The sequence below is a fragment of the Arthrobacter sp. 10N44_2 genome (assembly GCF_056394385.1).
In genome coordinates, this window is sequence record NZ_JBFTHT010000015.1 from 56,291 (window position 1) to 97,603 (window position 41,313).

At 67.8% G+C, this 41,313-nt stretch carries 42 protein-coding genes (1 of these 42 running past the window's edge); 8 read left to right on the plus strand and 34 right to left on the minus strand.

The genetic code is table 11. The features are described from left to right. Together AC1DBX_RS15575 and hflX are read right to left on the minus strand one after the other, a co-directional pair. Positions 1–1,391, minus strand: partial view of an ATP-dependent DNA helicase gene (locus tag AC1DBX_RS15575; protein ID WP_476932174.1) — the 5' portion only. The gene continues 775 nt to the left of window position 1, outside the view; only the first 1,391 of its 2,166 coding nucleotides appear in the window; the start codon lies at positions 1,389–1,391; its stop codon lies off the left edge, out of view. After that, a complete protein-coding gene (gene hflX / locus AC1DBX_RS15580) occupies positions 1,384–2,982 on the minus strand; it encodes a GTPase HflX (RefSeq protein WP_223913986.1) in 1,599 nt (532 codons plus the stop codon). The genes AC1DBX_RS15575 and hflX overlap by 8 nt, the downstream gene beginning before the upstream one ends. Before the next feature lie 567 nt (positions 2,983–3,549). Here hflX and AC1DBX_RS15585 point away from each other — a divergent pair. Continuing rightward, complete coding sequence (locus AC1DBX_RS15585; protein ID WP_476932175.1) at positions 3,550–4,164, plus strand: class I SAM-dependent methyltransferase; 615 nt, start codon at positions 3,550–3,552, stop codon at positions 4,162–4,164. On the opposite strand, the gene dapF is transcribed toward AC1DBX_RS15585, so the two are convergent. From dapF to AC1DBX_RS15615, 6 genes are all read right to left on the minus strand, one after another. Beyond that, complete coding sequence (gene dapF, locus AC1DBX_RS15590) at positions 4,145–5,098, minus strand: diaminopimelate epimerase (protein ID WP_028277231.1); 954 nt, start codon at positions 5,096–5,098, stop codon at positions 4,145–4,147. The two genes, AC1DBX_RS15585 and dapF, sit on opposite strands and share 20 nt — an antisense overlap. Before the next feature lie 51 nt (positions 5,099–5,149). Beyond that, a complete protein-coding gene (gene miaA / locus AC1DBX_RS15595) occupies positions 5,150–6,055 on the minus strand; it encodes a tRNA (adenosine(37)-N6)-dimethylallyltransferase MiaA (RefSeq protein ID WP_476932190.1) in 906 nt (301 codons plus the stop codon). 169 nt (positions 6,056–6,224) lie between these two features. After that, a complete protein-coding gene (miaB, locus tag AC1DBX_RS15600; protein WP_476932191.1) occupies positions 6,225–7,712 on the minus strand; it encodes a tRNA (N6-isopentenyl adenosine(37)-C2)-methylthiotransferase MiaB in 1,488 nt (495 codons plus the stop codon). A gap of 214 nt (positions 7,713–7,926) precedes the next feature. Then, positions 7,927–8,412, minus strand: a complete 486-nt coding sequence (locus tag AC1DBX_RS15605) for a regulatory protein RecX (protein WP_476932176.1) — start codon at positions 8,410–8,412, stop codon at positions 7,927–7,929. A 136-nt stretch (positions 8,413–8,548) separates the two neighbouring features. Next, complete coding sequence (recA, locus tag AC1DBX_RS15610; RefSeq protein ID WP_018774457.1) at positions 8,549–9,601, minus strand: recombinase RecA; 1,053 nt, start codon at positions 9,599–9,601, stop codon at positions 8,549–8,551. 222 nt (positions 9,602–9,823) lie between these two features. Then, positions 9,824–10,060 carry a DUF3046 domain-containing protein gene (locus AC1DBX_RS15615; RefSeq protein ID WP_223913990.1) on the minus strand — a complete coding sequence of 79 codons (237 nt, stop codon included), beginning with the start codon at positions 10,058–10,060 and terminating at the stop codon, positions 9,824–9,826. A 41-nt stretch (positions 10,061–10,101) separates the two neighbouring features. Between AC1DBX_RS15615 and AC1DBX_RS15620 the strand changes: the two genes are divergently transcribed. After that, on the plus strand, positions 10,102–10,611 hold the full coding sequence (locus tag AC1DBX_RS15620) for a MarR family winged helix-turn-helix transcriptional regulator (protein WP_223913991.1): 510 nt from the start codon (positions 10,102–10,104) through the stop codon (positions 10,609–10,611). Positions 10,612–10,710: 99 nt separating this feature from the next. Here AC1DBX_RS15620 and AC1DBX_RS15625 read toward each other — a convergent pair whose 3' ends face one another. The 8 genes from AC1DBX_RS15625 to AC1DBX_RS15660 all read right to left on the minus strand — a co-directional run bounded on the left by AC1DBX_RS15625 (position 10,711) and on the right by AC1DBX_RS15660 (position 19,729). After that, complete coding sequence (locus AC1DBX_RS15625; protein WP_018774460.1) at positions 10,711–11,163, minus strand: helix-turn-helix domain-containing protein; 453 nt, start codon at positions 11,161–11,163, stop codon at positions 10,711–10,713. 139 nt (positions 11,164–11,302) lie between these two features. Beyond that, the gene (locus tag AC1DBX_RS15630) at positions 11,303–11,845 is read right to left on the minus strand and encodes a CinA family protein (protein ID WP_476932177.1); all 543 of its coding nucleotides are present in this window, start codon (positions 11,843–11,845) and stop codon (positions 11,303–11,305) included. Beyond that, positions 11,842–12,480, minus strand: coding sequence for a CDP-diacylglycerol--glycerol-3-phosphate 3-phosphatidyltransferase (gene pgsA / locus AC1DBX_RS15635; protein WP_079551323.1), 639 nt, complete (start codon positions 12,478–12,480; stop codon positions 11,842–11,844). The genes AC1DBX_RS15630 and pgsA overlap by 4 nt, the downstream gene beginning before the upstream one ends. Positions 12,481–12,501: 21 nt before the next feature. Continuing rightward, positions 12,502–15,465 (minus strand): FtsK/SpoIIIE family DNA translocase, encoded by a 2,964-nt coding sequence (locus AC1DBX_RS15640; RefSeq protein ID WP_476932178.1) that lies wholly within the window; start codon positions 15,463–15,465, stop codon positions 12,502–12,504. A 270-nt stretch (positions 15,466–15,735) separates the two neighbouring features. After that, positions 15,736–17,427, minus strand: a complete 1,692-nt coding sequence (locus tag AC1DBX_RS15645) for a ribonuclease J (protein ID WP_476849451.1) — start codon at positions 17,425–17,427, stop codon at positions 15,736–15,738. Positions 17,428–17,487: 60 nt separating this feature from the next. Then, positions 17,488–18,396, minus strand: a complete 909-nt coding sequence (dapA, locus tag AC1DBX_RS15650) for a 4-hydroxy-tetrahydrodipicolinate synthase (RefSeq protein ID WP_223913994.1) — start codon at positions 18,394–18,396, stop codon at positions 17,488–17,490. Between the two features lie 103 nt (positions 18,397–18,499). Then, complete coding sequence (locus AC1DBX_RS15655) at positions 18,500–19,264, minus strand: carbon-nitrogen hydrolase family protein (protein ID WP_476932179.1); 765 nt, start codon at positions 19,262–19,264, stop codon at positions 18,500–18,502. 9 nt (positions 19,265–19,273) lie between these two features. Next, complete coding sequence (locus AC1DBX_RS15660) at positions 19,274–19,729, minus strand: hypothetical protein (protein ID WP_230010794.1); 456 nt, start codon at positions 19,727–19,729, stop codon at positions 19,274–19,276. A gap of 115 nt (positions 19,730–19,844) precedes the next feature. Between AC1DBX_RS15660 and AC1DBX_RS15665 the strand changes: the two genes are divergently transcribed. Continuing rightward, a complete protein-coding gene (locus AC1DBX_RS15665) occupies positions 19,845–21,098 on the plus strand; it encodes a heparan-alpha-glucosaminide N-acetyltransferase domain-containing protein (protein ID WP_476932180.1) in 1,254 nt (417 codons plus the stop codon). A 68-nt stretch (positions 21,099–21,166) separates the two neighbouring features. Here the strand turns inward: AC1DBX_RS15665 and AC1DBX_RS15670 are convergent, their stop codons facing one another. After that, complete coding sequence (locus AC1DBX_RS15670) at positions 21,167–21,649, minus strand: hypothetical protein (RefSeq protein ID WP_223913998.1); 483 nt, start codon at positions 21,647–21,649, stop codon at positions 21,167–21,169. Between the two features lie 5 nt (positions 21,650–21,654). Further along, positions 21,655–22,413 carry a 4-hydroxy-tetrahydrodipicolinate reductase gene (gene dapB / locus AC1DBX_RS15675; protein ID WP_476932181.1) on the minus strand — a complete coding sequence of 253 codons (759 nt, stop codon included), beginning with the start codon at positions 22,411–22,413 and terminating at the stop codon, positions 21,655–21,657. A 206-nt stretch (positions 22,414–22,619) separates the two neighbouring features. Between dapB and AC1DBX_RS15680 the strand changes: the two genes are divergently transcribed. Together AC1DBX_RS15680 and AC1DBX_RS15685 are read left to right on the plus strand one after the other, a co-directional pair. Continuing rightward, the gene (locus AC1DBX_RS15680; RefSeq protein WP_223914000.1) at positions 22,620–22,823 is read left to right on the plus strand and encodes a helix-turn-helix domain-containing protein; all 204 of its coding nucleotides are present in this window, start codon (positions 22,620–22,622) and stop codon (positions 22,821–22,823) included. 9 nt (positions 22,824–22,832) lie between these two features. Then, positions 22,833–23,291, plus strand: a complete 459-nt coding sequence (locus tag AC1DBX_RS15685) for a Clp protease N-terminal domain-containing protein (RefSeq protein WP_476856433.1) — start codon at positions 22,833–22,835, stop codon at positions 23,289–23,291. A 34-nt stretch (positions 23,292–23,325) separates the two neighbouring features. On the opposite strand, the gene AC1DBX_RS15690 is transcribed toward AC1DBX_RS15685, so the two are convergent. From AC1DBX_RS15690 to AC1DBX_RS15720, 7 genes are read right to left on the minus strand one after another with little or no spacing between them, the layout of a single operon-like run. Beyond that, positions 23,326–23,847, minus strand: a complete 522-nt coding sequence (locus AC1DBX_RS15690; RefSeq protein WP_476932182.1) for a molybdenum cofactor biosynthesis protein MoaE — start codon at positions 23,845–23,847, stop codon at positions 23,326–23,328. Then, positions 23,837–24,349 (minus strand): MogA/MoaB family molybdenum cofactor biosynthesis protein, encoded by a 513-nt coding sequence (locus tag AC1DBX_RS15695; protein WP_476849444.1) that lies wholly within the window; start codon positions 24,347–24,349, stop codon positions 23,837–23,839. Before AC1DBX_RS15695 ends, AC1DBX_RS15690 begins: the two co-directional genes overlap by 11 nt. After that, the gene (moaC, locus tag AC1DBX_RS15700; protein ID WP_476849443.1) at positions 24,346–24,903 is read right to left on the minus strand and encodes a cyclic pyranopterin monophosphate synthase MoaC; all 558 of its coding nucleotides are present in this window, start codon (positions 24,901–24,903) and stop codon (positions 24,346–24,348) included. Before moaC ends, AC1DBX_RS15695 begins: the two co-directional genes overlap by 4 nt. Beyond that, positions 24,900–26,123 (minus strand): molybdopterin molybdotransferase MoeA, encoded by a 1,224-nt coding sequence (locus AC1DBX_RS15705; protein ID WP_476872793.1) that lies wholly within the window; start codon positions 26,121–26,123, stop codon positions 24,900–24,902. Before AC1DBX_RS15705 ends, moaC begins: the two co-directional genes overlap by 4 nt. A 26-nt stretch (positions 26,124–26,149) precedes the next feature. After that, positions 26,150–27,880, minus strand: coding sequence for a molybdopterin-dependent oxidoreductase (locus AC1DBX_RS15710; RefSeq protein WP_476932183.1), 1,731 nt, complete (start codon positions 27,878–27,880; stop codon positions 26,150–26,152). Then, a complete protein-coding gene (locus tag AC1DBX_RS15715) occupies positions 27,868–29,250 on the minus strand; it encodes a sensor histidine kinase (RefSeq protein WP_476932184.1) in 1,383 nt (460 codons plus the stop codon). The genes AC1DBX_RS15710 and AC1DBX_RS15715 overlap by 13 nt, the downstream gene beginning before the upstream one ends. Continuing rightward, a complete protein-coding gene (locus tag AC1DBX_RS15720) occupies positions 29,237–29,980 on the minus strand; it encodes a response regulator transcription factor (RefSeq protein WP_079551342.1) in 744 nt (247 codons plus the stop codon). The genes AC1DBX_RS15715 and AC1DBX_RS15720 overlap by 14 nt, the downstream gene beginning before the upstream one ends. A gap of 132 nt (positions 29,981–30,112) precedes the next feature. Here AC1DBX_RS15720 and moaA point away from each other — a divergent pair, with 132 nt between their 5' ends. From moaA to AC1DBX_RS15735, 3 genes are all read left to right on the plus strand, one after another. Then, a complete protein-coding gene (moaA, locus tag AC1DBX_RS15725; RefSeq protein WP_223914007.1) occupies positions 30,113–31,252 on the plus strand; it encodes a GTP 3',8-cyclase MoaA in 1,140 nt (379 codons plus the stop codon). A 7-nt stretch (positions 31,253–31,259) separates the two neighbouring features. Beyond that, positions 31,260–31,526, plus strand: a complete 267-nt coding sequence (locus AC1DBX_RS15730; RefSeq protein WP_229992995.1) for a MoaD/ThiS family protein — start codon at positions 31,260–31,262, stop codon at positions 31,524–31,526. Positions 31,527–31,657: 131 nt separating this feature from the next. Beyond that, positions 31,658–31,939 (plus strand): hypothetical protein, encoded by a 282-nt coding sequence (locus AC1DBX_RS15735; RefSeq protein WP_476932185.1) that lies wholly within the window; start codon positions 31,658–31,660, stop codon positions 31,937–31,939. Positions 31,940–31,943: 4 nt separating this feature from the next. On the opposite strand, the gene AC1DBX_RS15740 is transcribed toward AC1DBX_RS15735, so the two are convergent. The 9 genes from AC1DBX_RS15740 to AC1DBX_RS15780 all read right to left on the minus strand — a co-directional run. Then, positions 31,944–32,441: a DUF1579 domain-containing protein gene (locus AC1DBX_RS15740; protein ID WP_476888296.1), complete on the minus strand. Its 498-nt coding sequence runs from the start codon at positions 32,439–32,441 to the stop codon at positions 31,944–31,946. Between the two features lie 57 nt (positions 32,442–32,498). Then, complete coding sequence (locus AC1DBX_RS15745) at positions 32,499–33,848, minus strand: M16 family metallopeptidase (protein WP_079551351.1); 1,350 nt, start codon at positions 33,846–33,848, stop codon at positions 32,499–32,501. Positions 33,849–33,953: 105 nt separating this feature from the next. Beyond that, complete coding sequence (locus tag AC1DBX_RS15750) at positions 33,954–36,221, minus strand: polyribonucleotide nucleotidyltransferase (protein ID WP_223914011.1); 2,268 nt, start codon at positions 36,219–36,221, stop codon at positions 33,954–33,956. A 247-nt stretch (positions 36,222–36,468) separates the two neighbouring features. Beyond that, positions 36,469–36,738 carry a 30S ribosomal protein S15 gene (rpsO, locus tag AC1DBX_RS15755; RefSeq protein ID WP_018774485.1) on the minus strand — a complete coding sequence of 90 codons (270 nt, stop codon included), beginning with the start codon at positions 36,736–36,738 and terminating at the stop codon, positions 36,469–36,471. A gap of 138 nt (positions 36,739–36,876) precedes the next feature. Further along, positions 36,877–38,226, minus strand: a complete 1,350-nt coding sequence (gene kynU / locus AC1DBX_RS15760) for a kynureninase (RefSeq protein ID WP_476932186.1) — start codon at positions 38,224–38,226, stop codon at positions 36,877–36,879. Continuing rightward, complete coding sequence (gene kynA / locus AC1DBX_RS15765) at positions 38,223–39,077, minus strand: tryptophan 2,3-dioxygenase (protein ID WP_223914012.1); 855 nt, start codon at positions 39,075–39,077, stop codon at positions 38,223–38,225. The genes kynU and kynA overlap by 4 nt, the downstream gene beginning before the upstream one ends. A 96-nt stretch (positions 39,078–39,173) precedes the next feature. Continuing rightward, positions 39,174–40,157 (minus strand): bifunctional riboflavin kinase/FAD synthetase, encoded by a 984-nt coding sequence (locus AC1DBX_RS15770; protein ID WP_476849436.1) that lies wholly within the window; start codon positions 40,155–40,157, stop codon positions 39,174–39,176. Positions 40,158–40,347: 190 nt separating this feature from the next. Beyond that, positions 40,348–40,731 (minus strand): hypothetical protein, encoded by a 384-nt coding sequence (locus AC1DBX_RS15775; RefSeq protein ID WP_476849435.1) that lies wholly within the window; start codon positions 40,729–40,731, stop codon positions 40,348–40,350. 132 nt (positions 40,732–40,863) lie between these two features. Then, on the minus strand, positions 40,864–41,313 hold a 450-nt coding region (locus AC1DBX_RS15780; protein ID WP_476932187.1), incomplete at its 5' end, for an HNH endonuclease.

The window sequence follows — 41,313 nt, forward strand, 5'->3', positions numbered from 1 at the left end:
AACAGGCCCTCGCGCAACCGCCCCGCGACGCTCAGCGGGGCAACGTTGATCAACGCCGGCGCGCTCTCGTCCGGCTGGGAGTAGCCCTGCGCCGGGTCGAAGCTGCTGTTGCGGGAGAACCACACGACTTCGCGGTTTTCGCGCGCGGCCAGGAGGCGTTCACAGAGTTCCAGGATGACCATGAGGCGCGAGCGGGCCAGCTGCCGTCCGCCGTCCGCCGACACGGAGCTGTCCCCCTTGGAATCGGACAGGGCGGCGCGGCACGCGTCGCGCAGCTGGTCGATGCAGTCCAGCTGCTCGCTGTTCAGGCCATTGGGCATCAGCCCGCTGGGGACGCCGTCGATGGCGAGCTCCAGGTGGGCGGCGGCATTGTTCAGCGCATCCACGGTGATGCCCGTGTGCTTCCGGGCCCCGGACGCGGCGGCGTGCACCATCGCCACGGAGAGCTGGCCCGAGACCGCGCCCGTGACGCGGTCCTGAAGTTCGTGTGCTTCATCCACCACGACGACGTCGTACTCGGGCAGCACCGCCAGGCCTTCGAAGGCACTGACGGCGAGCATGGCGTGGTTGGTGACCACGACGTCGGCATCGGCGGCGTTCTGCCTTGCCAGTTCGCTGAAGCATTCGGCCGCTAGCGGGCATTTCTGCGCACCGAGGCACTCCATGGAGGTGACCGAGACCTGGCGCCAGGCCCGGTCCGTGACGCCCGGCATGAGCTCGTCGCGATCCCCCGTCGCGGTCTCCTCGGCCCATTCGCGCAGCCGGACAACTTCCTTGCCCAGCTGGGAGGACGGCCCGCCAAGTGCGGCGGCAAAGTGCGGCACGGACGTGTCCTCGCCCAGGGAAAACAGCTGTCCCTCGGAAGGTTCTTCGGACGGGAAGCCGCCCTCGAGTTTGTGCCGGCAGACGTAGTTGGACCGGCCCTTGACCAGGGCGACCTTGACGGGCCGCTCCAGGGCAGGGGTGATGGTCTTAAGCAGCCTGGGCAGGTCCCGGCCCACAATCTGCGTCTGCAGCGCCAGGGTGGCGGTGGAGACCAGGGTGGGTTTGTTGCTGGTCAGCGAATGCGCGATCAGCGGAATCAGGTAGGCCAGCGACTTGCCGGTGCCGGTGCCGGCCTGGACCAGCAGGTGGTCGCCGCTGTCTATCGCGCGCGCCACCTGCCGGGCCATTTCGTGCTGGCCATCGCGGCTCTGCCCGCCCATGCCGGACACGGCACGGTCGAGCAGCCTAACAACAAACTCCTCGCCGGCCGCGCCGGCAACCGAACCGGCGCCTGTGTCACTTTCGGCTGGCCCGGCGTCAGCTGGTTCGGCGTCAGCTGGTTCGGCGTCAGTTGGTTCGGCGTCAGCTGGTTCGGCGTCGGTCCTGGTCACCGCAGCCTCAGTCATTGCTGATGAAGGGATCCAGTTCGGCGGCGAGTCCTTCACGCACCATCACCACGGCACGGGTCCCGGTTTCCTCGTGGTCAAGGCTGAGGATCTCGGCGTCGCTCTCGTGGAGCTTGCTGATCAGATCCCCGCGGTTGTACGGGATGAGCAGTTCAAGCTTCACGCTGGGCCGCGGAATGCCGTCACTGATGGCCTTGAGCAGTTCCGGAATGCCTTCGCCGGTGCGGGCCGAGACCACCACGTGGCGCGGCTCGCGCTGCTTGAGCCGTTCGACCACGAACGGGTCAGCGGCGTCGGCCTTGTTCAGGACAATGATTTCCGGAACCTTGCGCGCGTCGACTTCGCTGAAGACCGTCCGGACAGCCGCGATCTGGCCTTCCGGATCCGGGTGCGAGACGTCCACGACATGCAGGATCAGGTCAGAGTCGGCGACCTCTTCCAGCGTGGAGCGGAATGCCTCCACGAGCTGGGTGGGCAGGGAACGGACAAAGCCCACGGTGTCGGCCAGGGTGTATCCCAGCCCGTCAGCGGTTTCGGCCTTGCGGACGGTGGGGTCCAGGGTGGCGAACAGGGCGTTTTCCACCAGCACCCCCGCGTCGGTCAGCCGGTTCAGCAGCGAGGACTTCCCGGCGTTGGTGTACCCGGCGATGGCGACAGAGGGCACGGCATTACGACGGCGGTTGGCGCGCTTCGTTTCCCGGGCAGGCTTCATGGCGGCGATTTCGCGCCGCAGCTTGGCCATCCGGGTGCGGATCCGGCGGCGGTCCAGTTCGATCTTGGTCTCACCGGGACCACGCGAGCCCATGCCGGCACCGGCGCCGCCCACCTGGCCACCGGCCTGGCGGGACATCGATTCACCCCAGCCGCGCAGGCGCGGGAGCAGGTATTCGAGCTGGGCGAGCTCCACCTGCGCCTTGCCTTCACGGCTCTTGGCGTGCTGGGCGAAGATGTCCAGGATCAGCGCTGTACGGTCAATGACCTTGACCTTGACGATGTCCTCCAGCCCGCGCCGCTGGGACGGGGCCAATTCGGCGTCGACGACGACGGTGTCGGCGCCGGTGGACATCACGATGGCTTTCAGCTCCTGTGCCTTGCCGGAGCCGAGGAAAGTCCCGGGATCGGGCTTGGCACGCCGCTGGACGAGCCCGTCGAGGACCTCGGAGCCGGCCGTCTCAGCGAGGGCGGCAAGTTCACGCAGGGAGTTCTCCGCGTCCGCGAGGGTGCCCTCGGTCCAGAGCCCGGCCAGGACGACGCGCTCAAGGCGCAACTGCCGGTATTCGACCTCGGTGACGTCTTCGAGCTCGGTGGACAGGCCGGCCTTGCGGCGCAGTGCGTGCCGTTCCTCAAGGTCCTGCTGGTCGCCGTCGAAGTTGGTGTACACCTCGTCCAGGCGGGAGATGGCCTGCGCCTTGCCGAGCACCGACGTCGGGCTGCTGGTGCCAGCACCGGCGGCGGTGCCATGGCCGGTGCCGCCGCCGCGGCCTGGGGCGGGGGTGTCCTTGGAAAGGATCCGGTCGATTACAGCTTGAATCTCTTCAGGGCTCATGTCCTGGGCTGCTGAATCGGGTCCGGTGTTGGGGTGGCTGGTCATGGTCTCCTTTAAAGGTTCGGCACTTTCAGAATAGTGCCGATTGTTGCTCTGTGGGGCGGTATTCGCGCTGGGCTGACGGCGGGGGGTCATGCGGGCCTCCTGGAATGCCTGCGGCAACGGCGCCGGGGCGGGGCTGGCTCTGTGCGGAGCGGTGGCTGGGGACGGTAGAGGCGGCTACGGCGCCTGGCTGCGGGGACACTGGCTGTGTGGGCGGTGCCGGTGCCGGTGCAAACACGTTGAGGTAGGTGCCTCCGCCACGCCGGGCCCGGGAGCGGGCCAGGGAGCACGGTGCTCGAAAAACTGTGCCAGCAAAACACGGTGCCTGGGAAATGGCTGGATTCCAAGTGGTGCGGGCGCCCGCGGGTGAGAAAACTCACCCCTGCAATGGCGCACTCAGCGGAAGGCGTTTACCTGCATCGCTACGGAGTCCCTCGGCGTCCCTGACAAGGACGGGACGGGACCCGTGCCGGCTACTTGGAGATCAAGATCATGTTTTGTAGCGTAGCAGACGCTGGCGCTCCCACCCGGTTTCCCATACGGGCTGGCCGCGAACTAATCTGGCCCATTATGGAGTCTGCACACTATTTCAGCGCCCAGCCGGCCGGGCCCTTTACCCGTAAGCCGCTCACTGTGGATCTTGTCGGTGAGACGCGCCGGCTGCAGACGTCCTCGGGGATCTTCAGCCCGGACGGGATCGACAAGGGAACGGCCGTGCTGCTGGCCGACGTCCCGGCGCCGTCGCCGCAGGGCAACCTGCTGGATATCGGCTGCGGCTGGGGACCGATCGCCCTGACCATGGCCCTGCGGGCACCGCACGCCCAGGTCTACGCGGTGGACGTGAACGAACGCTGCGTGACCCTGACCAATGAAAACGCCGGGCTGTTGGGGCTGCCCAACGTATCCGCCAGCACGCCGGACGCCGTGGACCCCGACCTGCGCTTTGACACCATCTGGTCCAACCCGCCGATCAGGATCGGCAAGGATGAGCTTCATGCCCTCCTGCGCCTGTGGATTCCCAGGCTGGCGCCGGGCGGATCGGCCTGGCTCGTGGTCCAGAAGAACCTCGGCTCGGACTCGCTGCAGCGCTGGCTCTCGGCGGAGCTCGACGCCAGCTTCAGCGTGACCCGGGAGAGCACGTCGAAGTCGTTCCGGATCCTTCGAATCAGGAAAGCGTCCCGCTAGCGACGATCACGGCCGGGCCGCTGAGTTCGACGTGTTCGTGCCCCTCCGGGCCCAGGAAGAATTTCACGCCGACGACGCCGCCGGGGACGTGGACGTTCCACGCGTCCGGTGCGCCCTGGCCGGCCCAGTGGCGAATCGCGACGGCGGCGGCGCAGGCGCCCGTGCCGCATGACTGGGTCTCCCCCACTCCGCGCTCGTGGACCCGCATGGTGATGGTGCCGGTGCCGTCGTGGACCAGTGGTTCGGAGGGCACAACGAATTCGACGTTGGTGCCGTGCGGCGGCGTCGGGTCCACCCGGGGGGCCGTGAACAGCTGCGTGGCCTCCAGTTCGGCTGTTTCGGCCAGGGCCACGACAGTGTGCGGGTTGCCCATGCTGACGGAGAGGGCGGGCCGTGCGACTTCGAGCCCGTCGGCGCTGACCAGCGAGTCCATGGCCCGCGCGGTCGCCTCGCCCGGGAAAATGAATTCCCAGGGGCCCATGTCCACGGCGTAGCCCGCAGCCGTCCGGACGATCGTCTTGGCACCGCCCCGGGTTCCAATGACGAGCGATTCGCCGGCCGGCAGGTCCACGAGGCCTTCGGCGATGAGGAAGTGCACAAAGACGCGGACTCCGTTTCCGCACATCTCAGAGAGCGAGCCGTCGCCGTTGCGGTAGTCCATGAACCACTCGGCATCGGGGTGCGCGGTCAGCAATTGCTGCCCCTCGGGCAGGAGCCGGGAAGGCACGGCCCGGATCAGGCCGTCGCCGCCGATGCCACGGTGCCGGTCACAGAGCGCCGCGACGTGCTCCGGGCTCAACTCGAGCGCGCCGTTGGGGTCTGCGATCAGGACAAAGTCGTTGCCCGTTCCGTGGCCTTTGGAAAACTTCAGGCCGCTCAGCGGGGCGGTATCGCCGGCAGTACGGTCAGCGGCTACGGCTTGGGATTCGTCCATGCTCCAAGGTTACCGTTCCGCCCCGACCGCTCCGCCACCGTGACCCAAGCGCTACGCCGGAGGCAGAACCGGCGTCGCCCGGCAGAGGCCGGCGGCCTCGGCCACGAGGTCAGGATCGTGCCAGCCCAGCCAGGTGACCCGGGGATCCGCACGGAACCAGGTCAGCTGGCGGCGCGCGAACTGCCGGGTGGCGATGATGGTTTCGTCCGCGGCCTGCTCCACGCTGGCGGCACCGTCGAGCACCCGGAGGAACTGGGCGTAGCCGAGGGCCCGCGGCGCGGTCCGGCCGCTGCGGAGCCCTGCTGCGTCCAGCCGGCGGACTTCGTCCAGGAGCCCGCGGTCCACCATCGCGTGGACCCGGTCGGCCAGGCGCTGCCGGAGCAGTTCCCGGTCCACCTCGAGCCCGATCTGGACGGCAGGCTGGAAGTATTGGCGGGCCGGCATGAAGGAGCTGAATGGCCGCCCGGTGAGCTCAAAGACTTCCAGGGCGCGGATGATCCTGCGCTCATCGCCGAGCCTGCCCGCGGAGACGGGGTCCACTGCCTCGAGCCGTTGCCGCAGGGGCGCGGGGCCCGCGGTAGCCAGTTCCGCCTCGAGCCGGCCGCGGATCTCCGGATCCGTGCCGGGGAATTCCAGGACGTCGAGGGCGGCGCGGACGTAGAGTCCGGAGCCGCCGGCCAGGATGGCGCGCTTACCCCGGCCGTGGATGTCGGCGATCAACGCCCGGGCCTGCTGCTGGAAGTCCGAGACGCTCGCTTCCTCGGTCACGTCCAGAATGTCCAGCAGGTGATGCGGCACACCTCGGCGCTCCGCCTCGGTGATCTTGGCGGTGCCGATATCCATGCCGCGGTAGAACTGCATCGAGTCGGCGTTGATGACTTCACCGTCGAGCTCAAGGGCGACGGAGACTGCCAGGTCTGATTTGCCGGATCCGGTCGGCCCGACGACGGCGATCACCGGCGGCGCGGCCGGCCGTGCCCCCTGCGCCGCCGCATTTTGGGCAGCGTCCTGCTGGGTTGTGTCCTCGACCGCCAAGGCCTGGGCTGTGTCCTCGACCGCCGTGGCGCGGGCTGCTGGGTTCTGGACTGCTTCGTTCCGGGGAGCGCCCCGCGGGCCGGGCACGGCGCTAACGGCCGCGGACCGGGAGGCTGGGCATGCCCAGCGACACGCCGGAGGTGCCCGACGCGCTGGTCTTGCCCGCCGGGCTGGTTTTGCCTGCTGGGCCTGCGCCGCAGGAATCTGCCTGCGACCGGTCCCAGGCATCGCCGGCACGGGACCGGCGCAGGCTGTAGTCCTCGGCCGAGGCGGGGTCGGAGACGAGGTGGAACGCCGCCGCCTCTGTGATGGTGACAGTCACCAGATCGCCGGGCCGGGGCACTTCGGCTCCGGCGGGCACGGAGAAGTGCACCAGCCGCTGGTCCTGGGACCGGCCGGAGAGGCGGTGGGTTTCCCCAGCCTTACGGCCCGACTGGGCCGTCACCATGACCTCGACGCGGCGGCCAAGCTGCCGGGCGTTTTCCTCGGCGGCAATCCGGTCCTGCAGGGCCGTGAGGCGTTCGAAGCGTTCCTGGACCACGGCCTTGGGCAGCTGGTCCGGCAGGTCCGCGGCGGGCGTGCCCGGCCGCTTGGAGTACTGGAAGGTGAAGGCGGTGGCGAACCGGGACTTCGCCACGACGTCGAGCGTGGCCTGGAAGTCCTCCTCGGTCTCGCCGGGGAACCCGACGATGATGTCGGTGGAGATGGCGGCGTGCGGGATCTTCTCGCGGACCTTGTCCAGGATGCCGAGGAACTTGGTCGAGCGGTAGGACCGCTTCATGTCCTTGAGGACCTTGTCCGAGCCGGACTGCAGGGGCATGTGCAGCTGCGGCATGACGTTGGGCGTCTCGGCCATGGCGTCGATGACGTCGTCGGTAAAGGCGGCCGGGTGCGGGCTGGTGAACCGGACCCGCTCCAGGCCCGGGATGTCGCCGCACGCGCGCAGGAGCTTGGAGAAGGCCTGCCGGTCGCCGAATTCGACGCCGTAGGAGTTCACGTTCTGGCCCAGCAGGGTTACCTCGATGGCACCGTCGTCCACGAGCGCCTGGATTTCGGCCAGGATCTCGCCGGGGCGGCGGTCCTTTTCCTTGCCCCGCAGGGCCGGGACGATGCAGAAGGTGCAGGTGTTGTTGCAGCCCACCGAGATCGATACCCAGCCCGAGTAGACGGAGTCCCGCTTGGTGGGGAGGGTGGACGGAAAGACGTCCAGCGATTCGAGGATCTCCAGCTGGGCCTCATTGTTGTGGCGGGCCCGGTCCAGCAGCGCCGGCAGGGCACCGACATTGTGGGTGCCGAACACGGCATCCACCCACGGGGCCTTCTTGAGGATGGTCTCGCGGTCTTTTTGCGCGAGACAGCCGCCGACGGCGATCTGCATGCCCGGGTTGGCTGCCTTGACCGGGGCGAGGATGCCGAGGTTGCCGTACAGCTTGTTGTCGGCGTTTTCCCGGACCGCGCAGGTGTTGAAGACCACGACGTCGGCCAGCTCGCCGGAGGAGGGGACGTAGCCTGCGGCTTCCAGCATGCCGGCCATCCGCTCGGAATCGTGCACGTTCATCTGGCAGCCGAAAGTGCGCACCTGGTAGGTGCGGGGCTGGGCCGGGGCGGGACTTTCCGGTGCGGAAACGGGGTCCGCACCGAATGTCTGGGGCCCTGCCGGCTGCACCGCCGGTGGCGCTGTCGGAGAAGTCGTGCCGGCCGTTGGGGAGGGAATGGTAAAACTCACCTGTTAAGGGTAACGGGTAAGGGTAGTGGGCAGCGGCTGGGCCAGCGCAGACCCCGGCCCGGCGGTCCTAATCCCCGTCCCCCGCTTGGCCGGCGGCGGCATCGAGCACCTCACCCACCACCCGGAAGGCGAGCGACGGCTGGTATCCCTTGCGGGCCAGCATTGACGCGAGGCGGCGCGTAACTTTGTCGCGTTCGGCCCGGTCTTCGCCGCCGGTGAATCCCCGCAGCTTGCGCTCCACGAGCTCCCGGGCGGCCGTTTCCTCGTCGGCGTCGCTGAGCTGGTCCAGTGCACCGGCAGCGATCTCCGGGTCGATGCCCTTGTCCGCAAGTTCGCGCCGCAAGGCCCCTTTGGCGAGCTTGCGCGTCTGGGACCTGCTGCGGACCCACATGTCGGCGAACTCGGCGTCGTCAACCAGCCGCACTTCCTCGAAGCGGTCCAGCACGGCCTCCGCGACGTCCTCAGGGACGTTGCGCTCGGCCAGCTTGCGCGAGAGCTGCAGCCGGCTCTTGGGCGAATTCGTCAGCTGCCGCAGCACGATGGCACGCGCCACCGCCGCGGGGTCCGCGTCCCGGTCCTGCCCGGCCGGCGAATCCGCGCCATCGGTGCGGTCCGCCGGCTGATCCGGGCCGGCAAAGCCGGGGGCAGGATTCCGTGATGGAAATCCTGCCCCTTTGCGCCGCCGGCTGTTAGAAGCCGTCAACGGCCTTCAGCTTCGGAGATTCTTCGGTCTCAGCCGGGGCCTTGACGCCAACGCCGAGCTTTTCCTTGATCAGGCGCTCGAGTTCGGCCGCCAGCTCCGGGTTGTCGCGCAGGAAGCGGCGGGAGTTCTCCATGCCCTGGCCCAGCTGGTCGCCATCGTAGGTGAACCAGGAGCCCGACTTCTTGATCAGGCCGTGCTCGACACCCATGTCGATGATGCCGCCCTCACGGGAAATGCCCTGGCCGTAGATGATGTCGAACTCGGCGATCTTGAAGGGCGGGGCCATCTTGTTCTTGACGATTTTGGCCTTGGTGCGGTTGCCGACGGAATCGGCGCCCTCTTTCAGGGTCTGGATGCGGCGGACGTCGATGCGGATGGAGGCATAGAACTTCAGCGCCTTACCACCGGTGGTGGTTTCCGGGGAGCCGAAGAAGACACCGATCTTTTCACGCAGCTGGTTGATGAAGATGGCCGTGGTCTTCGTCTGGCTCAGGCGGCCGGTGATCTTGCGCAGGGCCTGGCTCATCAGGCGGGCCTGCAGGCCCACGTGGCTGTCGCCCATGTCGCCTTCGATTTCCGCGCGGGGAACGAGGGCGGCCACGGAGTCGATGACTATGACGTCAAGGGAGCCGGATCCGATAAGCATGTCCATGATTTCCAGCGCCTGCTCGCCGGTGTCCGGCTGGGAGACCAGGAGCGCGTCGGTGTCGACGCCCAGCTTGGCGGCGTATTCCGGATCGAGTGCGTGCTCGGCGTCGATGAAGGCGGCAATGCCGCCCTGGCGCTGGGCATTGGCAACCGCGTGCAGCGCGACCGTGGTCTTACCTGATGATTCCGGACCGTAGATTTCCACGACGCGGCCGCGGGGCAGGCCGCCAATTCCCAGGGCGACGTCCAGTGCGATGGACCCGGTCGGGATGACTTCGATGGGCGCACGGACTTCATCGCCGAGGCGCATGACCGAGCCTTTGCCGAACTGCTTGTCAATCTGGGCAAGCGCTGCGTCGAGCGCCTTCTGGCGATCCGGGGCTGCGGCCATGATTCACACCTCTAATACTTTCTCGCTGTGGAGTGGCCGTGGAGGCCTTTGTCTGTCATCACTGACGCTACTGGCACCCTCCGACAAAGTTGTCGGGAGAACCACGTATGTGGAAAACGGTCTGAAAAAAAGCATATCGCTATCCGAACAGATATTCGAACAAGCGGACGGCGTGTCAGGCGTCAGCGGAGCTCAGCTGGCGTCAGCGCGACGACGCAGGCGTCAGCGGGGCCCGGTGGTGTCACGGGGTTTGACGTCGCGGCCCAGGCGGCGTTCCGGCGGAACGTCCTGGACGTCGCACATGGCAAGCCACACCTGGCGCGGCGGAACCCCGGCGCTGAGCGCCTGGTCCGCGGTGCGGCCCCCGACCCCGGCCAGGACCAGCGAACTGCTCAGGACGCGGGAGTATCCCGCGCCGAACTCGTCGTCCATAAGCCGCCAAAAGTCACTGATTCGCACGAGTAAAGTCTCTCACGGCCGGGGACTCTAGAATGGTTGCCATGAGCAACCCAACTGAGTCCGCGGGCGATCCCGCTCCCGATACCGCCGGCGCGGACGCCGCCCTGGACGCCGTCGAGAACCAGCTGAGTCTGCTCTGGCGCCGGGGCCGGTCGATTTCCCACCAGCTCTCGCGCCAGGTCCACCCGGACATGGAACCCGCCGCCTACGGCCTGCTCAGCGTGATCCGCCAGCAGGGCCCCATCCGGCTGACCGACCTCGCCTCCTGCATCGGCGTCGGCAAGCCATCGGTGAGCCGGCAGATCGCCTTCCTCGAGGGCCTCGGGCTGGTGTCGAAGGAGGCTGACCCGCTGGACGGCCGGGCGCAGGCCATCCGGCTGACGTCCGAAGGCGAGGAAAGGATGCACCAGGTCCAGGACGCACGGCGTGAGGTGTTCCGGGAACGCCTGGCGGAATGGCCGGCCGAGGATCTGCAGGCTTTGGCCATGTACATGGCCAAGCTCAATGCCACCTACGAGCGCGACGGTTTCCCCCGGGACGAGCCCGCCTGACTCCCCCACCGGGAACCCTGGTCACCGAAACACGACAAAGGACCTCCGGCCTGGGCCGGAGGTCCTCTTTTGTGTCTTAGGTCTTAGGTGAGCTGGCTGCTAGCGCGCCCCGGAAAGGAGGCCCTTGGCCAGCTCGTCGGAGAGATCGGAGTTCAGTTCCCGGTCGAGGTCGCGGCCATAGCGCTGCGCGAACTCCTGGGGAACGGTGTCCGGAACCGCGACGCCCTCGGCGACCGCGACGCGGTCGCTGACTTCGCGGAGCATGCTCGAAAGCGGAACATCGAGGGCCGAGCAGATCGAGGAGAGCAACTCCGAGGAGGCTTCCTTCTGGCCGCGTTCCACTTCGCTCAGGTAGCCCAGGGAAACGCGGGCACTGTGCGAGACTTCGCGGAGCGTACGGCCCTGGCGCTGGCGGACATCGCGCAGGACATCACCGATTTCGTGACGTAGTACAACCATCTTGCGCTCCTTCTGTTCGCTCTTGGCCTGATCGGCGAGGCCCACATCCTTCCAGCGGACAACGCCGTTTACGGATACGGGCTGCTTTACCATCTGTATCGCCTTGCTCCTCGTACTGTCGAGTCCGCCGGTGGGGGCGGACTCTGCTGATGTTTTCATCCTAGGCGCCTCCCTCATTTGGAAGCGACACAATGTAACAACTATTCGGAATCAACTTTTGTTCCCGGCAACTTTACGCCCGGTAGCCTTCGGAAGATAGGGCCTCCAGCAGACGTTCCAGCGCGGCGCCGCACGCAAGTGCGCGGATCTCGGCGCGGCTGCCGTCAAAGGAATAGGGGTACGACGTCGATCCTTCCGCCGTGGCGATGCCGACAAAGACCGTGCCCACCGCTTTGCCGTCGTGCGGTTCGGGACCGGCCACGCCGGTAGTGGACACGCCGATATCGGCGCCGCAGATGCGGCGCGCCCCGTCGGCCATGGCTGCGGCTACCTGGCCGTCCACGGAGCCGACGGCGTCGAGCAGCTCAGCGGGGACGCCGAGGACGTCGGACTTGACCCTGTTGGCATAGGACACCACGCCGCCCTGCAGCATCCCGGAGGCGCCGGGCGTGTCGGCCAGCACGGCGGTGACCATCCCGGCGGTGAGGGATTCGGCGGTGGCGGCGGTCATGCCGCGGCCGAGGGCGCCGGTGACGGCCTGCTCCGCCAGGAGGTGCAGATTGGGATGCAGATTGGGGTGCAGGTTGGGGTGAGGAACGGGGTCCGGCTGGTTCATGGCTTGTTCTCCCTTGAACGTTGTTTCTCTGCCTTGATGCCGGCGGCCCGCAGTTTGAGCGCCTCAATGACGTATTCGCCGCCGGTCCACAGGGTGATGGCCAGGGCGGCCATCATCACGATGAACGCCACAACGCCCAGCCACGGGGCGAGGGATGCCAACGGAAGGACGTAGAGGAAGATGGCCGCCGTCTGCACCACCGTCTTGAGCTTGCCGCCGCGCGAGGCCGGGATAACGCCGTAGCGGATGACGAAGAAGCGCAGGGCGGTGATGCCCCACTCCCGGACCAGGATCAGGATGGTGACCCACCAGGGCAGTTCCTGGAGCAAGGAGAGCATGACCAGCGCGGAACCGATCAGGAGCTTGTCGGCGATCGGGTCGGCAATCTTGCCAAAGTCGGTGACGAGGCCGCGGGACCGGGCGATGTCGCCGTCGAGCTTGTCCGTGTAGATGGCCACCGCGAAAACGAAGGCGGCCGCCCAGCGCCAGACGCCGTTCTGGGCCTGCAGCCCCGGCGCGTCGAGGAGAAGGAACCAGACGAAGAACGGCACCAGCACTATCCGCAGCATCGTGAGGACATTCGGCAGGTTCCAGATCCGCGAGGCGGATCCGGCGTTGGCTTCGGCGCTATTCACCTTCCTAGGCTACCGTCTGCGCTACCGGCCGGTGAGCGACCAGGCGTCCTCTGAGCCGTCCTCGTCGCCGGAACCGCCGTCGGCGCCGTCGTGGTAGTCGATCGCCTGGGTGCGGTTCTCCAGGTCCGCGGCCACGAGGTCCTCGGCGTAACCGCCCTGGGCGATGTTCGCGTTGGCGTTATCGCTCAGCGCCGCGGTCTGCGAGTCGGCGGACACCGGACCGTCCTGTCCCTTCATCGCGGCCAGCACTGCGGCGAGGTCATCGGGCTTGACCAGCACGTCGCGCGCCTTGGAACCTTCGGAGGGCCCCACCACTCCCCTGGACTCCAGCAGGTCCATGAGACGGCCGGCCTTCGCGAAGCCGACGCGGAGCTTGCGCTGGAGCATCGAGGTGGAGCCGAACTGGGTGGTGACCACGAGCTCGGTTGCCTGGAGCAGGACCTCGAGATCGTCCCCGATGTCGTCATCGATCTGCTTCTTCTGCGCCTCGGGCGCGACGTCGTCGCGGTAGACGGCCTTGAGCTGGCCCTTGACGTGCTCGACGACCTTGTGGATCTCGGACTCGGTGACCCAGGCACCCTGGACACGCATGGCCTTGGAGGCCCCCATCGGCAGGAACAAAGCATCGCCCTGGCCGATGAGTTTCTCGGCGCCCGGCTGGTCCAGGACCACCCGGGAGTCGGTGACAGAGGAGGTGGCGAAGGCCATGCGGGAGGGCACGTTCGCCTTGATCAGGCCGGTCACGACGTCGACCGACGGGCGCTGGGTGGCCAGGACCAGGTGGATGCCGGCCGCACGGGCCAGCTGCGTGATGCGGACAATCGAGTCTTCGACGTCGCGCGGGGCCACCATCATGAGGTCGGCGAGTTCGTCCACGATGACCAGCAGGTATGGGTACGGCTTGATGACGCGCTTGGAATCCACCGGCGGGTGGACCTTGCCGGCCCGGACAGCCTTGTTGAAGTCATCGATGTGCTTGAAGCCGTAATTCGCGAGGTCGTCATATCGGGCATCCATTTCCCGGACCACCCACTGCAGGGCCTCGGCCGCCTTCTTCGGGTTGGTGATGATCGGGGTGATGAGGTGCGGGACCCCTTCGTAGGCGGTGAGTTCCACGCGCTTGGGGTCCACCATGACCATCCGGACCTCGTCCGGGGTGGCCCGCATCAGGATGGAGGTGATCATCGAGTTCACGAACGAGGACTTACCGGCACCGGTGGCGCCGGCCACGAGCAGGTGCGGCATCTTGGCCAGGTTGGCCACGACGTACCCGCCCTCGACGTCCTTGCCGACCCCCATGACCATGGGGTGGTCGGTGCGGCGGGCGTTCTGGCTGCGGAGCACGTCGCCCAGGGACACGGTTTCGCGGTCCGTGTTGGGGATTTCGATGCCGATGGCCGACTTGCCCGGGATGGGGCTCAGGATGCGGACATCCGAGCTGGCCACGGCATAGGAGATGTTCTTGGACAGGGCGGTGACCCGTTCCACCTTGGTGCCCGGGGACAGTTCGATTTCGTAGCGGGTCACGGTGGGGCCGCGGCTGAAGCCGGTGACCTGCGCCTCCACGTTGAACTGGTTGAGGGTCTCGGTGAGCGAGGCGACAATCGCGTCGTTGGCCTCGGTGCGTTCCTTGGGGATGGAACCGGGTGTCAGCACGTCCGACGCCGGCAGGGTGTAAGTGACGTCGCCGGCCAGGGAAAGCTGCTCGGTGCGCTGCGGAATGGGGGTGGGCAGCGGTGCGGGCGCGACCGGGTTGGAGGGGACCTTGGCGGCCGCAGCGGCGGCATTGAGCGATCCCGCGGCCACCATCCCCGGAGTGACCAGCGGGATGGCCTCGGTGGCGTCGCCGCTGGACTCCGCCGAAGCGCCGGCTGATCCTGCCGTGCCGAGGCCCTGGGCGGCTTTGATCTTTTCGACGGCGATCTCGGCCTGGGTGGGACGGCGGACGCCGGGCGCGACATCGGGCGCGGCGTCGGCTGCGACGCCAGAGCGCGCCTTGCCCCTCGTGCCCTTGACCGGAGGTGCGTCCGCTGCTTCGTCATCTGCGATGAGGGCGCGTTCGAAGGCTTCGTCGCCGACGTAGCCTTCCAGGCCGGACTCGTCGTCGTGGTCCTTGCCGAAGAGGCGCTTGCGCTTCTTCCTGGGCGGGGCCGGCGCGTCGTTCTCGTAAAGGTAGCTGCGGTCGTGGCGGTCGCCGCCGTCGTCGTCCTGCAGGTCGATGCCCATCAGGTGCTCGTAGGCGTCGCGCAGGCGGCCAGGGATCGCGCCGAAGGGCGTGGCGGTGACGATCAGCAGCGAGGTGAAGGCCAGCAGGCCGTAGACCGCGACGGGGACGGCGGTGTGCACGGCGGCGAGCGGGGCGGCGGCGAGGTAGCCGAGCATGCCGCCGGCCCGGCGCAGGCCGTCGAAGCCGTCGGCGACGGTCGGCTGGCCGCCAATGATGTGGGCCAGCCCGGAACCGGCGAACGTCATGATGAGGAAACCGATGCCGACCCGGTTGTTGCCGCGGCCGTCGTCGGGCTGGCGGAACAGGCGGAAGGCGCACACGAACAGCATGAGCGGCAGCAGCAGGGCCATCCAGCCGAACGTGCCGTTGACGATCGCAAACACGAGGTCAGGGAGCCAGCCCTGGAACCCCCACCACGCGAAGGTGGCAACGAAGACTCCCAGGGCCAGGTTGAACAGGGCGGCGCCGTCGCGGCGCTCCTCGGGGGCGAGGTCGCTGACGTCGTGGCCGACCCGCCGGATGCCGGCGCCGATCACGTGGGCGATGCCCAGCCAGGCACCGGCCAGCACCCTCACCACCCAGGGCTGGTGCGGCTCAACAACGGCCGACTGCCGGGTCCGCGCGGTGGCTGCGGTGCCACCTGCGGCTCCCCGCGGCCGGGCGGATTTGGATGCAGCGGGACGGGACCCCCGGCCGGGAGAACTGCCTGATTTGCCGCTTGAGTTTCCTCTAGGCGCGGAAGAAGTACGAGTCGCCATACCCGCCACGGTACCGGATGCCGGGCCGAAAACCCCGAATTTCCGGGCGTCCGGGATCATGTTGCCGCCACCACCAACGGGAACGGCCTCCCCCGCCTCCCGCGGCGCTCAGGCTGCGGGATGGCGGGGAAGGCCGTTGACCAGGCATGCGCCAGGTGCGAGTGAAGGACTTACGCCCGGTGAACCACCTGAGGCTTACGCCCGGCGAACCAACTGAGGCTTACGCCCGGTGAACCACCTGAGGCTTACGCCCAGTGAACCACCTGAGGCTTACGCCTCAAGGACCACCGGGATGATCATGGGCTTGCGGCGGAGCTTGCGGTTGACCCACGTGCCGACGACCCGGCGGACGACCTGCTGCAGCTGGTGCGTCGTGTGGTCCGTGCGGTTCAGCACGGCTTCTTCGAGGGCCTCATTGATCTTGGGGATGATCTCGTCGAAGACGGAATCGTCCTCCGCCACGCCGCGGGCGTGGATTTCCGGCCCGGACACCACCTTGCCGGTGGCACGGTGGATGACCGTGATGATGGAGATGAAGCCCTCATCGCCGAGGGTCTGGCGGTCCTTGAGGTCTGCTTCGGTGACCTCGCCGACGCTGGAGCCGTCGACGTAGACGAAGCCAACCTCGACCTGGCCCACGATGTCGGCCTGGTGGTCGCGAAGATCGATCACTGTGCCGTTGTCCGCGAGCAGGATGCTTTCCTCGGGCACTCCGGATTCGAGGGCGATCTTGCCGTTGGCGATGAGGTGGCGGGTTTCGCCGTGCACCGGCATGGCGTTGAGCGGCTCAAGGATGTTGTAGCAGTACAGCAGTTCGCCGGCGGCAGCGTGGCCGGAGACGTGCACCTTGGCGTTGCCCTTGTGGATGACGTCGGCGCCGAGCTTCAGCAGGCCGTTGATGATGCGGAAGACGGCGTTTTCGTTGCCCGGGATCAGGCTGGACGCGAGGATGACGGTGTCCCCCTCGCCGACGACGACGCGGTGGTCGCCGTTGGCCATGCGGGACAGGGCGGCCATGGGCTCACCCTGGGAGCCGGTGGACATCAGCACAACCCGGTTGTCCGGCAGGTTGTCGATGTTCTTGATGTCGACCAGGATCCCGGCAGGGACCTCCAGGTAGCCCAGTTTCGCGGCGATGGCCATGTTCCGGACCATGGAGCGGCCCACGAAGGCAACCTTGCGGTTGTGGTTGGCGGCGGCGTCGAGAACCTGCTGGACGCGGTGCACGTGCGAGGAGAAGGACGCGACGATGATGCGCTTGGAGGCCTGCCCGAACAGCCGGTCCAGGGTGGGCCCGATTTCCTTCTCGGCGGTGGTGAACCCCGGGACGTCGGCATTGGTCGAATCCGACATGAACAGGTCCACGCCTTCTTCGCCCAGCTTGGCGAAGTGCCGGAGGTCGGTGATGCGGCCATCCAGCGGCAGCTGGTCCATCTTGAAGTCACCGGTGTGCAGGACGGTGCCGCCAGAGGTGCGGAGGAACACGGCCAGGGCGTCCGGGATGGAGTGGTTGACGGCGATGAACTCGCATTCGAAGGGCCCGTACTTCTCGACCTGGCCCTCGACGACGATCTTCGTGTTCGGCTTGATCCGGTGTTCCTGCAGCTTGGCCTCGATGAGGGCCAGTGTCAGCTGTGAACCGACGATGGGGATGTCGGCGCGCAGGCGCAGGAGGTAGGGGACGGCGCCGATGTGGTCTTCGTGACCGTGGGTCAGGACTACCGCGACGATGTCCTGGAGACGGTTCTCGATGTAGGAGAAGTCCGGCAGGATGAGGTCGACGCCGGGCTGGGTCTCCTCGGGGAAGAGGACGCCGCAGTCAACGATGAGGAGCTTGCCATCGATCTCGAAAACGGTCATGTTTCGACCGATTTCCCCGATTCCGCCGAGCGGTACGATCCGCAGGGTGTTCTTCGGGAGGCGGGGCGGCGTGACAAGGCCGGGAAGGGCGGTTTGGGTCATAGTGCACTACTTTCCAGGCTGAAGCCGGGCTGGTTCTTAACCATCAGGATTGGCTCCCGATCAGGAAAAGACCATCCCCGCTTCCGCCAAATCCTCGCGGATGGTTGCGATCTCGGCCTCGCCCGGCTCCACGAGGGGCAAACGGACAACCGAGTTGGGCAGGACTCCCTGCCACTTAAGAACCTGCTTGGCAGCGACAGCACCCTGAATGTGGGTCATCACTGCGCGGACCACGGGGTCCAGTTCGAAATGTAGGGTGCGGGCGGTAGCAAAATCGCCTGCAAGTGCGGCATCGATCAGCGCACGGAATTGCCGCGTCGCGACGTGCGCGGAGACGCTGACCAGCCCGACGGCACCGGCGGCCATCCACGGCAGCGTGAGGCCGTCGTCGCCGGAGTAGACATCAAGATCGGTGTTCGCCAGGACGCGCGTGAGGGCGTTAAAGTCGGCCTTGGCATCCTTGAGGGCGACGATCCTGGGGTGGTCGGCGAGCCGGATCATGGTCTCGGGCAGGATGGGCACGCCGGCGCGGCCGGGGATGTCGTAGACCATGACGGGGAGGTCGGCGGCGTCGGCCACGGCCTCGACGTGCGCCTGGATACCGGCCTGGCTGGGCTTGTTGTAATACGGCGTGACGATCAGCTGGCCGTGGGCTCCGGCCTTGGCGGCGCGCTTGGCCATCTCGATCGAGTGCGAGGTGTGGTTGGTCCCGGTTCCGGCGATGACCTTGGCGCGGTCGCCCACGGCCTCGACGATGACGCGGAAGAGCTTCTCTTTTTCGTCGTCCTCGAGCGTGGAGGTCTCCCCCGTGGTGCCGGAGATCACGAGGGCGTCATTGCCGTCGTCTACGAGCTTGCTCGCCAGTTCCGCCGACTGCCGGTAGTCGACCTCACCGTCCGATGTGAAAGGCGTGACCATGGCAGTCACGAGGGTCCCGAACGTGTAAGAGCGAATATCAGAGTCAGCCATATGAAAAACGTTACCTTGTCTGCGGCATGTTAGGACAATGGCGGCGGTGTGACGAACGTCAAACTCGGCGGCCGTGCGTCACGTTTCGGCGGCCCGGCCGGACTCAGGGCCGCCGAAACCGCGCCAGCACACTGTATTGGAGACTCGCGGTCAGCACCTCGGTGCCGGAGCCGGCCGCCTGCCGGAGCGGGAGCCCGTCAGGACCCCAGAACCCGCTCAGGCCACACGAAGGGCCGAGCGGCGTGGCGCCCGCCAGGTTCGCCAGGACGGAGAACATCCGGTTGTCCATGGCCCGGGCGCCGAGATGCAGTGCCAGCCGGTGGTCTTCGCCGGCCGTGTAGAGGGCCGAGACGGCATAGATGTCCGCCCCGGTGTCCGCGGCCCATTCCGCATGGCCCGGGCGGGCTGCGTCGAAGCAGATCGCCAGAGCGACCTTCCAGCCGTCGATCTCCAGGACCGCGGGATTGCTGCCGGCCACGAACAGATCCTGCTCCGGTCCGTGCAGGTGCGTTTTGAAGCTGGTCTCGATGGAGCCTGTCGGATGGACCGCGAGGGCGGCCAGCCGCGGCATACCGTCCGCGTCTTTGAACGCGGCACCGACGACGGCGGTTATTCCGGTGCGCCGGCAGATTTCCCGGATGCCGTCCAGCCGCCGGTCAGCCGCGCTCAGCCACTCCCCGGGTCCGTCCAGCAGGTCCAGCCGGTATCCCGTCAGCGAGAGTTCGGGAAAGATGACAAGCCGGGCTCCATGCGACTCGGCGTCTTCGATCAGCCGGATGTGCTCGGGCACGTTGGCGGCAACGCCACCATCCAGGGCCTGGTATTGGACGGCGGACAGCGTCAACGCGGTGATTGAGCCAGTGGTCACCCTCCCATCCTATGCACCCCGTCTTTCGCCGGAGGGAGCCGAAGGTGCCGAGCAGTAACGCCCGACGGCGGTTTCGCGAAGGGCCTCTGCCCAGGCGGCTAGACGCTGGGCCGCCCGCACGTAGTCGAACAATTCGGTTGGAGTGAGGGCGTCGAGGTCCGTCTCGGCCAGCCGCCGGGCCAGCTCAGCTCCCGGCGGCACCGCGGCCAGCGCCGCACCTTCCTTCCCCCACTGAACGTCCTCGGCCGGCTCCCCGGCGACCAAGCGCCGGAAGAGGAAGTCCACGACGCCCGGGCTCATGGCTTTGAGGACGCCGGCCGCCGGCTCGCCACCGTTCGTCCGTCCGCCAGGCGTCGCGCTGGTCCATTGCGGGCCCGACGGATCCGGGCCCGGAAATTGTCGGCTTGTGGATTCCCGGCCGGTGAATTCGGGCTTCAGGAAGGCTGGCTCTGGGGCGTCGTTCATGCGCCCATCGTATTCGAACATATATTCGCATACAAGGGATGCCCGGAGAAGGATCGGGGCTGCGGGCAGGCCGAAGATGAGACGGTCACCGGGCCGATCGTGAGACGATCAGATGATGACGGCGCGCGGAATGACTACGGCTTCCCGGACCGTCCGGGGCACTCCCCCCGGCGTCCGGCTGGCCGGTATCGACGCCGCGCGCGGCCTGGCCCTGCTGGCCATGATGGCCACCCACGTGCTGGCAACCTTTGAGCCGGACCCGCAGCTCACGCCCACCTGGATCGGCCTGGCGTTTTCCGGACGGGCAGCCGCGCTGTTCGCCGTGCTGGCCGGAGTCGGGCTCGCCTTGTCCACGGGGAAACAGCAGCCGCTTGAGGGCGCCGAACTGCGGGGTGCCCGCAGAGGCATCGCCTTGCGGGCGCTCGTGATCGGTGCCCTCGGGCTCTCCCTGGGCGGGCTGGAAGTCAACATCGCGATAATTCTGGTCCACTACGCCCTGCTGTTCCTGTGCGTGCTGCCCTTTGTCGGGCTTGGGCTGAAACGCCTGGCCGCACTCGCGGTCCTCTGGATACTGGCTGCCCCCGCCCTGGCCTACCTCCTGCGGCCGTGGCTGCTGTCCGCCGATCCGCCCCTGCGGCTGGGGCACAACCCAAGCTGGGAGGATCTGGCCACCCCGGCCAGGCTGCTGGGCGACCTCTTTCTCACGGGCTACTACCCTGTCCTGCAGTGGATCGCTTATCTCCTGATAGGGCTGGTGATCGGTCGGATGGCGCTGTGGAAAGCGGCCGTGCCGTTCCTGCTCGTTGCTGCCGGCACGGTGGTGGCCGTCATGTCCAAGTGGCTGGGGACGCTCATGCTGGAGGACTGGGGCGGCAGGCAGGCCCTTCAGGCGCACATCGGCGATCCCGCCTACCCGCTGGAGAGCCTGCTGCAGGTCAACCTGGCCGGCATCGACCAGTCAGGCTCAGTGTGGTGGCTGGCCACGAGTGCACCGCACTCCGGCACCACGCTGGATCTGTTGCACACCTCGGGGGCCGCTGCCGCCGTGATCGGCCTGTGCCTGCTGCTGGGCCGGCTGGGCGACTGGCTGGAACTGGATCTGCTGCTGCCGCTGCGCGGAGCCGGGGCCATGACGTTGAGCCTCTACACGGCTCACCTGTGCATCATGGCCGCCCTGCACGACCAGCCCTTGATGCCGGGCTGGACCGTGGAGGGTGTGTATTTCGCGCAGGCTGTCGGGATGCTGGTGGCCGGCGGAGTCTTCGCGGCCATGGCGCGGCGCGGGCCGCTGGAGTGGGCGACCCATGCGGCCAGCCAGGCGGGCCGGCACCAGCCGGCCCAAGTCCGCCGGCCTCGACGCGTACGCTAAGTTCCGCCGCCGGGTCGTGCGCTAAGTTCCGCCGCCGGGCCCGGCGCGGCCCGGCAAACGGTGTTCGGCTAGTTCTTCTGCTCCCCGGCGCGGAACATCCGCACGGCGTCGCGCATTGAGGCGCGGGCGCGCTTGCGGTCTCCGGCAGCATCGTACGCACAGCTGAGCCGGAACCAGGAACGCCAGTCCTCGGGGGCAGCTTCGGCCTCGGCGCGGTACTTCTCAAATTCGGCGTCGGCGGCTTCGCGGATGATCCGGCCGGCGGGTGTGCGCGGCAGAGTGTCCTCCGGCAGGCCCCCCTCGGCTTCGAGGATCTTTGCCAACCGCTCAGTGCGGGCACCAAACAGCAGTTCCCGGATCAGGGCCCAGGCCCCGATGACCGGCAGCACCAGGTAGGCGACGCCGATCGCCTTCGCCACGAGGCTGGGGTCGGACATCAGGAGCACGGAACGCTGAAGGGACACCACCAGGTAAAACACGAGCAGCAGGGTGACGGCCCCCACCCAGATCTTGGTGCGGTTCGCTTTCAGGGCTGTCAAGGCAGCGGACATCTGACTCAGAGTCCCAGGTCCAGGTAACCGTCGAGTCCCACGGTGAGACCGGGGTGAGCGGCGACGCTGCGGATCCCCAGCAGCACCCCGGGCATGAAGGACGCACGGTCAAAGGAGTCGTGGCGGATGGTCAACTGCTCCCCCGGCCCGCCCAGCAGGACCTCCTGGTGCGCGACAAGACCGGCCAGCCGGACACTGTGGACCCGGATGCCGTCGACGTCGGTGCCGCGGGCACCGGCGAGTTCCGAGGTGGTGGCGTCCGGGCTGGACGGCAGGCCAGCCTCGGAGCGCTCGGCCGAGATCAGCTGTGCCGTGCGCACGGCCGTGCCGGAGGGCGCGTCGACCTTGTCCGGGTGGTGCAGCTCAATAATTTCAACGGATTCGAAGTACTTGGACGCCTTGGCGGCGAAGGCGGAGGCCAGGACGGAGCCGAGGGCGAAGTTCGGGGCGATCAGGACGCCGACGCCAGGCCGGTTGGCGAGGAGTTCTTCCAGCCCCGCGAGCCGGCCGGCATCCCAGCCGGTGGTGCCGACCACGGCGTGCATGCCGTGCTCGACGGCGAAGCGAACGTTCGCCTCGGTGCTTTCGGGGACGGTCAGGTCCACCACGACCTGCGCGCCGGAGCTGACAAGGGAGTCGAGGGGGTCGTTGCGGCCAAGGGCCGCGACGAGCGTCAGGTCCGCGGCGGCGTCGATGGCCTTCACGGCCTCTGCGCCCATGCGCCCGCTGGCGCCCAGCACGGCGACGGAGAGTTGTTCGGTCATGCCATCAACCCTACCGCCGGGGCCGCTGCGTTCCGGAACCGGCGGCGCTTGGTTACAGGGCCGCCGCCGGGGGCGACAGCCTGACCGCCACGCGGCGTGAGCAACGTTCCGCAAGGCCCGGCCCGCCGGCTCGATGGGTCACACGCCGACCCAGGCCTGTCAGGCTGGATTGACGCCCTTATGCCTGTCAATCTAAACTGACAGGCATGGAGACTGATGACCTGTCCGCGCATATTCATTCACTCGACCCCGCCGTCGGTCTGCGGGCGGTCGGAGCCCTCCATCGCCTGGCAGAACAGGTCGAGGCAGCGCAGGTCAGAGCTGCCCGACAGCGGGGATGGACCTGGGAGCAGATCGGCGACGCCCTGGGCGTCTCGCGGCAGTCCGTCCACGCAAAATACCGAGAGTGAGATCAAGCCATGTTTGAACGATTTGCCGACGACACCCGAAAGATCGTTGGCTTCGCCATGGACGAGGCCCGCTGCAGCGGCGACAAGCGGCTGGGCACGGATCATCTGCTGTTGGGGGCGCTCCACGATCCTGCTCCCGCCGCCCTTCTGGGTGTCACGCTCGATCAGGCACGGGCCGCGGCGGCGAGGCTTGACCGCACGGCACTCGCATCAATCGGTATAGATGCCCACGGCTTTGAGCGCGTCCCCATGCCCAGCCGGGGGAAGAAGCCGCCCTTCAGCTCGGGCGCCCGGTCGGTAATGGAAGGCATGCTTCGGTATGCCATGGACCAGAAGTCACGACAGATCACCACCGCGAATCTGCTGCTGTCGCTGCTGGACTGCCAGGAACACGATCCGGCAGCCGTGCTGCTCAAGGAACTGGGGGTCGACCGGGCGGGGGTCCGGCGCAGGGTTATTTCCTCCTGATCCGGAGCCGGCTTCCTGCCGGTCACCACGGCGTCTACTCGCCGGCGCCGACCCACTCCACGGTGCCGTCGGCGAAAAACTGTTCCTTCCAGATCGGCACTTGGGCCTTGATCCGGTCGACGAGTTCTGCACATACGGCGAAGGCCTGGCCGCGGTGGGCCGCCGAGACGGCGCACACCAGGGCCGGATCGCCGATCTCCAGCATGCCGATCCTGTGGGCCGCCCAGATCCGCACCGGCTGCCGCCCGTCCCGGGTGGCGCCGGCGCCGCCGGCGGCTTCCTCCGGAGATCCGCCGGGCGCGGCACTCCCGGCCGGGACCGAGTGCTCCGCCACAAGCCCGGCGACGACGTCGGCCATCACTTGGTGCGCCGTCGGGTGGGCGCTGTAGCTGAGCCGGGAGACCTGCTTGCCGCCGTCGTGGTTGCGGACGACGCCGCTGAAGCTGACCACCGCTCCTGCCGTGTCCGACTCCACCGCCGCGATGGCCTGCTCCACCGAGATGGGTTCGGCGCTCAGCACGGCGTGCACGATTTCAAATCCGGTATTAGTGCCCATGGCTGCCTTCCAGTTGGTCGCAAAGGTGTCCAACGATGGGATCCAGCACGGCCAGACCGTCCATCACGCCTTTCGGGGATCCGGGCAGGTTCACGATGAACGTCTGTCCGGCTGCGCCCGCGTGGCCCCGGCTGAGCATGGCCATCGGAGTCTTGGCCGTTCCGGCGTTCCGGATGCCCTCCATGATGCCGGGGATTTCCCGGTCCAGCAGGGGCAGCGTCTGCTCCGGAGTTGCGTCGGTGGGGCTCAGCCCGGTGCCGCCGCTGGTGATGATGACGGCCGGCTGCTGGCTCAGCAGGGCCCTCAGCGCGGCCCCGACCGGCGCCCCGTCCGGCACCACCATGGCGGGGAACGGCTCGAAGCCGTGTTCGGTGAGCCAATCGATGATCACAGGGCCCGTGAGGTCCTCATAGACACCGGAGGCCGCCCGGGTGGAGGCGATCACGACACCGGCCTTGCGGCCCGTGGCCTCGCCGTGGCGGTGGGGTTCAGGCATGTTCATAGGGTCCAGTCCCCGCTCTTGCCGCCGCTTTTGGCGAGCACCTTGATATCGGTCAGGACCGCGTGCTTGTCCACGGCCTTGATCATGTCGTACACGCTCAGTGCCGCGACCGTCGCCGCAGTCAGGGCTTCCATCTCGACCCCGGTGACGCCGCGTGTCTTGACCGTGGCGAAAATTGTCACGGCGTCGGTGTCGAGCTCAAAGTCGATGGTGACCTTGGCGATCGGCAGCGGGTGGCAGAGCGGGATCAGGTCCGGCGTCTTCTTGGCCGCCATGATCCCGGCGATGCGGGCCACGGCCAGGGCGTCGCCCTTCGGGAGCTCACCGCCGCCGAGGAGGGACAGGACCTCGGCCGTGCTGCGGACGGTCGCGGTGGCCGTGGCTTCCCGGGTGGACTGCGCCTTGTTGGACACATCCACCATCTGGGCCGTGCCGTCGTGGCGGAGGTGGGTCAGGCGGGTGTTGCCCACGGCTCTTTTGTCCGCTTCGCCGTTGCCCGCTTCGCCGTTGTCCGCCGGTGCGGCATCCGCTTCAGGGTTTTCTACATCATTCACAGGATCCATACTTCCACTTCGTCGCCCGCTGCGAGCGCCGCTGTTCCCTCTGGCACGTGGACGAGGGCGTTGGAACGGGCCAAGGCATGGACCAAGTGGGAGCCCGCGCCGCCCTCCAGCCTGACCGTGCCGTCCGGAGCCAGCGTGCCGCGCCGCACCTGGTGCTTGCCCGCCGGGGAGGTCAGCGGTTCGGCGAGGCGCGCGCGGACGGCGGGCCGGGGCGCCGGGGCGCCGAACAGTTCCGTGAGGACCGGGCGCAGGAACATTTCAAAGGACACCAGGCAGCTCACCGGATTGCCCGGGAACCCCAGCACAGGGACGCCATCGAAGCTGCCGATCCCCTGCGGGCCGCCCGGCTGCATCGCCACGGCGCCGAATTCGACGTCGTGTCCGGCCATTGCCTGCCGGACCACCTCGTAGGCACCTTTGCTGACGCCGCCGGTGGTGACGATCAGGTCCGCGGCGGGGGCGTGCCGGCGCAGCAACGCGGCGAGCTCATCCGGCTGGTCCGTGGAGACGCCGGTCCGTGTGACCTGGAGCCCGGCCTGGCGCATGGAGGACTCGAGCAGCGTGCCGTTGGAGTCGAAGATCTTGCCCGGTCCGAGCGGGCTGCCCGGTTCCACCACCTCGTCGCCGGTGGTGACCAGGAGGACCCGGAGGGAGGGACGGACGGGCACCTCCGTGTAGCCCATCGCCGCCAGCAGTCCCAGCTGGCCGGGGCCGAGGAAGGTCCCCGCGCTGAGGGCGAGCTCGCCGGAGCGGATGTCGCTGCCGGCGTCGCGCACGAACGTTCCGGCGGCGGCGGCCGGCAAGTGGACCGTGGCGGGCTCCCCCGGCACCGGGAAGGAATCGGGCACGGCCTGCTCGATGGGAACGACGGCGTCGGCCCCGGCCGGCATCATCGCGCCGGTCATGATCGGGGCGGCCGTGCCGGCGGCCAGTTCCGCCGGTGTGGCTCCGGCCGGGACGGGCGCGACGACACGCAGTTCCCTGCCGCCGTCGGGCACGTCGGCGCTGCGGATCGCGAAGCCGTCCATCTGCGAGTTGGCGAAGGGGGGAAGGTCCAGCGGCGCCAGGATGTCGGCGGCGAGCCCCCGGCCCAGGGCTTCGAGCAGCGGGAGCCGTTCCACCCGCCCCTCGGTGCGCAGGGGGGCCAGCAGGGCCCGCACCTTGTCCCGGTGTGCTTGAACGCTGACATGCCTTGTCTCGGTGCGGTGCATGCGTTTCCTGACCTCTGCTCGGCTCGCTAGGACTTCACGTCAACTCTAACCGTGTGATAACCCGTGGCTCCGTTCGGCGCGACCGGTGCGGATTCCTCGGCCTGCGGCACGCCGTCGAGGGCTGTGGCCCGGACCTGGACCTCATATTGTCCCGGCTCCAGCGGCAAGGCCAGCTTCCACTGGTACCAGGTGTCCTTGGAGATGCCGGGGGCCAGCTCGGCCTGATGCCAGTCGCCGCGGTTGACCCGCAGCTCCACCTTGCCGATGCCCGTGTGCTGGGCCCACGCGACGCCGCCGAAGACAACCGTCCCGCCCTTCACGTTGGCCCCGTCGCGCGGCACGTCAATGCGGGACGATGTCTTGATGGGCCCGCGCTCGCTCCAGCCGCGGGGCGTCCAGTAGGCGACGTCGTCCGCGTACCGGGTCACTTTCAGTTCGGTGACCCACTTCGTGGCGGAGACGTAGCCGTACAGCCCGGGCACGATCATCCGGACGGGGAATCCATGTTCGAGCGGAAGCGGTTCCCCGTTCATGGCGACGGCCAGCAGCGCGTCGCGGTTGTCCGTGAGGGCCTCCAGCGGGGTCCCTGCCGTCCAGCCGTCCGTGCTCCGGGAGAGCACCATGTCCGCCCCGGGCTTGGGGCCGGCCATGGCGAGCAGTTCGCGCACCGGCCAGCCGAGCCAGCGGGCATTGCCGATCAGGTCCCCGCCGACCTCGTTGGAGACGCAGGCGATGGTCACGTGCCGTTCCGTCAGGGGTTTGGCCAGGAGAGTGGCGAAGTCGAGCTCGATCTCCCGTTCCACCAGGCCCGTGACTTTCAGCGTCCATTCCGCAGGATCCACCAGCGGGACGCGCAGGGCGGTGTCGATCCGGTAGAAATCCCTGTTCGGCGTCACGAGCGGGCCCAGTCCGTCCAGCCGGATCTCGGCGCCGGCCGGGATGGGCGGCGCGGGAGCGGCGGGCACCGGGAGGACCAGCTTGCTGCGCACGTCGCTGACGACGGCGGCCGCTCCCCTGAGGGTGGAGGCGAGCACACCGGCGACGGCGGCAACCGCGGCTGTCCCGCCCAGCGCCAGCAGGAACCTGCGCCGGGCGGGCCCGGCTTCGTTGGCTGTGGCATCTGCAGGCGCCACGGCAGGGGCGTCCTGCGGAGCCGGCTCAACCGGTGGTGTTTCCGGCGGGCCGGACGCCACCGCCGGTCGCCGGCCGGCATCGGGTTGCCACTCCAACAGTTTCCGGATGAGCCACCGCAACAGCGCGATCCCCACCAGTGCCACCAGCACCGGGACGGGGATGGCGTTGGCGGTCAGGTCGGCCCGGCTCAGCACGGCCACGAGCCCTACCGCGCCGAACACCGCGATGAGAATCACCCCGGCGAAACGGCGCCGCACTTCGAGGACTCCGGAGAGCGCCGCGAGCGCGGCGATGACCAGTGCCATGCCGCCCAGGAGTGCCACCTTGTCCGCCGTGCCGAACAAGGAAATGGCCCACTCCTTGACGCCGGGCGGGACGGTGTCGATCACGGCCCCGCCGACGGCCGTCACCGGAGACACCGTGGGGCTCACCAGGCTGGCCGTGAGTTCACCGAGGACCACCGCCGTCCCCACGGCCACCAGTCCGGCCCCGGCGGCCCACAGGTCCCGGGACTGCCGCTGCCGGACTCCCGGTTCCGTATGCTGCTGTTCCCTGCCGGCGAGTGTGCCGCCGGTTTCCTTCCCCTGCCCGTCAAAGCTGACGCCGCTGCTCACTGTGCCCATCCCGTCCGGAGTTTTTCCTCTACCGCGTCGCGCGGAATCCTGTTGTGTGCTCCCTCGGCTGTTGCTGCCGGGGCTGCTGCTCCCCCGGCAGCAGGCTCCCCGGCAGAAGTGCCGTGGCTGCCACCCGGCTTCTGGCCGGCGGCTCCCTGGCCGGGGAGCAGCAGCGAGAACCGGCATCCGCCGTCGACGTTCTCCACGGTGACGGTGCCTTGATGGGCGCTGACGATTCCGGCGACAATGCTCAGGCCAAGGCCGGCGCCGCTGTAGCGCATGACGCCTGCCGGCTCATCCGGCCCGGGCGCCCGGAAGCCGTCGCCCGGGGTCGCGCCATCAGGGGCCATTCCGTCCAGTCCGTCGTCCGGGGCGGCCCAACGGCCGGTCTGCCGCCGCGCCGGGTCCTTCTGCCAGCCGGTTTCGAACACATGCGGGAGGTCCGCTTCGGGGATCCCGCCGCAGCCGTCGGTGACCGCGACGACGGCCCGGTCACCGTCCCGGCCGACTTCCACGGTGACCCGCGAGCCGGGTCTGCTGTGGACGATCGCGTTGAGCACGACGTTCCGGATGGCACGCCCCATCGAGGGGCCGTCGGCGAGGGCCAGGCTTTCCCGTTGGCCGCCGCCGTCGAGCGTAATGCCGTGCTGCTCCGCCAGCGCGGCGAGGTCGGCAATGGCGTCGCTGGCGAGGTCGTACAGGTCCAACGGCTCGGCCTTGAGCCGCATAGTTCCGGCATGGATCTTCGACAGTTCCAGGAGGTCGTTGACCATGCCGGCCATGAGGTCGGTCTGCGCGATGAGCTTGCGGTAGTAGGCGGGGACGTCCGCGGCCATCCCGTCTTCCAGGGCCTCGGTCATGGCGCGCATGCTCGCCAGCGGCGTCCGCAGGTCGTGGGAGATCCAGCTGACCAGTTCGCGGCGGGCGTTTTCGACGGCGGCCTCCCGCTGCCGGGAGGCCTCCAGCATCCGGCTGCTGGATTCGAGCTCGGCGGCGAGGGCGGCAAGTTCGTGGCTCATCACCGGGGACTGGATCCCGGGGCTCTCGCCGCGGCCGATGCTCCGGGCAGCCTCGACCAGCGCCTTGGCGTTCCGCGAGACCCTCGCTCCGAGCACGAGCGCGATCGAAACAGCCACGGCCGAAGCCACGGCCAGGACGTACCACATCACTTCGAGGTCCCGGGCCGAGATGAACATCGCGTTGAAGGCGCTGACCATTCCGGCCGTCAGGACCGCCACGGCGGCGAGCACCACCACACAGATCTGGACCGCGAACGAGGCCCGGCGCAGGGATTTCAGGATGAGCAGCGACGCGGCCCCGATCACGGCTCCCCAGGCCAGGGCCCAGCCGATGATGGTCAGGAGTTCAGAGGTCTGCATCGGCGGACTCCTCCTCATCGCTGGGGTCCAGCCGGTAACCCACGCCCCAGACCGTTTTCAGGACGGAGGGGCGGGTGGGGTCGTCCTCGATCTTCTCCCGCAGCCTCCGCACGTGCACCGTGACAGTGGACAGGTCCCCGTAGTCCCAGCCCCAGACGGCTTTCATGAGTTCCTCGCGGCTGAAGACCTGCCGGGGACGGCGGAGCATGAAGGCCAGAAGGTCGAACTCCCTGGCCGTCAGCGCCAGGGGCCTGCCATGGCGGGAGACGGTGCGTGCGGCCGGGTTGAGGTCGAAACCGCCCACTTCGACGGAGGGCTCCGGGCTGAATTCGGGAATGCTCCTGCGCAGGACCGAACGGACCCGCAGTACCAGCTCACGGGGCGAGAAGGGCTTGGTGACGTAGTCGTCAGCGCCGGCTTCCAGGCCGAGGATCCGGTCGTCTTCCGTTCCAAGGGCAGTGAGCATGATGACCGGGACACTGTGTGCGGCACGGAGCCGGCGGCAGACTTCCACACCATCCAGGCCCGGCAGCATCCGGTCCAGCAGGACGAGGTCCGGGCGGCGTTCGGCCGCAAGGCGCAGGGCCGTGAACCCGTCGGCGGCGAGGACCACCTGGTATCCAGCCTGGACGAGGTAGTCCCGGACCACTCCCGCGATGGTCGGTTCGTCCTCGACGAGGAGGATGCGCCGGTACTCCGTTGCGTCCGGGGCCGGCTGGGTCTTGTTCACGCTTCCAGCATAGGTTCGCGGCCACGGTCCGGGCAGGGCTCCGGACCCCCGCCGGACATCGTTCCCGAATCCGTAATATCCGTGCCGGCATGCGGCTGTGACGTGGGCAGCGAGGTGGCGTAGCCTGACTCTATGACAGTTCAACTGGGTATGCCCCAGCCCCGCGCGGCAGGCAGTCCCGGAGCGGGAGTGCCTGCTGCAGCCGCACTGTCCGGGCGTCCGGAGGGCCTGGTTGCAGGGCTCGTGGATCGCTACGGCCGCCGTGCCACGGACATGCGCCTCTCACTGACGGACAAGTGCAATCTGCGTTGCACCTATTGCATGCCGGCCGAGGGCCTGGAATGGCTGTCCAAGCAGGCGGTGATGTCCGCGGAGGAAATAGTCCGGATCGTGCGGATCGGCGTCGACATGCTCGGCGTGCGTGAACTGCGGCTGACCGGAGGCGAGCCCCTGGTGAGGGCGGACCTGCTGCAGATCATCGCCGCGCTCCGCCAGGCCCACCCCGGCCTGCCAATCTCGATGACCACCAACGCCGTCGGCCTGGACAAGAAGGCCGCCGGACTCAAAGCCGCGGGACTGACCAGAATCAACGTCTCGCTGGACTCCCTGCATGAAGAAACCTTTACCAAGCTGACCCGCCGGCCCTTCCTGGACAGGGTCCTCGCCGGCGTCGACGCCGCCTGGGCCGCAGGCCTGGGCCCGGTCAAGCTCAACGCTGTACTCATGCGCGGCATCAACGACGCCGAGTCCCCGGCCCTCCTGGCCTGGGCACTGGACCGCGGCTATGAACTGCGCTTCATCGAACAGATGCCGCTCGACGCGGACCACGGCTGGACCCGGCGGAACATGATCACCGCCGCGGAGATCCGGGAACTGCTCTCGGTCGATTACGTGCTCAGTTCCGACCCGCGGGACCGCGACGGCGCCCCGGCCGAACGGTTCGAAGTCCGGGCCCGGGTTCCCGGCACCGACCGCGCCGCCGGCCCTCTGCTCGGCACTGTGGGCATCATCGCCTCCGTCACGGAGCCGTTCTGCTCGGACTGCCGCCGGACGCGCATCACCGCCGAGGGCAAGATCATGAGCTGCCTGTTCTCGCGCGAGGAAGTGGATCTGCTGGGGCTGCTGCGCGAGGGCGCCAGCGACGAACAGCTCGCCGAACGCTGGCAGGATGCCATGTGGATCAAGCCCAAGGCCCACGGCATGGACCATGTGGGCCTCGACGCGCCCGACTTCGTCCAGCCGGACCGCAGCATGAGCGCCATCGGAGGCTGACTTTTTCGTGAATGTACGCTACTTCGCTGCCGCACGCGCTGCCGCCGGCGTGGATGAAGAACGCTACGACCTCGCCGACGGCGACACCCTCGCCTCGCTGCTCGAGGCGATCCTCGCCGTCGAGCGCCCCGAACCGCCGGCCGGTACGCCGCCGCTGGCCCGCATCCTGTCCCGCTCCAGCTTCCTGCTCAACGAAGTTGCCGTGCGGGACCATGCCGCGGCGCTCAAGCCGGCCGACGTCGTCGACGTGCTGCCGCCGTTCGCCGGCGGGTAACCCGGGCACGCCCGGCTCCATAAAGCCGGTATGTCGGGTTCACAAAGTCCGGGGTATCGCGTTCAGCTGGCCGGTTCTAGAGTGTGGAATATCCGCCGCGGCGGGCAACAAACACCAACGAGGAGGGCAGCATGTTCACCTTGCAGATCGAGCATAGGATCAAGGATTTCTCCATGTGGAAAGCGGCGTTCGACCGTGATCCGGTGAACCGCGCGGCGTCGGGCGTCACCGCGTACCGCATCAACCAACCCGTGGACGACCCGCACTCTGTGGTCGTTGAGCTGGACTTCGAGCAGCGCGAGCAGGCAGAGGCCTTGTTGGCCAATCTTCAGGCGAAGGTCTGGAACTCCGCCGAGGCGGCGCCCGGCCTAGAGGGAACTCCGAAGACCCGGATCCTGCAGGCCGCCTCCTAAGTCCTCACGCCGGTACGGCAGCGCCCTCAGCGACGCGGCGGCACACGGTGGTCATGAAGGGCGTGAAATCGCTCGCCCTGCCCAGGCGGAGTCCGGCGGCATGAGTGAGTTCGCCGTCGTCCACCCGGAAGGTGTGCCGTGCGGTCCCGCGGTCACTTCGCCGTTCCACGGTCAAGGTGCCGCCTTCCATGCTGGCGCGCGCGGGTCCCTCGGGCGGCAACCCCAAGCTGTTGACGTGGTACCAGAAGGTCTCCGGATGGTCCGGGTCCGTCGTGAAGACACCGTGGCCTTCGGACCGGGTCCCGTCCGCATCCGTGTGCCGGTAGCTCTGGGTGACGGCAAGCCCGGCTGCTGCCCGGGAAAAGATAATCTCGGTGTCCGCGGTGCGCGCCGGACCCCACGCGGTTGCCTCCCAGTGCGTGGTCCCCGTCCAATGGCCCAGGAAAGCCTCAAGCGCCTCGCATGCACTGCCTGGCAGCGGCCGGTCCACAGTTTCTCCCATATGGAGTTCCTCCCGAGTGACCCCGCCACCATCATGGCGCCGCGCCAGTTGGAATGTCTAGGCCAGGAGTCCGAACGTCTCGGTTTCCTCGAACGGCCCGACCACCGTGACGGTCCGCGGGGCTGCCGCGAGCTCACGGGCGAGCTCCTGGACCTCCGCGGCTGTGACGGCCTTGATCTGGCGGAGGGTCTCATCGATGTCCTGGTACTCGCCGGACACCAGTTCCGCGCGGCCCAGCCGGGACATCCGGGAACCGGTGTCCTCCAGCGCCAGCACGATTCCGCCGCACAGCTGCCCCTCCGCCTTGCGCAGCTCCTCGTCTGAGATGCCGTCGGCAGCCAGCTTGTCCAGTTCGGCGCCCAGCAGATCAATGACCTGGCGGACCTTCGACGGGGTGCATCCGGCGTACATGCCGAAATAGCCGGCATCGGCGTAGGAGGAGGCGAAAGAGTAGGTCGAGTAGACGAGTCCGCGCTTTTCCCGGACCTCCTGGAAGAGGCGGGAGGACATCCCGCCGCCGAGGACGGCGTTGAGCACACTCATCACAAAGCGGCGGCCGTCGGTGGCGACCAGCGACGGGCAACCCATAATGATGTTGGCCTGCTCCACCTGCCTCTTGACCACATGCAGGCCGGCCGTGCCGGTGATCGATGCACGTTCGGTGGAGCGGCGCTGCACGGGGGCGGCCGCGGCCTCAAGGTTCCAGCCGGCGGAGTGCAGGGCATCCACCACGAGCCCGCAGACGACGTCGTGGTCCAGGCCGCCGGCCGCGGTGACCACGAGCTCGTCGGGACGGTAGTAGCGGCGGTAGTGGTCCCACACCGAGTCGCGTGCCACGGCCCGGATGGCTGCCGGCGTGCCGCCGATGGGGCGGCCCAGCGGGTGCGTTCCCAGCACGGCGGCCACGAAGTTCTCGTGCGCGACGTCGGTGGGATCGTCGCTGTCCATGGCGATTTCCTCGAGGATGACGTCCCGCTCCTGCTCCATCTCCTGCGGGTCCAGGACCGCGCCGGTGATCATGTCCGCGATGACGTCGATCGCCATGGGAAGGTCCGTGTCCAGCACGCGGGCGAAGTAGCAGGTGCTTTCCTTCGCGGTGGCCGCATTGGATTCCCCGCCGACCTCGTCGAAGGCCGAGGCGATCTCCAGCGCGGTGCGGCGCTTGGTGCCCTTGAAGAGCAGGTGCTCCAGGAAGTGCGTGGAACCGTGCTGGCCGGGAGCCTCGTCGCGGGAGCCGACGCCGACCCAGAAACCGATCGTGGCAGAGCGTTGGCCGGGCATCGCTTCGGTGAGGACGCGGACGCCGCCGGGCAGGACCGAGCGTCGCACCTCGGAGCCGCCGTCGGCGCCGTGGATCAGGGTGTCAGCGTGCTGGTTCTGCTCTAGCGGCAGGGGGACGACAGTCATCAAGGCCTTTCATTGAACACATGCCAAATCTGCCTGCCATCCTACCTTTAACAGCAGCGGGGCCGGTGGTTGATCCACCGGCCCCGCTTTTTGACTCAGGAGAGACTACTCTGCGGCGTCCGCGGAGACCTCGGCGTTGTCAGCGTTTTCCGTGTTTCCTGCATTTTCCGCGCCAGCCTCCTCAGCCACTACGGGCGAGAGGGACAGCTTTCCGCGGTCGTCGATCTTGGTGATTTCCACCTGGATCTTCTGGCCCACGGAGACGACGTCGTCGACGTTGTCCACGCGCTTGCCGCCGGCGATCTTGCGCAGCTCGGAGATGTGCAGGAGGCCGTCCTTGCCCGGGGTCAGGGAAACGAAGGCGCCGAAGGTGGTGGTCTTGACGACCGTGCCCAGGTAGCGCTCACCGATTTCCGGAATCTGCGGGTTGGCGATGGCGTTGATCGCGGACCGTGCTGCGTCGGCAGACGGGCCGTTGGTGGCGCCAATGTAGACAGTTCCGTCGTCCTCGATCGAGATGTCGGCTCCGGTGTCTTCCTGGATCTGGTTGATCATCTTGCCCTTCGGGCCGATGACCTCGCCGATCTTGTCAACCGGGATCTTGACCGCGATGACGCGCGGCGCGAACTCGGAGAGCTCGTCCGGGGTGTCGATCGCGGAGTTCAGGACGTCCAGGATGTGCAGGCGGGCTTCGCGGGCCTGCTTCAGGGCGGCGGCCAGGACCGAGGCCGGGATGCCGTCGAGCTTCGTGTCCAGCTGGATGGCCGTGACGAACTCGGAAGTACCGGCAACCTTGAAGTCCATGTCACCGAAGGCATCTTCGGCGCCGAGGATATCGGTCAGGGCGGCGTAACGGGTCTGGCCGTCGACCTGGTCGGAGACCAAGCCCATGGCGATACCCGCAACAGCAGCCTTCAGCGGCACGCCTGCGTTCAGCAGGGACAGCGTGGAGGCGCAGACGGAACCCATCGACGTCGAACCGTTGGAGCTGAGAGCCTCAGACACCTGGCGGATGGCGTAGGGGAATTCCTCGCGGGACGGCAGCACCGGCATGATGGCGCGCTCTGCGAGGGCACCGTGGCCGATTTCGCGGCGCTTCGGGGAACCGACGCGGCCGGTCTCGCCGGTGGAGTACGGCGGGAAGTTGTAGTTGTGCATGTAGCGCTTGCGCGTCACGGGAGACAGCGAGTCGATCTGCTGTTCCATCTTGAGCATGTTCAGCGTGGTGACACCCATGATCTGGGTCTCGCCGCGTTCGAAGATGGCCGAGCCGTGGACGCGGGGCAGAACCTCAACCTCGGCGGTGAGCTGGCGGATGTCCGTCAGGCCGCGGCCGTCGATGCGGATCTGGTCCTTGAGGATGCGCTGGCGCACAACCTGCTTGGTGACGGAGCGGAAGGCTGCGGACAGTTCCTTCTCGCGGCCTTCGAACTGGCCGGCCAGGGAAGAGGTGACCTCGTCCTTGAGCTCGTCGGACGCGGTGTCGCGTTCCTGCTTGTCGGCGATCTGGAAGACAGCGGCCAGCTTCTCGGCGGCAGCGGACTCCACAGCGGCGTAGACGTCGTCCTGGTAGTCCAGGAAGACCGGGAACTCGACGGTCGGCTTGGCGGCGCGGGCTGCCAGGTCGGACTGTGCTTCACAAAGGGCCTTGATGAACGGCTTGGCAGCCTCGAGGCCTTCGGAGACAACCTCTTCGGTCGGGGCGGTGGCGCCCTGTTCCTTGATGAGGTTCCAGGAGTTGTCGGTGGCTTCGGCTTCAACCATCATGATGGCGACGTCGTCACCGGCGATGCGGCCGGCGACGACCATGTTGAAGACGGCGTTCTCGAGCTGGGAGTGCTTCGGGAACGCAACCCACTGCGAGCCGTTCTCGTCGGCAACGAGGGCAACGCGGACGCCGCCGATCGGGCCGGAGAAGGGCAGGCCGGAAAGCTGGGTGGACATCGAGGACGCGTTGATCGCGACGACGTCGTAGAGCTCGTCCGGGTTGATGGACAGCACGGTGACGACGATCTGGACCTCGTTGCGCAGGCCCTTGACGAACGCGGGGCGCAGCGGGCGGTCCATGAGGCGGCAGGCCAGGATGGCTTCCGTGGAGGGACGGCCTTCGCGGCGGAAGAACGAGCCCGGGATGCGGCCGGCGGCGTACATACGCTCTTCGACGTCGACGGTCAGCGGGAAGAAGTCGAAACCTTCACGCGGGTGCTTGCCGGCGGTGGTTGCGGACAGCAGCGCGGTCTCTTCATCGATGTAGACCATCGCTGCGCCGGCTGCCTGCTTGGCAAGGCGGCCGGTTTCAAAGCGGATTACACGCTTGCCGAAGCGGCCATTGTCAATGATTGCTTCTGAGAACTGGATTTCGGGACCCTCCATAGAGAGTCACCTCCGTTTCTTGGTTCACGGAGCCCAGCCGCATCAACCCAGCCCAGCATCTGTCTACTGGCCTGCACTGCACCCGGTCATCGATCGAGACCCACGGGCCGGGCCTCATTCCTTGAGGCCGTTCCCGGGGATCACTACCGAGGACCGCGAATGCGTGATGCGGTTGATCCTCCTGTTTAGTTTTTTCCTGAAGAAGGCGGCCCTTTCCGGTCCGGAAGGGGCCGCCCCTTAAAACTGACTAGCGACGCAGGCCGAGGCGCTCGATGAGCTTACGGTAGCGGGTGATGTCAGTGTTCTTGAGGTAGGTGAGCATGCGCTTGCGACGACCAACCATGGCCAGCAGACCGCGCTGGGTGTGGTAATCGTGCTTGTGCTCCTTCATGTGCTCAGTGAGATCCTTGATCCGCTGAGTCAGGACTGCAACCTGGACCTCCGGCGAACCGGTGTCGCCCTCGGACGTTGCGAAATCCTTGATGATGGACTGCTTTACAGCGGCTTCAAGTGCCACAATAACTCCTAGAGATGTGCCGTGAGGCCCGAATCAGTAATTCACTGCCGGGGGTGCCGTCCCGGAATCCCCCGCCGAAGCCGGGCATTCCGTACACAACAGGAGCCAGCCGCCACGGACTGCAGCCGGATCCAACGTTCAGTTTAGTGGCACGTCCGCGGTCTTGTCGAAACCGCCGGGCGCGGCCGCCGACTCTGCCGGCGCGCCAGCTGCCTGCGGCGGTTGCGGTTTTCCACTTTCCTGGGCTGCGAGCAGTTCGCGAATAGCGGCGACGCCCCGGTAAAGCTCCGCGAAGGATGTGCTGAGCGGCGACAGCCCGATCCTGATGCCCTGCGGGGCGCGGAAATCGGGAATCACGTCCTGGTCCCACAATGTGGCCGTCATTTCCCGGAAGGCCGGGTGGTCGATCGTCACGTGGCTGCCGCGCAGTTCCGCCGCCCGCGGGGTGGACAGCTGCACGCCGGCCGGCGCCAGCCAGGCGTCGTAAAGTTCGAGGGCATAAGCGGTCAGCACCCGTGACTTCTCCCGCAGTGACGCCATCCCCGCTTCCTCGATCAGGTCCAGGGTGCCGCGCATGGCGAGCATCCCGAAGATCGCCGGAGTGCCGCTAAGGAAGCCGCGGATGCCGGGGGCGGCCTCGTAGCCGGGACCCATTTCGAACGCGTCCTTGCGCCCCATCCAGCCCCAGATGGGCTGCTGCAGCCCGGCCAGGTGCCGTGCGTTGATGTAGGCGAACGCGGGCGAGCCCGGTCCCCCGTTCAGATATTTGTAGGTGCAGCCTGCCGCGAAGTCGACGTCGGCGTCGTCCAAAGCGATCTCCACAGACCCGGCGGAGTGGCACAGGTCCCACACCACCAGGGCGCCGGCGTCGTGGATTGCCGCGGTGATGCCCGGCAGGTCCGCGAGGAAGCCGGAGCGGTAGGCGATCTGGCTCAGGACCACGACGGCGGTGGCCGGGCCGGTGGCGTCGCGCACCTGCTCGACGGTGACGCCGGAGGCCGGATCGGCGTCGATCCAGCGCAGGGTCAGGCCTTCTTCACGGGCGATTCCCTCCACCAGGTAGCGGTCGGTGGGGAAATTATCCGTGTCCAGGACGATCTCGGTCCGGGCCGGATCGGTGACGGCTGCCAGCGCGGCGCGGATGAGCTTGTACAGCACCACGGTGGTGGAATCGGCAATGATCGTCTGCCCCGGCGCCGCGCCGAGCACGGCGCGGCCGAGCTGGTCGCCGATCTTCTGGGGCAGTTCGAGCCATTCCTCGTCCCAGCCCCGGATCAGGCGGCCGCCCCAGCTGTCCTGGATGAAGCTGCTGATGTCGGTGACGGTCCGCTTGAGCGGACGGCCCAGGGAGTTGCCGTCAAGGTAGGACAGGTCCGTGTCCGTGCCGACGAAGTGGTCGCGGTAGCCGGCCAGCGGGTCCGCGGCGTCGAGGTCGAGGGCGCGCTGCCACAGGCTGTCCGGCGCGTCGGTGTTGGCGGAGATGCTCACTGGCCGATCTCCGTCCGCACAGCGAAGAGCTCGGGGAAGAAGGTCAGTTCGAGGGCCTTCTGCAGGAACGCGGCGCCGCTGGATCCGCCGGTGCCGGCCTTCATGCCGATGGTCCGCTGGACGGTGCGCAGGTGGCGGAAACGCCACAGCTGGAAGTTGTCCTCAAGGTCCACAAGTTCCTCGCAGGCCTCGTATGCGCCCCAGTTGTCGGCGGCGTTCTCGTAGATGTACTTGAACACCGGGACCAGTTCGGGGCAGAACTCGTGGGCCTTGGTGACGTCGCGCTCCAGCAGGGAGGCCGGGACGTCGAAGCCCTGGCGCTTGAGATAGGCGAGGAAATCGTCGTAGATGCTGGGGGCTTCGAGCAGTTCGCGCAGCATCTCGTGGGCCTCGGGGTCCGATTCGAACACCGGAAGCATCTTGGCGTTCTTGTTGCCGAGGAGGAACTCCACCGCACGGTACTGGCTGGACTGGAATCCGGACGAGTTGCCGAGGAAGCCGCGGAACTGGGAGTACTCGGTGGGCGTCAGGGTGGCCAGCACGGACCATTGCTCGGTGAGTGTCTTCTGAATGTGCTTGACGCGGGCGATCGCCTTCAGGGCGGACCCGAGGTCGTCCGACCGCAGCCACGCGGCGGCGCTGCGAAGCTCGTGCAATACCAGCTTCAGCCACAGCTCCGTGGTCTGGTGCTGGATGATGAACAGCATCTCGTCGTGGTGTTCCGGGGTGCTGACCGGCTGCTGGGCGCTGAGCAGGGTGGGCAACTGCAGGTAGGACGCGTAGCTCATCCGCGCACTGAAATCCCGGACAATGTCCTGGTCCAGTTCCCTCGTGTTTTTCTCGATGGTCACGTGTCTTGCCTTCCTTGCCAAGTGGCTGTGAATCAGCGCGGCTCCAGTGAACCAGAACATTGTCAGCGCGGGGCCGACGCCGATCCGGCCCGGTTTTTAGCGGGCGAACAGGAGGTCGTGGGCCTGGACGACGTCCAGGCGCATCTGCTCCACCAAAGCTTCAGCCCCACGGTACGCCACCATGCCGCGGAGCCTGGCGACAAATTCCACCACAACTGTCTGGTCGTACAGATCGAAGTCGTCGGGAGACTCTTCCGGGCGGTCGATCACGTGGGCCTCGACCTGACGGCTCACGCCGTCGAACGTCGGGTTCGAGCCTACGGAGATGGCGGCGGGCCAGCGCGTGCCTGCCTGGTCCACGAGCCAGCCGGCGTAGATGCCGTCCGCGGGGATGTACCCGGTGGCCGTCGAGGAGAGGTTCGCGGTGGGGAACCCGAGGTCGCGGCCGCGTGCGGCACCGTGCACCACCTCGCCGCGCATCCGGTGCGGCCTGCCGAGGACGGCAGCGGCGGTGGCGACGTCGCCCGCGCGCAGGGCCTCGCGCACCCACGTGGACGAACAGCGGCGGTCCGTGCCGTCGTCGTCGTGGATGGGAAAGCCCTCTGAGCCGAATTCGCTGATGACCAGCACCTCGAACCCGAGCTTCTTGCCCAGCTCCTGCATGGTGGCGAGGTCGCCGGAATTGCCGCGGCCAAACCGGGCGTCGTGGCCGATCACCACGTGGCTGGCCTTGAGGCTGTCGACCAGCACTGACGCGACGAATTCCTCGGGGGTGAGGCTGGCGAGCTCCATCGAGTACTTCATCACCAGCACGGCGTCGAGGCCGAGCTCTCCGAGGGCCACGAGCTTGTCCTCCAGCCCCATGATCAGTTCGGGAGCCGATTCCGGACGGTGTACCTGCGCGGGGTGTGGGTCGAAGGTGATGGCGACGGCGCGTGCGTGCTTCAACCGGGCGGTACGGATGAGCTGCGACAGCACCTGCTGGTGGCCGCGGTGCACGCCGTCGAAATTGCCGAACGTGACAACCGAAGGACCAAAGTCCGCCGGGACCTCGGACAGATCGTTCCAGATGTGGACCATCAACCTCGCCTTTTGCTGCCTGCCATGAACTGCTCCGGAGCGACCGTGCCGGCTCCGGAACTCTCTTAGATTACCCGCAATCCGGGCAACTCCCGGACGGTCCGCCGGGCTCCGGGGCATCCGCGTAAAGGCCCCGCCGGAGGGACCACGGTTAATCGGCGGCAGGGCGAAGGTGTGAGGCGGGCGCGCACTATCGCCCCAGCAAAAGCCGCCGCTCGCTGTCGCGCACCGTCTGTTTCCGCCAATTCCGCCAATGCAGCAGCACTGCGACGAGGATGAGGGGGACGTGGAGCCCGGGCAGGATATTCGCTAACCACCGCGGCAGGTAGATGTCCGTGACGGAGCCCGAGCCGTCGCCAAGACTTTTCGCGACGACGGTCAACGGGCATTGGAAGCCGGTGCCCGCAAAAATCAGCGATTCGCTGGCGACCACGACGGCGGCAGCCCTCGTCTTCCGGTCATTGCGGCCCGTGATGCCGGCGTACAGGACGTAGGCCATGCAGGCCTCAATCACGAGCCAGGCAAGGGTGTGGAGCGTCTTCACTGCCCGCAGCATCAGACTGCGCTGGTCCATGCCTCCACCCTAGGCCCGCCGTGGCGCGGAGGCTTGGGACTTTCGGCCCGGTGCAGGGAGCCCGGCGACGGAGGGCGCGGTTGCGGGGGTCCCACCGAGTCAGTCGAGGCGAGCGTCCGTCCAGGCACGGGGTCACTCCAGGCGGAAGTAGGTGTTCCGGCGGGGTGTCCGGGCGGGGTCGAGGTGGGGTGGCGGGATGAACCAGGGGATGCCGGTGCGCATCTGGATGCTCCAGTGTTCCTTGTGGATCAGATGGTGGTGATGGGAGCAGAGCAGGGTGCCGTTGCCGGTTCCGGTGGTTCCGGCGCGGGACCAGTAGGTGATGTGGTGGGCCTCGCACCAGGGGGCCGGGATGGTGCATTGCGGGAAGGCGCAGCCCCGGTCCCGGGCCGTGATGGCCTTGCGGATGTGGGGCGGGAAGATGCGGGAGGCCCGGCCGATGTCCAGGACCTGGCCCTCGCCGCCGAGGACGACGGGGATGATGTCGGCGTCGCAGGCGAGCTTGCGGATGGTGCCTGCGGTGACGGGGCCGGTGAACAGCAGCGTCCCGGTGCCGTGCCTGGTTCCGGTGCCGTGCTGTGC

Excerpts from the sequence above, each read along its gene's own strand:
- AC1DBX_RS15645 (WP_476849451.1), bottom strand. The coding sequence starts at position 17,427 with ATGACCCAAACCGCCCTTCCCGGCCTTGTCACGCCGCCCCGCCTCCCG.
- dapA (WP_223913994.1), bottom strand. The coding sequence starts at position 18,396 with ATGGCTGACTCTGATATTCGCTCTTACACGTTCGGGACCCTCGTGACT.
- AC1DBX_RS15740 (WP_476888296.1), bottom strand. The coding sequence starts at position 32,441 with ATGGGAGAAACTGTGGACCGGCCGCTGCCAGGCAGTGCATGCGAGGCG.
- AC1DBX_RS15775 (WP_476849435.1), bottom strand. The coding sequence starts at position 40,731 with ATGGACCAGCGCAGTCTGATGCTGCGGGCAGTGAAGACGCTCCACACC.
- AC1DBX_RS15670 (WP_223913998.1), bottom strand. The coding sequence starts at position 21,649 with ATGTCCGCTGCCTTGACAGCCCTGAAAGCGAACCGCACCAAGATCTGG.
- AC1DBX_RS15665 (WP_476932180.1), top strand. The coding sequence starts at position 19,845 with ATGACGGCGCGCGGAATGACTACGGCTTCCCGGACCGTCCGGGGCACT.
- AC1DBX_RS15680 (WP_223914000.1), top strand. The coding sequence starts at position 22,620 with ATGGAGACTGATGACCTGTCCGCGCATATTCATTCACTCGACCCCGCC.
- AC1DBX_RS15585 (WP_476932175.1), top strand. The coding sequence starts at position 3,550 with ATGGAGTCTGCACACTATTTCAGCGCCCAGCCGGCCGGGCCCTTTACC.
- AC1DBX_RS15705 (WP_476872793.1), bottom strand. The coding sequence starts at position 26,123 with ATGCACCGCACCGAGACAAGGCATGTCAGCGTTCAAGCACACCGGGAC.
- AC1DBX_RS15620 (WP_223913991.1), top strand. The coding sequence starts at position 10,102 with ATGAGCAACCCAACTGAGTCCGCGGGCGATCCCGCTCCCGATACCGCC.
- AC1DBX_RS15685 (WP_476856433.1), top strand. The coding sequence starts at position 22,833 with ATGTTTGAACGATTTGCCGACGACACCCGAAAGATCGTTGGCTTCGCC.
- AC1DBX_RS15640 (WP_476932178.1), bottom strand. The coding sequence starts at position 15,465 with ATGGCGACTCGTACTTCTTCCGCGCCTAGAGGAAACTCAAGCGGCAAA.
- dapB (WP_476932181.1), bottom strand. The coding sequence starts at position 22,413 with ATGACCGAACAACTCTCCGTCGCCGTGCTGGGCGCCAGCGGGCGCATG.
- AC1DBX_RS15715 (WP_476932184.1), bottom strand. The coding sequence starts at position 29,250 with ATGCAGACCTCTGAACTCCTGACCATCATCGGCTGGGCCCTGGCCTGG.
- AC1DBX_RS15710 (WP_476932183.1), bottom strand. The coding sequence starts at position 27,880 with ATGGGCACAGTGAGCAGCGGCGTCAGCTTTGACGGGCAGGGGAAGGAA.
- AC1DBX_RS15745 (WP_079551351.1), bottom strand. The coding sequence starts at position 33,848 with ATGACTGTCGTCCCCCTGCCGCTAGAGCAGAACCAGCACGCTGACACC.
- recA (WP_018774457.1), bottom strand. The coding sequence starts at position 9,601 with ATGGCCGCAGCCCCGGATCGCCAGAAGGCGCTCGACGCAGCGCTTGCC.
- moaA (WP_223914007.1), top strand. The coding sequence starts at position 30,113 with ATGACAGTTCAACTGGGTATGCCCCAGCCCCGCGCGGCAGGCAGTCCC.
- AC1DBX_RS15735 (WP_476932185.1), top strand. The coding sequence starts at position 31,658 with ATGTTCACCTTGCAGATCGAGCATAGGATCAAGGATTTCTCCATGTGG.
- AC1DBX_RS15770 (WP_476849436.1), bottom strand. The coding sequence starts at position 40,157 with ATGGTCCACATCTGGAACGATCTGTCCGAGGTCCCGGCGGACTTTGGT.
- AC1DBX_RS15630 (WP_476932177.1), bottom strand. The coding sequence starts at position 11,845 with ATGAACCAGCCGGACCCCGTTCCTCACCCCAACCTGCACCCCAATCTG.
- dapF (WP_028277231.1), bottom strand. The coding sequence starts at position 5,098 with ATGGACGAATCCCAAGCCGTAGCCGCTGACCGTACTGCCGGCGATACC.
- hflX (WP_223913986.1), bottom strand. The coding sequence starts at position 2,982 with ATGACCAGCCACCCCAACACCGGACCCGATTCAGCAGCCCAGGACATG.
- AC1DBX_RS15690 (WP_476932182.1), bottom strand. The coding sequence starts at position 23,847 with ATGGGCACTAATACCGGATTTGAAATCGTGCACGCCGTGCTGAGCGCC.
- AC1DBX_RS15750 (WP_223914011.1), bottom strand. The coding sequence starts at position 36,221 with ATGGAGGGTCCCGAAATCCAGTTCTCAGAAGCAATCATTGACAATGGC.
- AC1DBX_RS15660 (WP_230010794.1), bottom strand. The coding sequence starts at position 19,729 with ATGAACGACGCCCCAGAGCCAGCCTTCCTGAAGCCCGAATTCACCGGC.
- AC1DBX_RS15695 (WP_476849444.1), bottom strand. The coding sequence starts at position 24,349 with ATGAACATGCCTGAACCCCACCGCCACGGCGAGGCCACGGGCCGCAAG.
- AC1DBX_RS15625 (WP_018774460.1), bottom strand. The coding sequence starts at position 11,163 with ATGGTAAAGCAGCCCGTATCCGTAAACGGCGTTGTCCGCTGGAAGGAT.